The sequence below is a fragment of the Niallia endozanthoxylica genome, assembly GCF_008710145.1.
GTDB classification, from domain to species: domain Bacteria; phylum Bacillota; class Bacilli; order Bacillales; family Cytobacillaceae; genus Bacillus_BD; species Bacillus_BD endozanthoxylica.
Genome location: NZ_VYKL01000022.1, coordinates 57,672 through 115,342, shown reverse-complemented (window position 1 = coordinate 115,342; position 57,671 = coordinate 57,672). Strand labels below are relative to the sequence as shown.

General features: G+C 38.9%; 54 protein-coding genes and 1 riboswitch (2 of these 55 cut by a window edge). Of the genes, 8 read left to right on the top strand and 46 right to left on the bottom strand.

The window, feature by feature from the left end:
• The 5 genes from F4V44_RS15065 to F4V44_RS15045 form a co-directional block, all read right to left on the bottom strand.
• Window positions 1-652, bottom strand: the 5' portion of a protein-coding gene (locus tag F4V44_RS15065) for a dihydrodipicolinate synthase family protein (protein ID WP_150440847.1). 278 nt of this gene lie to the left of the window's left edge; the window shows 652 of its 930 coding nt (coding positions 1-652); the start codon lies at window positions 650-652; its stop codon lies beyond the left edge, outside the window.
• Window positions 653-746: 94 nt separating this feature from the next.
• Window positions 747-2,276, bottom strand: a complete 1,530-nt coding sequence (locus tag F4V44_RS15060; RefSeq protein ID WP_150440846.1) for a xylulokinase — start codon at window positions 2,274-2,276, stop codon at window positions 747-749.
• 3 nt (window positions 2,277-2,279) lie between these two features.
• Entirely contained in the window at window positions 2,280-2,960 is a 681-nt protein-coding gene (locus F4V44_RS15055) for a hypothetical protein (protein ID WP_150440845.1), read from the bottom strand.
• Window positions 2,961-2,997: 37 nt separating this feature from the next.
• Entirely contained in the window at window positions 2,998-3,327 is a 330-nt protein-coding gene (locus tag F4V44_RS15050; RefSeq protein WP_150440844.1) for a cupin domain-containing protein, read from the bottom strand.
• A gap of 111 nt (window positions 3,328-3,438) precedes the next feature.
• Window positions 3,439-4,830 carry a protoporphyrinogen/coproporphyrinogen oxidase gene (locus tag F4V44_RS15045; RefSeq protein ID WP_150440843.1) on the bottom strand — a complete coding sequence of 464 codons (1,392 nt, stop codon included), beginning with the start codon at window positions 4,828-4,830 and terminating at the stop codon, window positions 3,439-3,441.
• A gap of 681 nt (window positions 4,831-5,511) precedes the next feature.
• On the opposite strand from F4V44_RS15045, the gene F4V44_RS15040 reads away from it, so the two are divergent.
• The gene (locus F4V44_RS15040) at window positions 5,512-5,745 is read left to right on the top strand and encodes a hypothetical protein (protein WP_150440842.1); all 234 of its coding nucleotides are present in this window, start codon (window positions 5,512-5,514) and stop codon (window positions 5,743-5,745) included.
• Between the two features lie 36 nt (window positions 5,746-5,781).
• Here the strand turns inward: F4V44_RS15040 and F4V44_RS15035 are convergent, their stop codons facing one another.
• Both F4V44_RS15035 and F4V44_RS15030 read right to left on the bottom strand, forming a co-directional pair.
• On the bottom strand, window positions 5,782-6,654 hold the full coding sequence (locus F4V44_RS15035) for a MurR/RpiR family transcriptional regulator (RefSeq protein ID WP_150440841.1): 873 nt from the start codon (window positions 6,652-6,654) through the stop codon (window positions 5,782-5,784).
• 343 nt (window positions 6,655-6,997) lie between these two features.
• Window positions 6,998-7,225: a hypothetical protein gene (locus F4V44_RS15030; protein WP_150440840.1), complete on the bottom strand. Its 228-nt coding sequence runs from the start codon at window positions 7,223-7,225 to the stop codon at window positions 6,998-7,000.
• Window positions 7,226-7,512: 287 nt separating this feature from the next.
• Between F4V44_RS15030 and thiS the strand changes: the two genes are divergently transcribed.
• From thiS to F4V44_RS15005, 5 genes are read left to right on the top strand one after another with little or no spacing between them, the layout of a single operon-like run.
• The gene (gene thiS / locus F4V44_RS15025) at window positions 7,513-7,707 is read left to right on the top strand and encodes a sulfur carrier protein ThiS (RefSeq protein WP_150440839.1); all 195 of its coding nucleotides are present in this window, start codon (window positions 7,513-7,515) and stop codon (window positions 7,705-7,707) included.
• Window positions 7,708-7,712: 5 nt separating this feature from the next.
• Window positions 7,713-8,516 carry a sulfur carrier protein ThiS adenylyltransferase ThiF gene (thiF, locus tag F4V44_RS15020; RefSeq protein WP_150440838.1) on the top strand — a complete coding sequence of 268 codons (804 nt, stop codon included), beginning with the start codon at window positions 7,713-7,715 and terminating at the stop codon, window positions 8,514-8,516.
• 13 nt (window positions 8,517-8,529) lie between these two features.
• Window positions 8,530-9,312, top strand: a complete 783-nt coding sequence (locus tag F4V44_RS15015; RefSeq protein ID WP_150440837.1) for a thiazole synthase — start codon at window positions 8,530-8,532, stop codon at window positions 9,310-9,312.
• Between the two features lie 5 nt (window positions 9,313-9,317).
• Window positions 9,318-10,472: a 2-iminoacetate synthase ThiH gene (gene thiH, locus F4V44_RS15010; RefSeq protein WP_150440836.1), complete on the top strand. Its 1,155-nt coding sequence runs from the start codon at window positions 9,318-9,320 to the stop codon at window positions 10,470-10,472.
• 13 nt (window positions 10,473-10,485) lie between these two features.
• Window positions 10,486-11,070 (top strand): thiamine phosphate synthase, encoded by a 585-nt coding sequence (locus tag F4V44_RS15005; RefSeq protein WP_150440835.1) that lies wholly within the window; start codon window positions 10,486-10,488, stop codon window positions 11,068-11,070.
• A 49-nt stretch (window positions 11,071-11,119) separates the two neighbouring features.
• Here the strand turns inward: F4V44_RS15005 and F4V44_RS15000 are convergent, their stop codons facing one another.
• The 8 genes from F4V44_RS15000 to F4V44_RS14965 all read right to left on the bottom strand — a co-directional run bounded on the left by F4V44_RS15000 (window position 11,120) and on the right by F4V44_RS14965 (window position 21,561).
• On the bottom strand, window positions 11,120-12,619 hold the full coding sequence (locus tag F4V44_RS15000; RefSeq protein ID WP_150440834.1) for a nitrate/nitrite transporter: 1,500 nt from the start codon (window positions 12,617-12,619) through the stop codon (window positions 11,120-11,122).
• Window positions 12,612-12,809: a hypothetical protein gene (locus tag F4V44_RS14995; protein ID WP_150440833.1), complete on the bottom strand. Its 198-nt coding sequence runs from the start codon at window positions 12,807-12,809 to the stop codon at window positions 12,612-12,614. Before F4V44_RS14995 ends, F4V44_RS15000 begins: the two co-directional genes overlap by 8 nt.
• On the bottom strand, window positions 12,799-13,326 hold the full coding sequence (locus F4V44_RS14990; RefSeq protein WP_150440832.1) for a Rieske 2Fe-2S domain-containing protein: 528 nt from the start codon (window positions 13,324-13,326) through the stop codon (window positions 12,799-12,801). Before F4V44_RS14990 ends, F4V44_RS14995 begins: the two co-directional genes overlap by 11 nt.
• A gap of 11 nt (window positions 13,327-13,337) precedes the next feature.
• Complete coding sequence (locus F4V44_RS14985) at window positions 13,338-13,898, bottom strand: 4Fe-4S dicluster domain-containing protein (protein ID WP_150440831.1); 561 nt, start codon at window positions 13,896-13,898, stop codon at window positions 13,338-13,340.
• Complete coding sequence (locus F4V44_RS14980; protein WP_150440830.1) at window positions 13,899-16,067, bottom strand: molybdopterin oxidoreductase family protein; 2,169 nt, start codon at window positions 16,065-16,067, stop codon at window positions 13,899-13,901.
• Complete coding sequence (locus F4V44_RS14975; protein ID WP_150440829.1) at window positions 16,054-17,136, bottom strand: hypothetical protein; 1,083 nt, start codon at window positions 17,134-17,136, stop codon at window positions 16,054-16,056. Before F4V44_RS14975 ends, F4V44_RS14980 begins: the two co-directional genes overlap by 14 nt.
• A gap of 225 nt (window positions 17,137-17,361) precedes the next feature.
• Window positions 17,362-19,749 carry a polyprenyl synthetase family protein gene (locus F4V44_RS14970; protein ID WP_191090700.1) on the bottom strand — a complete coding sequence of 796 codons (2,388 nt, stop codon included), beginning with the start codon at window positions 19,747-19,749 and terminating at the stop codon, window positions 17,362-17,364.
• Between the two features lie 423 nt (window positions 19,750-20,172).
• A complete protein-coding gene (locus F4V44_RS14965) occupies window positions 20,173-21,561 on the bottom strand; it encodes an amino acid permease (RefSeq protein WP_150440827.1) in 1,389 nt (462 codons plus the stop codon).
• 139 nt (window positions 21,562-21,700) lie between these two features.
• Window positions 21,701-21,779: riboswitch (glycine riboswitch) on the bottom strand.
• 255 nt (window positions 21,780-22,034) lie between these two features.
• Between F4V44_RS14965 and F4V44_RS14960 the strand changes: the two genes are divergently transcribed.
• Window positions 22,035-22,898 (top strand): YitT family protein, encoded by an 864-nt coding sequence (locus tag F4V44_RS14960; RefSeq protein WP_150440826.1) that lies wholly within the window; start codon window positions 22,035-22,037, stop codon window positions 22,896-22,898.
• Window positions 22,899-22,970: 72 nt separating this feature from the next.
• Here the strand turns inward: F4V44_RS14960 and F4V44_RS14955 are convergent, their stop codons facing one another.
• Window positions 22,971-23,552, bottom strand: coding sequence for a hypothetical protein (locus F4V44_RS14955; protein WP_150440825.1), 582 nt, complete (start codon window positions 23,550-23,552; stop codon window positions 22,971-22,973).
• A gap of 324 nt (window positions 23,553-23,876) precedes the next feature.
• Here F4V44_RS14955 and sstT point away from each other — a divergent pair, with 324 nt between their 5' ends.
• Entirely contained in the window at window positions 23,877-25,121 is a 1,245-nt protein-coding gene (sstT, locus tag F4V44_RS14950; RefSeq protein ID WP_150440824.1) for a serine/threonine transporter SstT, read from the top strand.
• Between the two features lie 279 nt (window positions 25,122-25,400).
• Here sstT and F4V44_RS14945 read toward each other — a convergent pair whose 3' ends face one another.
• From F4V44_RS14945 to F4V44_RS14800, 30 genes are all read right to left on the bottom strand, one after another.
• Window positions 25,401-26,663 carry a Ger(x)C family spore germination protein gene (locus F4V44_RS14945; protein ID WP_191090694.1) on the bottom strand — a complete coding sequence of 421 codons (1,263 nt, stop codon included), beginning with the start codon at window positions 26,661-26,663 and terminating at the stop codon, window positions 25,401-25,403.
• Window positions 26,660-27,754 (bottom strand): GerAB/ArcD/ProY family transporter, encoded by a 1,095-nt coding sequence (locus F4V44_RS14940; RefSeq protein ID WP_191090693.1) that lies wholly within the window; start codon window positions 27,752-27,754, stop codon window positions 26,660-26,662. The genes F4V44_RS14945 and F4V44_RS14940 overlap by 4 nt, the downstream gene beginning before the upstream one ends.
• Before the next feature lie 15 nt (window positions 27,755-27,769).
• Window positions 27,770-29,308: a spore germination protein gene (locus F4V44_RS14935; RefSeq protein WP_223881903.1), complete on the bottom strand. Its 1,539-nt coding sequence runs from the start codon at window positions 29,306-29,308 to the stop codon at window positions 27,770-27,772.
• A 178-nt stretch (window positions 29,309-29,486) separates the two neighbouring features.
• Window positions 29,487-31,244 (bottom strand): adenine deaminase C-terminal domain-containing protein, encoded by a 1,758-nt coding sequence (locus F4V44_RS14930; protein ID WP_150440821.1) that lies wholly within the window; start codon window positions 31,242-31,244, stop codon window positions 29,487-29,489.
• A 16-nt stretch (window positions 31,245-31,260) separates the two neighbouring features.
• The gene (locus F4V44_RS14925) at window positions 31,261-31,788 is read right to left on the bottom strand and encodes an acyl-CoA thioesterase (protein WP_150440820.1); all 528 of its coding nucleotides are present in this window, start codon (window positions 31,786-31,788) and stop codon (window positions 31,261-31,263) included.
• A 133-nt stretch (window positions 31,789-31,921) separates the two neighbouring features.
• Window positions 31,922-32,251: a DUF3870 domain-containing protein gene (locus F4V44_RS14920; RefSeq protein ID WP_150440819.1), complete on the bottom strand. Its 330-nt coding sequence runs from the start codon at window positions 32,249-32,251 to the stop codon at window positions 31,922-31,924.
• Between the two features lie 25 nt (window positions 32,252-32,276).
• The gene (gene lhgO, locus F4V44_RS14915) at window positions 32,277-33,497 is read right to left on the bottom strand and encodes an L-2-hydroxyglutarate oxidase (RefSeq protein ID WP_150440818.1); all 1,221 of its coding nucleotides are present in this window, start codon (window positions 33,495-33,497) and stop codon (window positions 32,277-32,279) included.
• A 134-nt stretch (window positions 33,498-33,631) separates the two neighbouring features.
• Window positions 33,632-34,390 (bottom strand): SDR family NAD(P)-dependent oxidoreductase, encoded by a 759-nt coding sequence (locus tag F4V44_RS14910; protein ID WP_150440817.1) that lies wholly within the window; start codon window positions 34,388-34,390, stop codon window positions 33,632-33,634.
• A gap of 98 nt (window positions 34,391-34,488) precedes the next feature.
• On the bottom strand, window positions 34,489-35,637 hold the full coding sequence (locus tag F4V44_RS14905; protein ID WP_150440920.1) for an acyl-CoA dehydrogenase family protein: 1,149 nt from the start codon (window positions 35,635-35,637) through the stop codon (window positions 34,489-34,491).
• 62 nt (window positions 35,638-35,699) lie between these two features.
• Window positions 35,700-36,551 (bottom strand): 3-hydroxyacyl-CoA dehydrogenase, encoded by an 852-nt coding sequence (locus F4V44_RS14900; protein ID WP_150440816.1) that lies wholly within the window; start codon window positions 36,549-36,551, stop codon window positions 35,700-35,702.
• Window positions 36,552-36,566: 15 nt separating this feature from the next.
• On the bottom strand, window positions 36,567-37,760 hold the full coding sequence (locus tag F4V44_RS14895; protein WP_150440815.1) for a thiolase family protein: 1,194 nt from the start codon (window positions 37,758-37,760) through the stop codon (window positions 36,567-36,569).
• 124 nt (window positions 37,761-37,884) lie between these two features.
• Window positions 37,885-39,063 (bottom strand): acyl-CoA dehydrogenase family protein, encoded by a 1,179-nt coding sequence (locus F4V44_RS14890; protein ID WP_191090692.1) that lies wholly within the window; start codon window positions 39,061-39,063, stop codon window positions 37,885-37,887.
• Window positions 39,064-39,292: 229 nt separating this feature from the next.
• On the bottom strand, window positions 39,293-40,636 hold the full coding sequence (locus tag F4V44_RS14885; protein ID WP_150440814.1) for an MFS transporter: 1,344 nt from the start codon (window positions 40,634-40,636) through the stop codon (window positions 39,293-39,295).
• A 414-nt stretch (window positions 40,637-41,050) separates the two neighbouring features.
• On the bottom strand, window positions 41,051-43,129 hold the full coding sequence (locus F4V44_RS14880) for a (Fe-S)-binding protein (protein ID WP_150440813.1): 2,079 nt from the start codon (window positions 43,127-43,129) through the stop codon (window positions 41,051-41,053).
• A gap of 549 nt (window positions 43,130-43,678) precedes the next feature.
• Window positions 43,679-44,887 carry an acyl-CoA dehydrogenase family protein gene (locus F4V44_RS14875; protein ID WP_191090699.1) on the bottom strand — a complete coding sequence of 403 codons (1,209 nt, stop codon included), beginning with the start codon at window positions 44,885-44,887 and terminating at the stop codon, window positions 43,679-43,681.
• A gap of 380 nt (window positions 44,888-45,267) precedes the next feature.
• Window positions 45,268-46,242, bottom strand: coding sequence for an electron transfer flavoprotein subunit alpha/FixB family protein (locus tag F4V44_RS14870; RefSeq protein WP_150440811.1), 975 nt, complete (start codon window positions 46,240-46,242; stop codon window positions 45,268-45,270).
• A 14-nt stretch (window positions 46,243-46,256) separates the two neighbouring features.
• On the bottom strand, window positions 46,257-47,027 hold the full coding sequence (locus F4V44_RS14865; RefSeq protein WP_150440810.1) for an electron transfer flavoprotein subunit beta/FixA family protein: 771 nt from the start codon (window positions 47,025-47,027) through the stop codon (window positions 46,257-46,259).
• A gap of 52 nt (window positions 47,028-47,079) precedes the next feature.
• On the bottom strand, window positions 47,080-47,496 hold the full coding sequence (locus F4V44_RS14860; RefSeq protein ID WP_150440809.1) for a MaoC family dehydratase: 417 nt from the start codon (window positions 47,494-47,496) through the stop codon (window positions 47,080-47,082).
• Between the two features lie 42 nt (window positions 47,497-47,538).
• Window positions 47,539-48,294: an SDR family NAD(P)-dependent oxidoreductase gene (locus tag F4V44_RS14855; protein WP_150440808.1), complete on the bottom strand. Its 756-nt coding sequence runs from the start codon at window positions 48,292-48,294 to the stop codon at window positions 47,539-47,541.
• A gap of 94 nt (window positions 48,295-48,388) precedes the next feature.
• Entirely contained in the window at window positions 48,389-49,168 is a 780-nt protein-coding gene (locus tag F4V44_RS14850; RefSeq protein ID WP_150440807.1) for an enoyl-CoA hydratase/isomerase family protein, read from the bottom strand.
• 123 nt (window positions 49,169-49,291) lie between these two features.
• Window positions 49,292-50,038 (bottom strand): SDR family NAD(P)-dependent oxidoreductase, encoded by a 747-nt coding sequence (locus F4V44_RS14845; protein WP_191090691.1) that lies wholly within the window; start codon window positions 50,036-50,038, stop codon window positions 49,292-49,294.
• A 61-nt stretch (window positions 50,039-50,099) separates the two neighbouring features.
• Entirely contained in the window at window positions 50,100-51,746 is a 1,647-nt protein-coding gene (locus F4V44_RS14840; protein ID WP_150440805.1) for an AMP-binding protein, read from the bottom strand.
• A 16-nt stretch (window positions 51,747-51,762) separates the two neighbouring features.
• On the bottom strand, window positions 51,763-52,563 hold the full coding sequence (gene menB / locus F4V44_RS14835) for a 1,4-dihydroxy-2-naphthoyl-CoA synthase (protein ID WP_150440804.1): 801 nt from the start codon (window positions 52,561-52,563) through the stop codon (window positions 51,763-51,765).
• Window positions 52,564-53,060: 497 nt separating this feature from the next.
• Entirely contained in the window at window positions 53,061-54,365 is a 1,305-nt protein-coding gene (locus F4V44_RS14830; RefSeq protein WP_191090690.1) for a sigma-54 interaction domain-containing protein, read from the bottom strand.
• Between the two features lie 4 nt (window positions 54,366-54,369).
• On the bottom strand, window positions 54,370-54,789 hold the full coding sequence (locus F4V44_RS14825; RefSeq protein WP_150440802.1) for a hotdog family protein: 420 nt from the start codon (window positions 54,787-54,789) through the stop codon (window positions 54,370-54,372).
• 172 nt (window positions 54,790-54,961) lie between these two features.
• On the bottom strand, window positions 54,962-55,333 hold the full coding sequence (mnhG, locus tag F4V44_RS14820; protein WP_150440801.1) for a monovalent cation/H(+) antiporter subunit G: 372 nt from the start codon (window positions 55,331-55,333) through the stop codon (window positions 54,962-54,964).
• Window positions 55,311-55,595 carry a Na(+)/H(+) antiporter subunit F1 gene (locus F4V44_RS14815; RefSeq protein WP_150440800.1) on the bottom strand — a complete coding sequence of 95 codons (285 nt, stop codon included), beginning with the start codon at window positions 55,593-55,595 and terminating at the stop codon, window positions 55,311-55,313. Before F4V44_RS14815 ends, mnhG begins: the two co-directional genes overlap by 23 nt.
• The gene (locus F4V44_RS14810) at window positions 55,595-56,071 is read right to left on the bottom strand and encodes a Na+/H+ antiporter subunit E (protein ID WP_150440799.1); all 477 of its coding nucleotides are present in this window, start codon (window positions 56,069-56,071) and stop codon (window positions 55,595-55,597) included. The genes F4V44_RS14815 and F4V44_RS14810 overlap by 1 nt, the downstream gene beginning before the upstream one ends.
• Before the next feature lie 41 nt (window positions 56,072-56,112).
• Window positions 56,113-57,603, bottom strand: a complete 1,491-nt coding sequence (locus tag F4V44_RS14805) for a Na+/H+ antiporter subunit D (protein ID WP_150440798.1) — start codon at window positions 57,601-57,603, stop codon at window positions 56,113-56,115.
• Window positions 57,596-57,671: the 3' portion of a Na(+)/H(+) antiporter subunit C gene (locus F4V44_RS14800; RefSeq protein ID WP_150440797.1), read on the bottom strand. 263 nt of this gene lie beyond the right edge of the window; only the last 76 of its 339 coding nucleotides appear in the window; its start codon lies off the right edge, out of view — the gene reads right to left on this strand; it ends in the stop codon at window positions 57,596-57,598. Before F4V44_RS14800 ends, F4V44_RS14805 begins: the two co-directional genes overlap by 8 nt.

Below are 57,671 nucleotides of genomic sequence, written 5' to 3'. Positions count from 1 at the left end.
ATAACTTCGGTAAAATATTAGCTGTCATACTTACCCATCCGGTCGCACCGGTAGCATATGCCTGATACAGCAGATAGTCGCATCCACACAGAACGTTTACATCTTCAGTTTTATTTGCTTCAAAAATATAATCCGTCATTACGTCAATTGACATTGATGCATCCTTGACCATTTTGACATGCTCCAGTTTATACAGTTCTGCCATCGTTTCTGTTGAAATAGGCGTACTGCTGTGCGGATTATTATATACCATGATATCCAGTCCAGAATGGTCATTGATATATTTATAATGTTCAAACAGTTCTTTCTGATCCATGCGATAATAGAAAGAAGGCAGAACCATGGCACCATCAGCGCCTGCCTCACGTGCGTTTTCCATCAGCTCCACTACATCCTCCGGACGCTCTCTGGTGCATCCTACAATGACGGATGCACCACGTTCTTTTACATAAGGCACCATCTCACGTACATATTGTTTATGTTCTTCAAGTGACACACTCTGATATTCACCAGCTGCCATCATGATTCCTACCCCACTGATGCCTTCGCTGATCATCCAATCTGCATGTTTTTTGGCAGTTTCATAGTTAAAGCTTTCATCTTTATTAAATGGTGTCACCATAGCAGGATATACGTGCGCAAATTTATTCATCTTAGTCTCTCCTATTTATTTTCATTTATTTTTTGAAACTTTGCTTCAATTAACTTTCTCTCAAGTTATTTGAATTTGTCTTCCACTACTCCTATTACTCTCGAAAACTGCTGTCTTCATAAAAAACTTTCAGCCCGTTCTGCAGTTTCATAGTCTTTTCAAATAATTTGTCATATACCTCTTTCACATCGGCGTTCGGAACGTAAGTAGCATCTGCTTTCACGACCATGTCAGCTGCCTCTTCTGGTGATGCCCATATACCTGATGCCACTCCCGCCAGGATTGCCGCTCCGAGGCAGGCAGAACTTTCTGTTGTAGACATGATATTAAATGGTACACCTGTAGCATCTGCTTTCAATTGACACCAGACGTCACTCTTTGACCCGCCGCCAAGGCCGCTGATTTGCTTTACTTCTACTCCTAACGGCTCCATAGCCTCAATCATTCTTCTGAGAACCATTGCGATACTCTCCATGATTGCACGAGCAAAATGAGCCTTCTTGTGTGCCAGAGTAATACCGAAATAAACACCTCTCTGATTATTATCTGTATCCGGTGGTCCTGAGCCCTGAAGATGCGGAATCATAATCAGCCCGTCACATCCCGGAGCCACTTTCTGGACTTCTCTGTTAATCTGATCAAATGCGGCTTCGTCGCTCTCAGCCTCAATTTTTTTCTCCAATTCACAGAAGACATCTCTGAACCACTTCAGAACCATGCCACCGCTTGAAAATGCATGAAGCATATATTTTCCGGGAATAGCACTTGCAAAGCATGGCATCTGCATAGAAGGATCAAGTATAAGCTTATCCACGATAGCAACTGTCGATAAATTAGAACCTGTACTATCAGAGAATGTTCCGGGCCTTACATTTCCAACGCCCAGGGCACCGCAGGCCTGATCCAGCGCACCAATATTCACTACAGTATCGGTGCTGAGGCCAAACATCTTTGCGCCTTTTTCAGTAATTTGCCCTACGGATTCACCCTGTTTCATGATTAAAGGCAACTGTTCCTCTGTTATCTGCAAGAAATCCATCATTTCCGGCCAGTACTTTCGTGTGTTAATATCCCAGTACATTGTAGTGCACAGAATGGAATCTTCACAGGCCATTGTACCTGTCAGCAGATAGCTGAAATATCCATTTAACTGAACAAATTTTGCAGTTTTGCTAAATACTTCAGGCTCGTTCTTTTTCAGCCACAGCAGCTTGCCAGCCGGCCATATAGCATCCATACCCGGCTGTCCGGTATGTTTCTGTATTTCCTCCTGTCCAAAAACCTCTTCAATATATTCCGCTTCTTCTTTAGCACGGATGTCCATCCATACGATAGCCGGTCTTAATGGTTCATTGTTTTCATCCAGGCAAATAGTTGTTTCGCCCTGCGCAGACATTCCCACAGAATCAATCTGATCAGCTGTGACACCTGCTCGTTCCATAGCAGCGTGACTAGCAGTGATAAATGTGTCAACGTATGTCTGAACCTCTAGCTCAGCCCAACCCGGCTGTGGTGTCAGAAGTGTATATTCAACTGTTTTACTGCCGCACTCTTTACCAGTTTCATCGAAAACTGCTGCTTTTATCGCAGTAGTTCCCAAGTCTACGCCTAAAATGTACTTCATGGATTATTCACCTTTCTTCATGTAATCGAGAACATATTCCAGATTCTCTCTGAAACTGCCGCCCTCAACAAAGTTGGCAGTAAAGAGAGCGCCTCCCATTGTGTATCCTAATGGTGCCAATTCTTTCATAAGTTCCATTCTTTCTGTGTTGCCGATGCTACCTGCAATCATCAGATTATCTCTGCCTATGGCATCTGCAACTGCAGTGGCCAGTTCTGTACCATCGCCATTGGCGAATCTGTAAGCTGTCAAATCAACTCCGTCTGCACCTGCAGTAATAATTCTCTTGCTGTCTTCAACTACATCTTCGATAGATCCCTGGAGCATTACAGGGCTACCGCCTACTTCTCCAGCAAATGGGTAATACTTAATTCCAGTTCCCTTTAACTTCTCAACTATAGACGGGAAAAATCTTGTTCCTGTCAGATAGTCAAAACCGCAGTCAATTGCCAGCTGTGCTCCCTGTAGACCTCCTTCCTCTGTGTAAGTTACAACTTCAAGGAATGTTGTCTTGCCGGCTTCTTTCATGACCTTGTTTAATCCAATCATTTCATCCATAGGAATTCCAACGTCCTTGAATCCCCAATTTTTAGCCGGCAGGTCTTTGCATGATTGGAATACTTCCATAGAATTTTTCACAGTCTTATCATTATTTGTCAGCATTATTATTATTTCAGGTTTCATTTCATTCTTCCTTTCACATTTCATTTCATTCTTCCAGTCAAATTTCAGAAGGTGCCAAGCTCCAGCTTACGAGAGCTACACAATCTCCTATATTTGTTAACTGATGCGGTTCTCCCGGCGGAATGATCTGTGCATCTCCCTCGTTTAGTTCATACAGCTTTTCTCCGCATCGGAGCAGCACCGAACCTCTCACTACAAAAAATACTTCATGCGAGTTTGGATGCCCTTTATCAACCGCTCCCGTTTGTCCGGGATGAAGTTGTGAAGTACCAAATGTAATTTTTTCTGTCTTAAAATACTCCCGGCATACCTCCACTCCTTCCAAGAAGATATTAGCTTCTGAAGATTTTACTATTTTTGTTTCCATGACTATTTCTCCTTTCTTTTTAAAAATTTTGAATATTCAAAATTTTTTCTGGATGACTTTTCCGGAAAATAATGTTATATATTGGCAGATTCCACAAAGAAATTATGGTAATTAATTACCAGACACAGCCTTAAATTGTTTCTCTTTTTGAGATTCTTGAGGCCTGAATTCCAGTAAGCCATTAATACTTTGTGCTGCAGTGAATCCTGTTTGGATAGCTGATTCTGTATAAAAGGTGCCTACCCAATCACCTGCTAAGAACAATCGACCTGCAGATTTTTCTATAATTGGTTGTATGATTGCACGATCCGAGTCAGTATAAGCTGATCCAAATGGACATTTCATTACGTGAGCTTCAACTACATGGTTCTTAAAACCTGGAAATATTTCATTTAAATCTTTCAAATAGATTTGAATAATTTCCTCATCCGATTTATCAATTAGCCGACGCCCACTTTCCCCTGGTGAAAATGTCATAAAACTACTACCTGGCTTTCTCGTGGTTTCTATTGAACGGACTAGATTCGTGTGATGAAGAATAATGTCAAATGATCTTTTAGGCGTAGCAATAGAATACACATCATCCCAAACTTGAGGTCCTGTTTCATTTGTTAAAAATGCTGCACTAACATGTGGGCCAAATTTAACTCGATCCAGAGCGTTTGCGATTTCAGGGTCAAGGTTTCTCGCTATTTTTCTTGTAATTTGGGGAGGGGTTGCGATTACTGCATAGCGTGCTTCCACCACATGTATCTCGCCATTTTGATCATAGCGTACGACTACAGAGTCTTTTTTCTGAAGAACCTCTAAAACGTTTGCATTTAGTTGAACTCGTTCACCTAATGTTGTGGCAATCGTGTCCGTAAGCGTTGATGGTCCCCCAACAATATTTCTCCCTAATCCATCATCTTTGTTCCATACCGTGTGGAAATATCCTATACCTGCTCCTGCAGTCATTGTCTCAGGACTGCCAGTCGAACGGCTAACTGTAGGTCTAAAAATGGCATCTGCGTCTGGTGGTAATTTACCAGTAAAGTCGGCAAACGTTCGATCTCTCATATATTCTAAAATTCGCTGTTGTTGAACTCTATAGTCCTCTCCCGGACGTTTTTTTGCCATTTTGCCATATTTGACAACCGCTGCACGTACTTTAGCACCTGCACGTATCATCGCAAATCTACCTTTCCATGACATAGGGGCCCTAAATGGATACGTTTCAACTCGACCATCTGTAAACAACTTCCCATTCAAAGACATTGCCTTTAAAATTCCAGGTACAGGTAATGCAGTTACTCCTACAGATTTAATTAATTCATCTGTAGCTGAACCAGGACCAGCAAATAAATGACCACCCCAATTTAACCAATAATCTCCTCGGCGTTCAGATCGTACACGCCCGCCAATACGATTTTCGGATTCTAAAAGTAAAATATCATGGTGTTTAAGACGCCAAGCAGCAGACAAACCAGCAAGTCCACCGCCAATGATAATTACATCTTTCATTGAATTTCCTCCTATCCCTTGTGTATTTAGTATTCACCCAATTTCAATGAAGCTCTTCTTCAAGTAAATCTATTAATTCTGTTAATGATTGATTTAATTTAATAGCTTCGTCTAAGTTTTACCGCTTACAGAATTTCTCCTTTCTAAAAGATAATTATTTAAATATTTTGAATCATTTATAAACTTTACTTTATCACAAAAATGGAATGATGTAAATCATAATTTATAAAAGGGAATAAAAAATTTCAATTAGTGTATTTAACGATAAAAAGTAAAAAAAATAAGTTGTACCCCAAGAAAAATCGAATTCCTTGGCTTTTGCATACACAGTACGTCAAAGAAAACAAGTTCCCGTTCACATGCATCCACTAAGTAGAAAATCAAAGGTAAATTTTAGGTGCTTGTGAAATGAAAACATCCGGGAACATTTCAGAATCGCATTTGATTAAAATAGAATCTCTACAAAAAATTTTAATAACTAAATAGACGATAATATTCCCCTTTCTAAAAGAGTAATTAATATAATATTTTGAAAAGATTTTAAATTTATAATATACTCAATTTGAATATATGTAAATCATTTTTTTAAAAAGGGAATATTTAATTTCGTTGTGTTTCAAATTATGTTATTGTTATGTAATTATTTAAAATAGTTTAGATGGACTGAGAGAAAAAGGAGTTATGTACCTAGCAAAAGGCGGGAGAGCTGTAACTAGATTTAAAGATGAAGAAATCATTGAGAAGGTTACTGAGAACACAAAAAGGAATTTGAATATTGCTTTTGTGAATCTAGAATCAATTGCTAGACAGACTCATGTACGGTTTGATGATGAGGAGGACCTGAAAGTAAAACAGATAGCTGAAAGCTATCCTGTTAAAATAGTAAAACCCCCACCGCGATTTGGTAGGAGTTAACTGATATCTCTTTAAAAATGAGTATTGTTTTTAGTTTTAATAAGAAAAGACGACATTCTTTTCTATAAGGGTTTTCTCAAGTCTTTTCAACCTTTTAATTGCCTCTTCTGATGAGCGTTTTCCAATTTCAAGTACTAATGCCTCTATCAACGCAATAACAGGTACTACTGAAAATTGCTCTTTACTAACTTCTACTCTCAGTGTTGCCGACGCATATGAAATAATTGGACATGAGATATAGTCTGTTATCAAAATAATTTTATTGCCTAATTCATGGACTAGCTTTACTGCTTCAATAATTCGATTAGTGTAGGGTTCGAATGCAAAAACCACTAAGATTTCATCCTTTTCAAATTGTAAAATCCTATCATAAATAACTTCCGTATCATGGCTTAGTTGTCTTATTTTAGAATAAAATTCTCCAAGCAATGTTTCAAAATATAATGCAGTTGCTCTGTATGGTCGTGTACCTAAAATATTGATATGACTTGATTTTTCAATGATATCTATTACAATTTCAAAGTTTTCCATTAAATCAGCGTCTAATGATTTGTTTAATAAGTTAACTGATTCGTTCCAAACTTGTACTAAAGTTGTAGCTCTCCCTTCTTCTTTTTGAATTTCTGTCAAAAACTTCTTCTGTGTCCATCCTGAGTCGGAAGAAGTAATCGATTCATCGTAGACATCTTTTCGTAAGTCATTAAAATTCTCATACCCTAAGGCATTTATCGTACGCATCACAGTTGAAATCCCAACTTCGGCATTATCGGCAAGCTCTTTAACTGTAATCAATCCTATTGACTGATAATTTTTTAAAATATAATCGCATAACTGCCTTTGTCTTTTCGGCAAGGAATCTTTAATATCAACTATTTTATTAATTGTTTTACTTTGATTATCTATACTCATATAAATCCCCTTTCCGCCTTCAATTTGTAGGTTATCCATCAAATTAATTCAACTTAAGTCCATTATATCTCATATTCTAGAAATGGCTCAATTTATAAGGGAGTCTTATGAATGGCTCCCCTTCTTATAATACGACCGGCATGGGTGTAATCTCTAGGGTAAGAGTCTTATGAGCCAACTCCTGTCCAAAGAGTCGAAATCCCTAAACCTGACGGCGGTGTTCGCAATGCTGTTACTGCTTCCTGTTTAGCATATTCAGTGTAAACATGTCGAAACCTTCCTTATTAGACGTTGAAAAAGAACCCAATATAAACAATTGGGTTCAAGTAAATGTTAATCTATTCTATAAATCCCTATTTTTCACGAGATTTAACACACCAATAATAGCCTCTTCTGTCGCCTGCTCTTTTGTCTCTCCGAAGCCGTTATGACAATACCACTCCGCGTTTTCTGCAATCGCCACGGCATGCCAATGGCTGCCATTTTGGAAAATATCAACCAGCACACCGCATGCAGGATTGTCATAATGGTATCGCTCCGTCTTCTTTATTAAATCAAAATCAATTTTCATTGTGTTATCTCCTTTATTAAGTAACATTCCACATATAGGAGATATTTTTCTTCAGATAAACAATATCTATTCAAAAACAAAGGAATCCCAGACTCATTCTTTTCTTATAACCCAAACTTAGCAACTAAAAATTCGAATAGGACAAAACTATCATTGATTAATAGTCACTCTTTTTATATAATTATGATAATTATTAATAAAAACGAAGCACAAAATGGGGAGCACCACCGAAAGGGTGTTACCCTTTTTGTGCTTTTTTTTATGAAATTTTGGAAGGAAGTGGAAAAATGAAGGTAAACGGAACGCTAGAAACATTAGAAAAGAATCAAACTTTATATGATTATTTGACATTAAGAAACTTTGATTTAACGAAAATTGCCGTTGAATGCAATGGAAATATTGTTCCAAAGGCAGAATACAAAAATGTCATTTTGAAAGAAGAAGATACGTTAGAAATTGTTCGATTTGTTGGAGGAGGTTGAACACTATGAAAATAATCATCAATGGAAAAGAACAGGAAACGACTTATCAGACCGCATTCCAAGTAAGAGATAGTATAGGAAATTCTGATGATATCGTCATTCTAAACGGATTTCAAATGAATCAAGATTCATCCTTGGCTGAAAATGATATTCTTTCTATTATTCGAAAAGGCGTCATGCCAGATGAAGAAGAATTAGAAAGCATGATGATGGCTAGGCATACTCCCTATGTCCACCAAAAGGTAAAAGGAGGAAAGGTTGCCATCGCTGGTTTAGGCGGTCTTGGGTCTAATATTGCGGTTATGCTAGCGAGAATTGGGGTTGGACAGCTGTTTCTAGTTGATTTTGATATTGTTGAACCTAGTAATCTTAACCGACAAAGCTATTACGTAAGACATTTGGGGATGCCAAAGACAACCGCACTTAAAGAGCAACTAGAAGAAATTAACCCATTTATTACGGTAGAGACTAGAGACGCTAAAATTTCAGAGGGAAATGTGAAGGAGCTCTTTGAAGGCTACGATGTCATTTGTGAAGCCTTTGACAAACCGGATGCTAAAGCCACGCTGGTGAATACGGCATTGGAACAGCTCCCTGATTGTAAAATTGTATCCGGTTCCGGCATGGCAGGCTATGACAGCTCTAATTTAATCCAAACTAGAAGACCGATGAAACAATTATATGTATGTGGAGATTTAGAAAATGAAGCAAAGGTTGGCAGAGGATTAATGGCACCAAGAGTGCAAATTTGTGCCGGCCATCAAGCAAATATGATTCTACGTTTATTACTAGGACAAGAAGAAGTTTAGGAGGAATATGAACATGAAAGAGACATTAATAAAAGATCCATTAACGATTGGCGGACATAAATTTCAATCTCGATTTATTTTAGGGTCAGGTAAATTTTCACTCGATTTTATGAAAGCTGTTATTGAACATGGAGAGGCGGAAATTGTCACTCTAGCCTTAAGGAGAGCAAACACAGGCGGCGAAGAAAATATCGTCGACTATATTCCTAAAAATATTACGCTGCTTCCGAATACGTCCGGTGCAAGAACAGCAGAGGAAGCCGTAAGAATCGCCCGTCTTTCAAGGGAACTAGGCTGCGGAGATTTTATTAAATTAGAGGTTATTTCCGATTCAAAATACTTACTGCCTGATAATCAAGAAACGGTTAGAGCAACCGAAATGCTGGCGAAAGAAGGATTTATTGTGATGCCATATATGTATCCGGACCTTTATACAGCAAGAGCTCTAGTCAATGCTGGGGCAGCAGCGGTCATGCCTTTAGGTGCTCCGATTGGAAGCAATAAAGGTCTATGTACAAAGGAATTCATTCAAATCCTCGTAGATGAAATCGATTTACCTATTATTGTTGATGCAGGTATCGGCCGTCCGTCCCAAGCATGCGAGGCAATGGAAATGGGTGCTGCTGCGGTTATGTGTAATACAGCCGTTGCGACAGCAAATGATGTGTCCATGATGGCAAGTGCTTTTAAACAAGCAATAATAGCAGGACGTGAAGCCTATTTAGCCGGTTTAGGAAGAGTGCTAGATTTTAAAGCAGAAGCGTCTAGTCCATTAACAGGATTTTTGGAGGATTAAGGCAAATGAAAAGAAAAAAAGTCGACCATATGCAGTATCAGGAAGGAATGGAAATCATTCCATCTGATTTAATGGATAGAGTGTTAAAAACGGTAGAAACGTATGATTATAGTCTTTATACAGGACGTGATGTTGAGAGAGTTCTAGCCAAAGACCATCTATCATTGGAGGACTTTGGGGTACTTCTCTCCCCTGCTGCCTTGCCATATTTAGAAGAGATAGCCAGAAAAGGAATGGAGAAAACGAGGAAGCACTTCGGGAACAGCGTCACTCTTTTTACCCCTTTATATATTGCAAATTATTGTGAAAATGAATGTGTTTATTGCGGCTTTAAAGCAACGAATAAAATTCAGCGTGCTGTTCTTAACCCTAATGAGGCAGAGGACGAACTAAAAGCGATTGCCGCTACAGGTTTAGAAGAGATTTTACTTCTTACCGGTGAATCTCGTTATAAATCAGATGTAGAATATATCGGGAATACCATTAAGCTGGCGGCGAAATATTTCAAGACAGTCGGCATTGAAATCTATCCGTTAAATGTCGAAGAATATGCGTATCTGCATGAATGCGGTGCTGATTTTGTGTCCGTTTATCAGGAAACCTATAATCCTGATAAATACGAACAGGTTCATTTATGGGGATCGAAGCGAATTTTCCCCTACCGTTTTTATGCGCAGGAACGTGCTTTATTAGGCGGCATGCGCGGGGTTTCCTTTGGCGCATTGCTTGGATTAGACGATTTCCGCAAGGATGCTTTTGCAGCTGGATTACATGCAAAATTAATTCAACAAAAATATCCGCATGCAGAGATTGGCTTCTCCGTTCCGCGGATACGCCCATATATTAATAATGCAGATAATAATTCAAAAGATGTACACGAAAAGCAACTACTGCAAGTGATGATGGCTTACCGCTTGTTCATGCCATTTGCGGGAATTACGATTTCTACTCGCGAAAGAGCAGGATTCCGTGACCATACTGCCGGTATGGTGGCAACGAAAATGTCAGCAGGTGTGAATGTGGGCGTTGGAGGTCATGAAGAAGAACAAAAAGGCGACCAGCAGTTTGAAATTTCCGATGAAAGAAGTGTCAAAGAGGTCCACGACATGCTTGTACAAAAAGGACTGCAGCCGGTCTATACAGACTACATCAGAGTCTAGGCGGAAATCTGTTATGCTGATTCTTGTAACCAATCGGAAACTTTGTAAACAGGACTTTTTAGCACAAATAGATCAATTAGCTAAAGGGAAGCCTCATTCCATCATGCTTAGAGAAAAAGACTTAGAACTTGATGAATATGAAGCATTAGCCATACAAGTAAATGATATTTGTAAGCATCACAATGTACCGCTAATCATCAATCAAAATATTTCTGTAGCCAATAAATTGAGACTCACCAATATTCAATTATCTATGGAAAATTTGAGAAAATATCAATGTGAGTTGCAGTCTTTTAATAGAATCGGTGCTTCGGTCCATTCAGCAGAGGAAGCAAAAGAGGCAGTCTCGTTAGGAGCTACTCATTTAATTGCAGGGCATGTTTTTTCAACAGATAGTAAAAAGAGAGTTCCTCCAAGGGGAATCTCCTTTCTGAAAGATGTATGTGATTCAGTCAACATCCCGGTATTTGCGATTGGCGGAATCAAAAGATATCATGTTAAAGAAATACTAGCAACAGGTGCAAAGGGATATTGTATTATGTCAGAGGCAATGACTAGTCCTCACCCTGTACGGCTGGCAAACGACTTTCACAGCTGAATCAGATTATATATTTAAGGGACAAATGTTTGAGCATTTGTCCCTTTGCTTATGTTTCTTTAAAACTGGAAATGTCACTGAACATTCCAGCATACTGAACTACATCACCAGCATCATTTTTAATCGCACTAATGGTCAACCATTGGAGATATTGCTGTCCATCCTTGCGACAATTCCAAATCTCCCCTTGCCAGAATCCATTCTTTTCAATCGAATTCCACATATCCTGGTAAAACTCTTTTGATTGTTTTCCTGATTTCAATATACTCGGGTTCTTTCCGAGAATTTCATCTTCCTGATATCCAGTAATTTTTGTAAAGGCTGGGTTAACGGAAATGATTTTACCGCTCGTGTCGGTAACTAATATTCCTTCCACCGTATGATGCATTACTTCTTTTGCAAGCTGCATTTTTTCTTTGAAATACATCCAGATAACTAAAATCAAACTGGCAAGTGCCACTTCTGATAATGCCATAAAACCAATGGCATAATGGCCTGTTACATTAAACAACAGAGATAGAATAATTGGAGGGAAAAAACCTCCCAATCCACCCATTGCAGAGACAATTCCGTTCACAATTCCTGCCTGCTTTTGAAAATACAATGGTACCAATTTAAAAATAACACCATTTCCTATTCCGGCACAAAAAGCAATGGTCAAACAACCGAAGGAATACCATCCGATAGAAGGGGCAAACGAAAGAATCATCGCTGAAATGGTATAAACGCCAAAGGTGAACATAAGTAGAATGAGAGAATGGAAGCGGTCAGCGAGCCAGCCGCCGATAGGCCGCATAATTGTAGCAATAACGATAAACCCTGCCGTTCTTAGACCTGCATCAACCTTATCTAAGCCAAAGTTCGAAACAAGAAAGTTTGGCAAATAAATGGTGAAGGCAACAAACGATCCGAAGGTGATAAAATAAAATAAACATAGCAGCCACAGCTTTTCATTTTTGTATACACCCTTTATTTGCTCTATGAGGGGAGTTTTTACTTTCAGTTCCTTTTTATCACCTAAGAAAAAGTTTGCTATGATAAAAATAGCAAGTATCACAAGATAAATCTGAACAGTTGCTGACCAGCCAACATGTGTAGCAATGACTGGAGCGGCGAACGTTGATAAGGCTGTTCCCAGATTTCCCGCACCGTAAATTCCATTGACAAAGCCATGACGTTCTTTCGGATAATACTTGGGCAAAGAGGTTACTCCAACTGAGAAAATAGCTCCCCCCACTCCAAGAAATAATCCTCCAATGAGCAGATCTGCAAGTGAATCTGCCATACTAATATAATAAACGGGGAATAACAGCAGGATAAAGCTAAACAGGAATATCGTTCTGGCTCCAAATTGATTCGCATAGAACCCTAACGGAATCCTAAGGATAGAACCTAAAATTACCGGTACCGCTGTTACAAGCGCAAGTTGACTGTCAGGAATCACAATATCCTCTTTAATAAATGGCAGTAAGGAGGAGATTAATACCCAAATCATAAAACCGACGATAAGATTCATCGTTTGTAAAGGAAGCTGGATTTTTTTAATCATGTTCATCACGCTTTTCCGTTTTTTGATACACATATATTGCTAGAGGAAGCAAAATAATATTTAATCCCCCAAAAATGATTGTGTTTACATAATTTTCGTAGAAATATTGATGCACCATGAATTGAGTAAAAATAATATTAAGCATCAGTACAGCACAAAGAATGACAACACCTACATGCTTATTCTTCATAACGCTTCACCCTTACGGCATATATGGCACCATTTTCAACTTTCACTACAATCTCAGGAAGTGGTCGTCTAGGAGGCCCTGCTGTTGGCGCACCCGTCTCGACATTGAATTTACCATGGTGGCACGGACAAACCATTTCACCTTGATCCTTTACCCAAAAAACAGGACAGCGAAGATGTGTACAGGCATTTTGATAGGCAACGTATTTATTTTCAGCTAATCTGATTAGAAGTGCATCATCATGCTCTCCAGGGAACGTAAACTCAATCGCATCACCCACTGGTAATTTACTTACATCGGTAATTTTTTTATGTGGATACTCTTTATCTCCAAGTCCCATTAACTCTTTTGCTGCTACGGCTCCCCATGGCAGGGAAGAGACAGCAAACGCCCCAGCAGCTCCCGCTAACGTCTTCATGAATCCTCGTCTGTCAAGCTTTCTTTCATTATCCCGTTCTATATTATGTGTGTAATTATCTTCATTAAAAGGAATTTTATTATTCTTATCCGACGGCATCCCTATCCCTCCTAGTACAATTTTGTTGTCCCCTGTAAGATACCAGGAAGATTTACTTTAACATGCGTTTCCCCTTCCAAATACGGTAAGCTTGTCACCCATTTTTCATTATCGAGATTGAATTGTTTATTCTTGTTTTCAATTTCTCCATCAGTCAGCCATTGGATTGTATTTGACGGACACACACTCGCACACATTGGTGGAATATTGTCTTTTGTTCGGTCAATGCACAAATCACATTTATACATTAAGTTTTGTTCGGCATCAAACTTTGGTATTCCATAGGGGCAGGCAATGGTACAGTTTTGGCAGCCGATACATTTTTCAACTAGCGCTGATAAAACCGCTCCTGTTTCATGGATTTGGATTGCTTGGGCCGGACAGCTTCTTGCACATGCTGGGTTCACACAATGAAGGCACATAAGTGGCATTGTTTGCCGGTTAGCAAGTGGATTTACATCATATACATAGTTTCTATTACGTTCTTCATGACCTCCGCACTGTGTACATGCCGCTAGACAAGAACGGCATCCAATACAGTTTTCTAATTCTAAATACAGCCTCTTTTGCACTTAAAGCACCTTCTTTGTTTCAATTTTCTCTAGTTGAGCAGCACATGCTTTAAATTCCGGCATACGTGAAATCGGGTCAAGCGCAGCAATAGTCAATAGATTAATAGATTGTTCGCGCTCGAAATGGTACGGAACAAAAACAGTATCTTTTCGAATGGCTTCGGTTATTTTCACTTTATAAATCGCTTCACCTCTGCGTGTAAATAGGCGAACTCTTTCCTCATGCTCCAACTTATATGTTGCCGCTGTTTCTGGATGTACTTCTACAAATGGTTCCGGACACATGGCGCGCAGAAAGGGAATTCTTCTTGTCTGGTTCCCTGATAAATAGTGATATACCACACGTCCAGTCGTTAAGCACAGCGGGTAACTTTCATCAGGCTCCTCTGCCGGAGGGCGATATGGCAGTGCACAAATTTGCGCTTTTCCATCTGGATGATAAAATTTTTTGTCTAGGAACATATGCGGTGTTCCTGTATCCTTTTCATCCTTACAAGGCCAAAATACTCCGTCTTGTTTGTCAATTTTATCCCATGTAGCCCCATAGTAATCGGCATAGCCGCCTTTACTTGCAAGTCTAAACTCAGCTGCTATATCTCTTGTTGTTTTCAAATGCGAAAAGTATTTACCTTTACCTAGACGTTCAGCAAGCTCCACTTGCATTTGCCAATCAGGCTTTGCTTCACCAATTGGTTCTTGCGCTTTGTTAATTTTAATAATCCGGCCTTCGAGGTTTGTAACCGTTCCTTCATCCTCAGACCATGTGACAGAAGGCAGAATCACATCCGCAAATTCTGCAGAGTCAGATAAATAGAAGTCAGCACATACCATGAAGTCTAAATTTTTCAATGCGTTTCTGACGAAGTTTAAATTGGGTGCAGAAATGGCTGGGTTTGAACATAGCAGATACAATCCACGAATCGTTTTTTGATCCATTAATTCAAACATTTCATAAGCGGAAACACCCGGTAGCGGCATTTCCTCTGGAGTGATTCCCCATACCTTACAAACCTCTTCCACATGTTTAGGGTTTGTAATTTTTCTATAGCCTGGTAACAAATCTGATTTTTGACCATGTTCGCGTCCGCCTTGCCCATTTCCCTGACCAGTAAATGTGGCCACTCCTGCTTTCGGACGTCCGATTTTGCCTGTTACTAAAGCCATATTTATATAAGCCGAAACATTATCAACGCCTTTATGCTGCTGTTCACTTCCGCGGGCAAACATGACAATCGCATTCGGTGCTTTTCCGTAAATTTCAGCAGCGCGAATAATTTTTTCTGGGGCTACTCCTGTAAGCTGACTCGTATATTCAGGGGTAAATTCTTTCACAAGTTCTTTTGTTTCAGCAAAACCATTCGTATGTTTATTCACAAAATCTTCATCTGCATAACCGTTCTGAATGATTAAATTTAAAATTCCATTCGCAAGTGCAAGGTCTGTTCCCGGTTTTAAATCGAGATGGATGTCAGCCCTGCTTGCCAATGGGGTTTCACGAGGGTCAACGACAATGAGGTAGCCACCCCTTTCTTGTACGTTCCATACTCGAAACATCGATGTTGGATGGCATTCAGCTGTGTTGCTCCCTGCAATAAATAAGCAATCTGTTTCATGAATATCCGTCCAAGGCAATGTTGAGCCTCTATCTACACCGAAAGAACGAAGAAATCCTCCGGCAGCACTTGACATACAGAAGCGGCCATTATAATCAATGTAGCGTGTTCCAAGGGCAACACGGGCAAACTTCCCTGTTAAATAGCATTTTTCATTCGTCATTGATACACCACTGAAGACAGACAATGTATCTTTTCCGTAATTATCTTGAAGTTCAGTGAATTTTTTCACAATTAACTCATACGCTTCATCCCAGCTTGCTTCACGAAAGCCTTTTTTCGTTCCCTTTAGTGTTGCATCATCTCGAATAAGCGGTTTTAAAATACGATCATCATGGTTCGTTTGCTGGTAGGCTGTAACTCCTTTCGGGCACATTTTCCCAACTGTAACAGGCCAGTCATAGCGGGGTTCAACCCCAATAATTTTATTCGTTTGTGTATTAACCCTTAAGTTCATGCCACATTGCATACCACAGTATGCACAATGCGTTTTTACCAATTCTTCGTTTGGATGTTTCATATTCTCTATTGCTCTAAAAAACTTATCCCTTTGCATTCTGGTTTGCCTCCTTAACTTTTACTTCGTGGGTAGGAAAACCGGAAAATTGAGCAATCCGATACTTTCTTCGGCATGGAATGCATAATTCCGCAAGATGATAACCTTCCTGCGTTTGAAATTCAATTTCGTTCACTAGAAGAACCTCGATAACGTCGTTTAATTGTTCTACTGACACAAATTCATCTCCACAAACCTTGCATTGCTTCATTGATTGCTCCGCATAATGCTCTCTGTAGTTTCTTGTCAGAACACTCATCGGGCGGAACGGAATATGTGCAAGCTTACCAAATGGAAGATAAATCAATGTAATAATGACTGACCATTGGTGTATCAAAGACATGACTGGCTGCCCTGCACCATGTAAAAAGATATTCATAAATGTTAGCGCCAATCCTGTAACGCTGACCAATAACAGCATATAAAGCGGAAGAAAGTCATATAGAAATTTTTGTTCTGCTCTTGCCTGCATATTTTTCAACCGGCGGTATATAGCCATGCAGACTCCTAATATCACCATTACAGCTGAAATGTTCAATGCGTTATAGGATAGATTAGCAACGATTCCTTCAGCTGGTACAGTCATGATCTGAATTCCCATTAAGATGATATTGTAGTAGCCATTGTCATCCATGGTAAAATACATCCATCCGAAAACAAGGGGAAAGGTTACTAAAATAGCAAGAACACAACCCCATCCGATTAACATATGCTGTATCCATCGATAAATTCCCCTATTCCAGATGAATCGGTAAGTGGCAAGGTGCTCTACAGATGTTTTCACTGTTGATTTTCTAAATAGTAGTTTGATGCCTTTATTGATAAGGACCTTTGTCGGCGGTCTCTCGCTCCAAGCGATAAATCGATAGAAAAATCCCCCTAGAAAGACGATTGTCCCAACCATATAGCCATACAGATTTAAATCGACATGTGTAAACATTCTCGTACCAATAAAAGATAAAACTGCTAAACCGCAAATGGCTATAAACATTGATTTAGCAAAGCGGGATGCAAAAGCATGATCGATTGATTTTTCCACTTTTTTATTTATTTCAACTTTTGTCTGCATGATGATTCGTTCCCCTTTTTCCAAAAGATTTCTTATCTAATTGTTATTCCAACTAATTCCAAACAATTCCATAGCTTATGTAGAATTCGAGTCTAATTTTCCATGAGGTATTTCCTTTCATAACAACATTTAGACAGGCTCTGACCTATTTCATTCATGACTCCAAAATAAAAGACCAAAGAACATCAGGGTCAATCCTTGATGAATCTTTGGTCTTTAATAGTATTAATGATCCCGATTGACCATATAGTTCAACAAATGCTTCAAAAAACTGGTGTTTTGAGGAACCTCCTTTAGTGCTTCTGAAGCAAGGCAATACTGCTCCCACATTGTTTTTTTCGCCTCTTCGATTCCAAGGATAGTGACAAAGGTCGATCGCTGCTTTTCTGCATCACTGCCAACCGGTTTTCCTAGTACGAATTCATCACCTTCCACATCGAGCAGGTCATCTTTAATCTGAAAAGCGATACCGGCATGATAGGCAAATTTCTTCAAGATAGCAATTTCAGACTCCTTAGCATTGGCAAGAATGGCGGGCATGATTAGCGAAGCCTCAAATGCTATCCCGGTTTTATAAAAAGACATGATACTAAGCTCCTCCAATGTCAATATCTTACCTGCCGATTCTAAATCCATCGCCTGGCCCTCACACATATCTTGAACCTTTCGAGCAGAATATTGAATTAAAGATAGTACTGTCTTTACATCAAATGATTCTAGCGATGCCTGCTCCTCAACCGCCTTCTGGGTCAGAAATAGTCCGGTTAGCTCTGCTATAGATGTATGATAGACTTGGTGCAGTGTGGGTCTGCCTCTTCTAGTGGATGCATTGTCCTGGGAAGGCAGGTCATCAAGGATTAACGAAGCTGTATGCATATACTCTAATGATTGAAGCAGAGGTATGATAGCAGATTGAGATAATCCATATTCCTTAACCCCCATCGCCCATGCAATGATGGATCTCAAGCGCTTCCCATCACCAGAAAGACTGTAATTGGCCGCATCAATAATAGGATTTTTCAGTATCGCTGTCTTCTCGTTTCTCAGAATAGGCAGATAAGCATTGATATGATTACGTACCGTTTTAATCGTATCCCTAAATTCCTCCTGTTCCTTCCGTTCATTTTTAAGGAGGGTAATCATATGATCACGAAGCAATTTATCAAAAAAATCTACATCATCTGCTTTTTGCACCATTTTTTGAATGACACGATTAAATTTCGGAATACCTGAAGTAAGAAGTGTCATGATTTCATTATATTTCCCTGTTCCTATTCGCTCTTTAAACCGCTTCAAACCATTTATCGCACGGTCAAGCATCACTTCACAGGTCTTAGGGTCTGAGTGATAAACATTATGTATTAAGTGAAAAATAACCGTCCAATACAATTCAAAGGGGTTAATTAAATCAGGGCGTTTCTCATGATATTTCAAATAATATGTATAAGGAGTAACCGCTCCTTCCTTCATATCCCCAAACATATCGGCAAAATCATCAGCTAGCTGGTTATATATTCCGTAATAAAACGTTCGGCTGTCATAGCCCTCATCCATTGGAGCACTGATGATGGAACGAATGATTAATCTTGAGGAAGCAGCTTTTAAAATGATTGGCAAGAAGATTTCTTCATTCGTGTAATGTTCATTGGATAAATCCTTATTACGATCCTCTTCCTGTGATTGATAAAATACATAGGCCTGTTCAAAAAAACGTGTTCTCGTTTCTTTTCTCTGATTGGCTTTAATATATTCAAAGGCCTCTCGCAACTCTTTGTGAATAAAGCGAATATAATCTGCGTTTTTTCCTCTCCACTCTCCTAGTTCCGGTACTGAACCTGTGGTAAGAGTAATCCGTATCAAATTGGAATATTTTCTTTTCTCATCAGAGGATAATATTTTAGAATCAAGAAGATCATCAATGAAAGGATAGGTAAGACCATAGCAATAGCCTAACCGTATCGCTCGATCTAGTTTTTCGGTACGTTCTTCAGGAGATTCCTGACCACTCATCTCTTCAAGCTCAAGCATAATGACACCGGCAATGATTTTTATCAGTTTTCGCTGGGCATGTTCCGCATGAAGGCCCTCTGGTATATTTTCAGATACCATTTTTAGTTTTTGAACCAGCCAAATCATGGCCAATTCAACGCCTTCCTTCTGGGCTATCCGATAAAGACCTGCCATGTTGTATGTATCAGAAGAATCTTCCTCGTCTTTCGTGTGTGTAAGGTGTTCTTTCAGACTTTCCACCACATCTTGAATCTTTTTCTTTACAGCGCCTGACTGAAGACTTTTGCCTAAATCTCTCAAATAGATATAAGATATACTGCGGTCTAAATAATCATCAAGTTTGCCCGTGTAATTCAGCCATTGAATATAATGACGATATCCTTGTAAAGTCTCTTTACCCCTTTTGCGAGAAAATAGCGATAATATTGAATAATGATGAATGTGATTCTGCTTCCAAGCTTGAAAATCCTTTGTCAAGGTTGGAACATAGGCTTGTTGCATAACCTGCTCAGATAATGTCTTAAAATAATGAGCAGCCTTCTGCCCGGCCAACCGGTAGCACTCATCTGCATTTATTAGGAGCTCCTCATTCATATCACACATTCCTTCTATTAAATATGTTCTTTTATATGTATGCTGACTCTTCTGAAACAAACACTGTCATATTCGTCCATGTCTATTAAAAAAGCTTTATTAGCAAACAATGTTGATAAGCCTGACTTTTGACTCATCCGTGAGAAATGGACATTTCTCACGCCTTTCAGCTATGCTGAAAGGTTGCTGTATGGTTATGAAATGACAGAAGAAAAGGCCTTTTCTTCTGTCATTTCATAACCATACAGCTTTAGATGAGTCAAAAATCAACAATGTTAATAGACAAAGCCATTCAAAATAACAAGCACAGCTTCTTTCATCTCAACATACCATCTTTCATACTAGAATGGAAAAAAGAAGCTCTATTAGTTATTTGAGCTTCTTTTTTCCATTAGATATAGTTGAAAGAAGGAGAGCAGCCTCCTGCTTTTATTATGCAATTGTGCTTGTTTCTATGTCCTTTTCATTTGCGTGATTGTTAAACTTTCTCTTTCTTAATGCGTAAGCAATGAATAATAGGATAAACCATACTGGGGTTAGCAGTAATGCTAGTCTTGTTGCTTCAGCGAGCAACATAATGATTAAAATAAATACAAATAAAGCAAGTACGACATAGTTAATAAATGGTGCTAACGGTGCTTTAAAGGTTGACTTTTCTCGCAAATCCGGACGTGTTTTCATATATTTTATATGAGAAATTAATATGATGCTCCATACCCAGATAAAACAAATCGCACTAATGGTTGTCACTATGCTAAATGCCTGTCCCGGAATAAGTTTACTCAAAAGAGCACCAATCGAAACGACAATCCCTGATGTAAATAAAGCACTACTTGGTACATGATTTTTATTTAACGCCGAAAATTTTGCTGGTCCTTGATTGTGACTGCTCAAATTATAAAGAATTCGACTCGTTGAAAATAAACCGCTGTTACATGCTGAAGCTGCCGATGTTAAGACAACAAAGTTAATGATTCCGGCTGCAACTGGAATCCCTACTAAACTAAAAACCTGAACAAAAGGACTGCTCGAAGCACTCAACTGTTCCCATGGATTGATACTTAAAATAATAACTAATGCTCCTACATAGAAAAACAAAATTCTCAGAGGAATTTTATTAATAGCAGATGGAATATTTTTTTTCGGGTCTGACGTTTCTGCTGCAGATACCCCTACTAATTCAACACCAACAAAGGCAAATACAACCAGTTGAAAGGATAGTAAGAAACCTGATATCCCATTTGGAAATAAGCCGCCATACTCCCAAAGATTTTTGACTGAAACTGTTCCTGTTTCAGTTTGGAATCCAATAAACAGCAAAATGACTCCAATAACAATTAATGCAAGAATCGTAATTACTTTAATGATGGCAAACCAAAACTCTAACTCTCCAAAAAGCTTAACGGTTAATAAATTCAGTCCTAATAAAATGATTAAACAGACTAAAGCCGGTATCCATTGCGGAATATTGAACCAATATTGTACATATACCCCTACAGCGATGATATCTGCCATGGCTGTCATGATCCAACAAAACCAATAAGTCCAGCCGGTTACATAACCTGCCCATGGCCCAATATAATCAGCGGCAAAGTCCGTAAAGGATTGATACCCTGCATTCGATAAAAGCAGTTCCCCTAATGCCCTCATGACAAAAAATAAAGCAATTCCCACGATTAAATAAGCCAATATGATAGATGGGCCTGCTAATTGTATGGCTCTTCCGGAACCTAAAAATAAACCTGTACCAATCGTACCGCCAATCGCAATAAGCTGTACATGTCGATTTTTCAGATCCCTTTTTAATTCTTGCTTTTCCATTTTACATTCCTCCAAATAATCATCTTAATTAACGGAATTGGTATTCTTCATGTGAATACATGAACAAAAGGAAAGCAAAAAAAGAGATTGGTAGCTTCCCAATCTCTTTAAACGTAAGAATAACAAATAAAAGTATATTTATTACTCTTCTGTCCTTTTGCCTGAGATTGTGAACCCTTCGGCGTCGCATATTATGCGATCTCTCCAGAAGCCGCTCATGCCATAGTACTACCCATAGCAATCATAGCCTGCTAATATATTTAAAATCTATTATTGTACAATAATTAGAAATTCTATCAGCAACATCTAATTTAGTCAATAATAATATTCAGATCTTTGCTTTTTTCACAAAACATTCATTATTATTTCTTTCATAATATAATCTTTTTTTCATATGCTAATTGTATGAAAGTATTACTTACAAAATATTGAAATGACTGATTTTTTTTAGTGTATATGGGGAGAAACATTATATGGTAAAGACACATTCATCTTGGATAAAAAATATTGGACTCATCCTCTTTGGCAATACGCTTTATGCCTTAGCCGTTACCGCCTTCATTCTTCCTAATAGTTTGATTACAGGAGGGACGACTGGACTAGCACTTGTTTTCTATCATCAATTTGGTATTCCTGTTTCTATTTTCGTATCTGTTTTCAATATTGCTATGTTCATTCTTGGGGCCATCATCCTTGGTAAATCATTTGCGCTTACTACTTTAATCAGCACCTTCTATTTTCCATTTATTCTTGGTATTTTTGAAAATGTCACGATGCTGCAAGAGGTGACAAACGACAGGCTGCTCTCAGCCATTTATACTGGGATTATCATTGGGGTGAGCATCGGAATCGTCATCAAAGCCGGAGCATCAACAGGCGGTATGGATATTCCACCGCTTGTCTTGAATAAAAAGTTTGGGATTTCCGTTTCTCTGTCCTTATATGCCTTTGATTTCTTGATTCTGTTAGCACAAATGCTTTTTGCCAATAAAGAACAGGTTCTATATGGGATTTTGCTCATCATGATTTATACCGTTATATTGGACAAGGTCCTGATTTTTGGAAAATCACGTATGCAGGTAAAAATCATCAGCAATAAATATGAAGAAATTAATACAATGATTCTACAGCATTTAGATAGAGGCTCGACATTGATCCATGCTGAAACAGGCTATCGTCATGACAAACGCTTAGTCGTTCTAACCATCGTCTCTAACCGTGAACTCACGAAGCTTAATAATCTTGTCCTTTCCATCGATCCGCAGGCTTTCATGATTATTAACCAGGTAAATGAAGTCAAAGGACGTGGATTTACGATAGATAAATCGTATGAATAAAGTAAGGTCTAGTTTATAACGAAAAATAGGAGCAATCATTTAGACTGCTCCTTATTTTAGGAAGTTATATAGCTATTGAGTTACTTCAACCTTATTTTCACTGCCGTTCGATTTGGACCAAACTGCCCATCCGAGTCCAATGTTAAATAGCCCCCAGACTACGGCAAATAAATACTCAGTATATGGAATAAATGTCATAAGTACTAAAAGAATCATTAATGCCCCGCCCCATCTTGGCAGCACCTTGGCCCTCAGTGTAGCAATTCCAAATAAAATATACCCCAGGTTCATAGCAATCATCATAATGATTCGGATCGGTACAACGGGACCTGGAAGATCCTGTTCTAAAACTTGTGGATCCTGTAAAGCAGTGTTAACAAATAAGGAAATCATCACCATAGTGCAGACGAGTATATTTCCTAACGTAGTAATAAAAAAACCAATAAATCCAAGTATACCCGCTTTTTCCGCTTGGTATAGATAGATTCCAGCTGTTCCGATGATGATAAAGACAGATCCTGTTACTCCACCAATGATAAGAGCCATCGTGTTATCTGTACCCCATACTAATTCTAACGGTGTCATCAATAGCCTGCATATACCCCCAATTACAGCCAACAGCCCAAGCCAACGGATAGCATTAGATAACGTCATCCCTTCACCCCCCTAGAAGTATCCTTATAATTGTATTATTAAAACAAGTTAATATTCTGAAAATCTATAACTAAAAGATGAAAATAATCATTTCATGAAAAGCATTTCAATACATTCATTGTTTTGTTAATTATTACCTCTAGAATAGGCTGTGCTTAATTCTCAGGTCCGTATTTATCTTAAAGTATAAATATCCAATATTTTAATATAATAATTTGTTTCACAATTTACAATCTTCGTGTTAAACTAATACTTAGAAAAAATCCACCACAGAGAAACAACTGTATTTTCTTGGTAGACTTATATAATGACGGAGGAGAACATATGAAAGATTTACTGCTTAAATGGAATCAAATCAGCTTGGTTAAACGAATCCTTGTCGGTTTGGTACTTGGTATTGTTTTTGCTTTAGCAATCCCCGATGCCACAGCATGGGTGTCAATATTTGGTTCCTTATTTGTTGGCGCTTTAAAGGCCGTTGCACCAATTCTAGTCTTGTTCATCGTTATGAATGCCATCTCACGACATAAAAGCGGCACACAAACCAATATGAAATCTATTATTGTCCTATATGCTATAGGTACGACTCTAGCAGGACTTATCGCAGTCTTGGCGAGCTTTATGTTCCCAGTAAACTTAACCCTTACAACTGGTGCCGAAGACTTGACTCCTCCCGGGGGAATTCTAGAAGTACTTCAAACATTACTGTTTAACATTGTAGCAAACCCAGTAGATGCTATTATCAATGCCAACTATATCGGAATTTTAGCTTGGGCCATTCTTCTTGGTATTGCCTTAAGAAATGCTTCCAATTCAACGAAGGACATGCTGGGAAATTTCTCAGATGCCATCTCTACATTAGTAAAATGGGTTATTAACTTAGCTCCACTAGGAATCATGGGCCTCGTCTATGATGCCATTGCAACAAGCGGACTTTCAGCTTTACTTGGCTATGGACAATTACTTTTAGTACTGCTCGGATGTATGTTCTTTGTAGCACTTATTGTAAATCCTATTATCGTATACATCTATACTCGTAAAAATCCATATCCACTTGTTTTCAAATGTCTTAAAGATAGCGGGCTTACCGTGTTCTTTACTCGTAGCTCAGCTGCAAACATTCCAGTCAATATGCGTTTATGTAAGGAGCTCGGTTTGGATGAGGATACGTATTCTATTTCCATTCCATTAGGCGCTACGGTAAATATGGCTGGGGCAGCTATTACCATTGCTGTTCTAACATTAGCTGCTGTTCACACATTGGGGATTGAAGTTGATTTTGCTACAGCTGCTATTCTTGTCATTCTATCTGCTGTATCTGCTGCAGGTGCTTCAGGTGTTGCTGGTGGATCGCTTTTACTTATTCCTATGGCTTGTAGCTTATTCGGAATTTCAAACGATATTGCGATGCAGGTCGTGGGGGTTGGTTTCATTATCGGTGTTTTACAAGATGCTTGTGAAACGGCACTTAACTCATCTTCTGATGTACTATTTACAGCAACTGCCGAATATGCTAAGAAGCGTAAAGAAGGTAAGGCATTTACTATCAACACGAAGAAAGTCGGTTAATATCATCCGCTCCTTTTATACTTTTAAACACATAACAACCCCATCCGCAAACACCGTTTTGCAGATGGGGTTGTTTGTTATTTCTGAGCTCTATTCGATATTATCTAAATCCGTACACTTATTTAAGACTAACCAAAAAAGACAGTCCACTTATCAAACCGCCAACTAAAACCATACCAAATGCCCCTAATAGGTTCTTATCTTTGATTAAGTAATAAGCGTACCAAAAGCTATAACATGAACCGAATAATACAACCGCCCAAAATAGTATGTTCATTTTTAATCAATCACCTTTTCTATCTCAGATTCTCCAAATTGTTTACCGAATCCGGTAATATTTAGATCCACTGTTATATGAACATCAGCAAAAGGATATCTTTTATTGTTCCAGTCCCATTCTTCATATTCCTTGACGGTGCTAAATAAAGGTCGAACATACAAAGACCAGTAAAAAGGCTCTGTCTTAAACTCCCTTTGTGTTTTTTCTATCAGTTTTTCCGCATTTTCCTTCAGTTTTTCTTCCAGTGCTAGTTTTAACTTTTTTTGATTTTCTAGATTCTCCGCATAATTAATCATACTAGGAATTGATAAGATTTTCATATCAAGCGGATAGGTTACATTTATTTTTGGCGGACCATTTCGCAGTTTTACCTCTATTTTATTTTTATTCGTTTTCCTAATTCTCACGGCTATTTTATACCTTTTATCCAACGGATCTGGAAAGCTGGAGAATAAATCCCTTATGTTTGCCGTATTATCGAGTAATCTGGCTATCCTTGTTTCTTCGCCCGATAATTTACCAATCATTTTTCCTTCCTTAAATACAGCCGAACCGATGAGCTGCACAGGGTTTCCTCCTTTTTTTGGTACTTGACCTGCTGTGTATTGATCTTCGTCTTGAAAGCCAGCGTTCGTATTCTTATTGTAGGAACCGTACATGGCGAGAAAAAGATCGGCATCACCGTCTGTAATAGCAAAAAAACGGTTAATCGTTGATTCTGGAACTAACCCCGTTTCGGTTGCACGGTCGATCAAAAATTGATAGTACCGGTGAGGTCTTATCATCATCTCGGGTTTATTTTTTGCAATGAATTCGGAAGCTTTTCCTTCTGTAACAATAATGCTCATTTCCCTTCGCACCTCTCTATCTTTAAAGGCTGTAGACAGTAGTCGATAAAAAGTCTCTGTTTTAGCCAAGTCTTCAGAAACAATTAATACTTTATTATGGGTAAATGAAATTTCCCGTGTTACAAATGAATTGGCCATGTTTCTGGCGGTTACAAGATCCGGTGCAGTCAAGGATACAATCTCCTTCAGCTCTGATCCTCCCGAGGAAGAAGCTCCTTTAATGTTAAGTTTAGGATTGGAAAATTGAAACGTGACATCAATCGCTTGTTCCTTTTCTATATCAAGCCCTGTGGGTAGATCCAGTCCAATGGCCATGACATATGAGCGCTCTTCTACCTCCTTTTTATCCCAACATCCTGTTAGCAGAAGAACCAGCGATAGTAGGATAAGAAATGAACCTTCTTTTCTTTTCATCCAGCCCTTGCCTCCTTTATTTTTGCTGCGACCCATAGCAATGGAGGCAAAAATAAAATTAGGTATTTAAAGTAGACTAATGAATTCGTTCTGATATGAAAGATATTGTTCTCATTGTTTTCGGGTATCATGCCGATGACGAAGATGAGAAAGGTCATCGGCATGATTGTATGTTCGAATTCTTCAATTTGAAACAGAAAACCGAATATTTTACTTACTAAATAAATATAGATGATAAACTTCACGAAAACCCCTACAAGCCAAATCGTGATAAAAAATGTCTCGATATTGGTAATATTTCTTCCTAAAGAGACGAATCGAATCGCCTCGTTATAAGGGAAGGTAATTTTCTCTATACTCCTGTAGTCAAAAATCCAAATATAGGATAAGTACAGCAAAGTCATTAAAAGAACAGTAAATAATAAAGAACTGTATAAACTCCTTGTATATGTTTGATGATTCTTCACAAATGGATACATCATGGTATATATAAACACGTCTCCAAATATGGATGTGTAGTTAAAGCTTGCTTTTACAATTTCCCACTTACCAGTACCGAACAAGGGAAACATTCTATTAAAAGCAACCTCTTTAAACATGAGAAAGAATAAGATACCCAATCCAATAATTAAATAAGGATAGGTCGTCCATGCAATGGCCCCCAATGTTTCCCATCCCTTTTTTGCTCCCCACATACAAAGTGTTAAAAAACAGATATACAAAATGAATAAGGGTGTAGTCGGAAAGTTAATCGTAATCAATTGAGTGATATAACTTCTTGATTCTGTTGCTGTATTTAGTAAGGTGAAGCCAAACATAAGAAACGCAATGACAAAAGTAAATGGTTTTCCAAGTGTAAGCTGGGTAACTTCCAATATGTTTTTGCATTGGTACTTTTTTAATACACTATTTAATAAGAGCAGAGAAGGAATACTAAACAAAAAAGCGCCAATGACAATCATCCATGCCGCATTCAGCCCATCTTTAAACAGCAAGACCGTAGTCATGTCCGTACTTTTTAACCCTATTGTAATAGAGACAATAGAAAAATACTCTAGAAATCCTACTTTGTCTTTTTCGTAGTCACCCACATCAATCACCTAACTTCACTTATTCCGAACGGTATCCTTCGTTATATCCTTTGTTTTTGTAAATCCAGGTCTTAGTATTTCATTTGTTAATAGTCTTCGGAATACCGTATCTCCTGATGATTTGTATGCTGGTGTCAACGGTGCCAAATAGGGTACTCCAAAACTTTTTAATGATGTTAAATAAATTAACGCAGCCATAAAACAAAGAACCATCCCGAATATCCCCATTAAACCTGCCGCTATGAGAAAGGCAAAGCGTGTAATTCTTATTGTGTAGTTTAAATTTACATCGCCAATCGCATAAGAGGATAATCCTGATAGGGCTACAACAATCACCACAATGGGACTGACTACATTCGCCTCTACTCCAGCCTGACCTAAAATTAACGCTCCAACAATGCCGATTGTCGGCCCAATCGGAACCGGAACTCGAACCCCGGCTTCCCGTATTAATTCAAATGCAAGTTCCAACATGAGCAACTCTAATATGGCGGGAAACGGCACCATTTCCCGCGCACCTGCAATCGCTAATAATAAATCGGTCGGAAGCATCTCCATGTGATAATTGGTAATGGCAATGTAAGCGGACGGAGTGAATAAAGTAATAAACATAGCCAAAATACGTAACAATCTCGTAAAGTTCCCATTTATAAAACGTAAATAATGATCATCTCCGGAATGATAAAAGGACCAAAATGTAGATGGTGCAACTAATGCAAACGGAGAATTATTCATGACGACAATGACATAGCCATCCTCAATAAATGAAGCCGCACGGTCCGGTCGCTCTGTTTGTAAAACGGTTGGAACTAAGCTTCTTTTTCTATCTTCAATGTGCTGGGCTAATAAGCTTATATTCTGCACCGCATCTTTTGATATTGCTCCTATTCTGCCTTTTACCTCACTTAAAACCTTTTCACTCGCTAATTCTTTGTTATAAATGATAAAAACTTCATTATGCGAACGTGCTCCAATCGTCAGTTTTTCTACTGTAAAGTCTTCACTGCGAATTCTTTTTCGAATAAGCGAGATATTGATATCTGCTTTTTCAATAAAAGATTCCTTTGGACCAAATAATGTGGTTTCATTTTGAGGTTTTTCTACACTTCTGCCGGCTGCGGATGCCGTCTTAATCATATAACCATGACGCAGTCCTTCAACCAATAAAAGGGTATCTCCCGTATTCAAACCATTAACCGCTTTGTCTATTCCAGTTTCTGTTCTAATCGAACTTACACTCATAGCGGATGGTACATCCGTTATTTCTTTATCAGTCATAATCAACGGTTTTATGATTTCTTCATCGATCAGCTTAGTATCAGTTAGTGAGGGAATATAAAACAAGACAGCTCTTCTCTCCATCTTATTGATCGTAAATTCCCTCAGCATGAAATCGATATTATTAGGGAAGGAATAAAGCATTTTGAAATAATTGATAGAATGTTCTATGTCACCAGAGAAATGCTCAAGTTTTTGTTTGCCAACATCTCCAATAAATTCCTTGCCCATTTCCGTTGTAATTGTTTTTCTTTTTTTGAAAAATGAACTTCTCATAGTGATATAGCTCCTAAAGTGGTTGTAGAAAGGAATACATGATATTAGACAATGAAAAAATTGTCACTTTGGTTATTATCTGTAAAAGGTGAATTATTATGACAGTAAAGAAGGAAGACCCTGCAGAAACTTTTTTCTTCAGGGCCTTCCTTTATGAGCTTAAAGCTCTTTTATACAATTAAATTTGATAATTAACTCTTTTTGTTGGAGAAACTAAAATCTTACTTTTTTTCACATCATATAAACCACTAGGAGTCAATCGAATATATGGTAAATGAGTGGCAGAGAAGAATAATAAGGAGAAGGCTAAATCGTTATATTTATAGCCTCTTTCTTTTAATAACTTTATCATTTTTTTCTCTTCGTTAATTAAAGGACCCATATCTAAATCAGACATAATTCCCATTAAAGGTAAAGAAACTTCGTGCAGGATATGATTATCTTCTGCCAAAACCATGCCGCCACCTAATTCTCGCATTCGATCAAATGCCATTATCATATCCTTTTTTCTCTTTCCTATAATAAGAATGTCTCCTGTTCCAGAATAAGAACTTCCAAATCCGCCTAAATGTTGAGCAAACCCTTTTAACAATGTATTGATTCTCCAGGATCCGTCCCGTCCAATCATCATAAGGTAACATTCATCATGTTCAAAAGATAATTCATCCCTACTGAAATCAATACCGCTCTCATACGGCTTCGTAATTACATTATTAATTAAATGAATACCAGTTGAGTTTGATAGGTTCCAATCCTCTTCTTGTAAACTCCAATTTAAATGAAGGGGAGATAATTGATGTTTGTCCCAATCGATAAATAATGAACTATAACTATCTTTTCTGTCCCTCTTAATCCATTTTCCCTTTGCTAATACACTAATAGGTGTAGGATTATTTTTGCTCTCCAAAAAATTAATATTAGCTATTCTTCCTGTAGCAATGGATCCATGTAAATGTTCTATATTATAGTAGCGCGCAATATTGTAACTCGCCATATTATAGGCATCGATTAATGGTACTCCATGATTAATAGCTATTTTTATCAGTTTGTCCGTCATTCCATACTCATAAAAATGCGGATGCGATCCATCTGTGGTAAAGAAAAATCGATCAAATTTCGTAACACCTAACTCGATTAATTCTTTTATAACAATGTCTAAATCAGGACGAATAGATGAATGTCTAAGAGATACAGTATAGCCCTGCATGATACGTGTAAGTGCTTCCTCCCCAGTCATCGCTTCATGATCACAATCTGTGCCCATTAACATTAATTTTGCTAAAGTGCGTTCCGACGCACCGGGCAAATGTCCTTCTATCTTTTTATGTAACCTCTTTGTCTCTTGTAACCAGGATAGCATTTGATTATCCCCATTTAATAATTTCATCCATCCCGTCAGTTCTCCGCCTTGCAATACAGATTCATGATGGAGCCAAGAGATTATATCTTCCGTATTAAAAATATCATCATGATTCAGGAACTCAGTTTGTCCATCAAAACGGCACCACCAGTACATGCTTGTTGGAATGGCTGCAAATTCATTTAATAATTTAAATGCTGCCTTGCTTGAAAGCCTAAGGAAAATAGTTAAATTATCATTAATTAATGTCGTTATACCGAATTGACCCGCATGTTTTGCTAATGTAAGAGGATTATATAACTGATCTGGATGGGCATGCGGTTCAATATAGCCAGGGACTAAATATTGTCCATGACAGTCAATCTCTTCGTAGCCATTTGAACTTTCTGGAAGATTCTCCCCTACATACACAATGCGGTCTTCATATATCCAAATATTTGCAATTAACCATTGATGTAGATAAGTATTTAAATAGGTAGCATTTTTTAGGACCATATGAGGATGTATCACCTCATCTAGTACCTTTACATGCTCTCTTATTTGGTCATTGCTCCATCTATAATTTCTATTATCCAACTATTCCCCCCCAATTTTAACTCAATACAGTATCAACTACAGGAGCAGCTGTAGTACATAACTTAGACCATTCTTTACTTTTTTCCTTCCTTTCTTTTCGAATTCTAGCTCTTTCTGGTGCCGTTTCATTTAACATTCTCTCTTCCTTAGTTTTAGGAATCACCTCAGGAACCTTTACTGGACGTTTATTTTCATCTATTGCGACAAAGGTTAAAAATGCCGTTGCAGCTATTTTACGATCGCCGCTTTTTAAATTTTCAGCAATAACCTTTGCAAATATTTCCATTGATGATGAATTCGTCCAAGTTACATATGCTTCATAACAGACGGCATCTGTCGTTTTAATCGGAAATAAAAAGTCTACCGAATCCGTTGAGGCGGTTACGCAATCTGTACGACAATGTCGCAACGCCGCAATAGAAGCAACCTGATCAATATCACTCATGATTCGACCGCCGAATAACGTATTATGACTATTTACATCATGTTGAAATACACGGCTTGTTCGGATAACTCTTGATTCTCTGCAATACTTTGCGTTCATAATAGCCTCTCCTCATTCCTAAAACATAAAATATAATTGTTCGGGAATTCTTTATCTGTATGGAGATTAACCCCATACAGACAGGGAATAAGTTTATGAATAAGTTTATTGAATTTCTCCCAATGAAAAAAAACTACTTACTTTCATCGGATTTCATTTGCTGATAATGAAGGGCAAGATCTTTTAATGCCGCAACCAATGCATTCACTCCCTTGCCATGATAATACATATTGATAGCAGCGATTGCATCGTCCATCCCATCATTTATACTTATCCCCTTCAATAGCTGTCCAATAAATTGACGTCCATGTTCGGTAGCCAATGTACAAGAAGCCTCAATAATGACGCCGTATTTTTTGTCAATTTCCGCTGTAATCGTTAACGTTTCAAATACACTTTTTGCGGCCATTCCTTGAGGCAAGCGTGCATGCCCGGCAATAAAGATTGTTTTTCCATTAAACATTTGAAGCTGCCCCTTCCATCAGTCCTTAGCTTACTGTACTAATTCTATTTGTTAAATTAGTCTGAACAGGGATACGCCTTACTACTTCTTTACCAATTTCAATCGATGCTGTTGCTGCAGGTGACGGGGCATTACATACATGGATAGAGCGTTTCCCCATAATAATATGAAAATCGTCTACCATATTTCCATCATACTTCAATGCCTGTGCTCTTACACCCGCCGGTGCTGGAATTAAATCATCTTCCTGAATTTCAGGAATTAATTCTTGAAGACTTTTTGTAAACTGCTTTTTGCTAAAAGAACGCACATACTCATCTAAGCCTTCCTTCGCAAATTTACCGGCCATTTTCCATAATCCAGGAAAGCTTACGGATTCCATTAAATCCTTCATACTAATATCTGTCTTTTTATACCCTTCACGTTTAAAGGCCATGACTGCATTCGGACCCGCATCCACTTCACCGCTGACCATTCTAGTAAAATGAACTCCTAGGAAAGGAAATTTAGGATTTGGTACAGGATAAATTAGATGTTTAACAAGATAACGTTTTTCAGGTTTCAATTTAAAATATTCACCGCGAAACGGTACGATTTTCATATCTGTTTTATAGCCTGCTGCAGCTGCCATGCGATCACTGTGCAATCCAGCACAGTTAATAACCAAACTTGTTTTTATCGTTCCCCGGTTCGTTTCAATCGTCACTTGATTTGATTCCTCATGTATTTTCTCTACTTTTGTATTTAATCTAATCTCGCCGCCATTTTCTTTAATAATTTCAGCAAATTTCTCACTTACTTGACGGTAATTAACGATTCCTGCCATTGGAACACGAATAGCACCAAGACCATTTACATGTGGTTCGATTTCCTTTAATTCATCTCGACCGATTCTATTAATATTTAATCCGTTTTCTAGTCCTCGGTTATATAAATTCTCAAGAAGAGGGATTTCTTCTTTTTTTGTTGCCACAATGACTTTCCCACAAATATCATGTTCAATGCCGTATGTTTGGCAAAACTCTGTCATCGATTGACTTCCTTGCCGGGCAAAGCGTGCTTTAAAACTGCCTGGTTTATAATAGATTCCTGAATGAATAACCCCGCTGTTATGGCCTGTTTGATGTTCAGCAACAGCTGACTCCTTTTCGATTACAACTACCTTTGCATTTGGAAACCGCTGATAAATAGCCATTCCTGTTGAAAGGCCTACAATTCCCCCTCCAATAATTGCAAAATCAAACATAAGCAAATCCCTCCTTTTCTTTTGTCTTTGTTAATGAGTTAGCGGGTCGATTTACCTTGAAAAGAAATGTTCTCGTAAGGAAATCGTCCCGCTAACATACGATATTCAACAACAAATTTTAACACAGCCTGTTTTTAAAGATGGGGCCATATTCCACCAGAAACAGGGATGATATGACCTGTGATATAGGCTGATTCATCACTTGCTAAAAATAGAGCTGTATTGGCTACATCAATTGGATTTCCTAATCTCCCCAATAATGTCTTTTTACGATATTCTTCAAGGGTTTCGCTGTCCATTCTGTCTACAATCGATGTTTGAATTAATCCCGGTGCAATACAATTCACATTAATCACCGGACTTAGTTCCTTTGCAGCCGTTTTAGTAAAAGAGGCTACTCCCGCCTTCGCAGCACCATAATCTGCGTACCCTTTTTCACCATCAAAATGAATAGTAGAAATATTGACGATTTTTCCATAACCATATTGAATCATCTTTGGGGCAACTAACTTCGTACAATTAAACGTTCCCTTTAAATTGAGTTCCATCGTATTGTCCCAACGGTCACTATCAATTTCAAAAATAGGCCTAATCATCGTTGTATCACGGATGCCACCGACAACATTCACTAGAATATCAATTTTAGAGAATGTTTGATTGGCTTCTTCCACTACTTCTTTTACTTCCTCATAGTCTAGTACACTTGCTCTTATGGCTACAATGTTGTCAGCAACCGTATATTCCAGTAATTTTTCTCTTGTGCTATTTAACCTTTTCTCAGAAATATCTGTAATGACTAGTTTGGCACCCTCTTCGGCGAAGCGTATGGCAATCGCTTCCCCCATTGGACCTCCAGCACCGGTTATGAAGGCAACTTTATCTTTAAGGCGCAAAAGAATCTCCCCTTTTTCGTTTAATAGTCTAAAAAGTGAGACTTTCCTCAGCAGGGGTCTCTACTGAGGATTAGCCGCACGAGTCTGGTGAGGTTCCTTTATTGATATTTCCGATGCAATTGAGCAGCGATAATATTCTTTTGAATTTCCGATGTTCCTTCATAAATTCTTGTAATCCGTGCATCACGGTAAAAACGTTCGATTGGGTATTCAGAAATATAGCCCATACCTCCATGAATTTGGACAGCTTTATCTGCGACACGATTATATGTTTCAGAACCAAGCAATTTGACCATAGCCGCTTCTTTAATGACATTTCTACCTTGATCAACCATCCCGGCAACATGGTAGGTGAAAGCTCGTAAGGCTTCAATGTCCGTTGCCATTTCTGCCAAATAGTGCTGAATAATTTGCTGCTCAAAAATCGGTTTACCAAACTGAATCCGCATATGGGCATAATCAAGCGACATTTCTAATAATTTATCTGCGGATCCCAAGTTTCTGGCTGCCATTCCAGCACGTCCGTTCGCTAAAATTTTCAAAGCATTCACATAGCCTTTCCCTTCTTCGCCCAACACGTTCTCAACCGGAACTTCGCAATCCTCGAAGAAAATCTCCCAAGTATGTGACCCATGAAGACCCATTTTCTTCTCTTTATTGCCCAGCTTAAAGCCGGGGAAATCTTTTTCAACAATAAAAGAAGTAATGCCCTTTGCCCCTTTAGATGGATCTGTAACCGCCATAACCGTAAACACATCAGCAATTCCAGCATTCGTAATATAGCACTTCGATCCGTTTAAGATGAAACGATCACCTTTTCGTACTGCTGTTGTCTTTAAATTTGTCGCATGGGAGCCCGCACCTGGCTCTGTTAAAGCAAAGGCACCAATGCTTTCCCCACTTGCCATTTTCGGCAGATACTTCTGCTTTTGCGCTTCATTCCCCATCTCTACAATTCCGACACCGCCGATGCCAGTATGACCGCCTATAACCGTTGTATAGCCATTGTGGGTTCTGCCGACTTCCTCTAAAACAGCACATTTCCCGACCATCCCAATCCCGAGGCCGCCGTACTCCTCTGGAATACTAAGAGCAAATAAGCCCATTTGCTTCGATTTTTCCATAATACTTTGTGGAATTTCGTCCATTTCCTCAATTAACATAGCATGTGGTTCTACTTCGTTTTCGATAAACTCGCGAATTCCTTGTTTTAAATGTTGGATATCCCTTGATAGAACTTGTTCCATTTGACTCACATTCCTTCCTTTTATTATTTTTCTGTAGATTTTCTTCCGATTTCACGAACTAATTATTTATAAGTATAAATACCTTGTCCCGATTTCCTGCCTAGTCTTCCTGCTTTTACATATTTCACTAGTAACGGAGATGGACGATATTTTTCACCTAGTGCGTGATAGAGAGACTCCATATTGCGAAGACGACTGTCCAAACCAACGAGGTCTGCCATTTCAAACGGACCCATTGGATGATTTAGGCCAAGTTTAATCGCTTTATCAATATCCTCAGCCGATGCCACACCTTCCATTAACATATTCATTGCTTCATTTCCGATAATCAAATTCATCCGGCTTGTTACAAAGCCTGGAAATTCATTGACCTCAACCGTTTCTTTTCCCATTTTTTCAGATACCTGACGGATAATCTCCACCGTTTTATCTGAGGTATCCATACCACGGATAATTTCAATTAATTTCATGCGATGAACAGGATTGAAAAAGTGCATCGCCACAAATTGATCTGGTTTTTTCATTTGCGCTCCGATTTCAGTCGGGCTCATTGTGGACGTGTTTGTAGCCAAAATTGCATGTTCAGGGGCAAATTCTTCAACCTTTTTAAAGGTATCAATCTTCAATTCCATAATTTCTAAGATCGCTTCAATCACTAAATCCGCATGTTCCACTGCTTTTTGCAGCTCTGTTGTATAGGTGATATTTCGTTGGACATTGTCACGTTCTTCACTTGTGATATATCCTTTTTCAACACTGTTATTAGCAAGTGATCCGTTATCATTCTTTGCTTTTTCAAGGGCTTCGGCTGATATATCCTGAAGGGTTACTTCAAAACCTGATAATGCAGCACTATAAGCAATTCCGCGCCCCATCGTTCCACTGCCAATAACCGCAATCTTTTTGACTTCCATTTCGTTTCCTCCTATTTATACTAAGCAATTTTCAAAAATGGTTGTAATACCTTGTCCACCGCCAATACATAATGTCACCAATCCGTATTTCACGCCTCTTCTTTCCATTTCATGAAGGAGTTTTGTTGTAAGGATGGATCCTGTTGCCCCTAATGGATGACCTAGTGCAATCGCTCCTCCGTTGACGTTCACTTTATTTAAATCTAGATTTAGTTCTCTTATAACGGCAATCGATTGGGCAGCAAAAGCCTCATTCAATTCAATTAAGCCAATGTCCGCTAATGTTAAATTGGCTCTCTGTAAAGCAAGCTGTGTTGCTTTAACGGGTCCGATTCCCATAATTTCAGGGGAAACACCTGATACGGCTTGTGAAACAATCTTCGCTTTCGGCTTTACGCCGTATTTTTCTACTGCATCTTCAGACATAAGGATTACCGCTGATGCCCCATCATTTCGACCGCTGCTGTTTCCAGCTGTGACCGTTCCATTTTCTTTAAAAACAGGTTTTAAGCCAGCCAGTTTTTCTAAGCTCGTTAGACGCGGATGTTCATCAACCGCAAAGGCTTTTATACTTTTTCGTTCCCGAACCTCGTAGGAGACAATTTCTTTATCGAACCTGCCAGAAGTTATGGCATCATGCGCAAGCTGTTGGCTTCTTTGCGCAAATTCATCCTGCTCTTCGCGGGAAATACCATAGTGTTCAGCTAAATTTTCTGCCGTTAAGCCCATGGTCAATTTGCCATACTGTTCAACCGGCTGTGACCTTACTTGACTTTCAGTGTTCGAATCAACTAACTCGGTATTTCCTGTTCCCACGCCATAACGGGCATTACGGATATAAAATGGCGCTAAACTCATTGATTCAACGCCGCCAGCCAGGATGACATCACTTAGCCCGCACATAATTTGTTGAGCACCATTATTTATAGCCTGGAGTGCTGAACCGCATTGTCTTTGCACTGTATACCCCGGAATATCAACTGGAAGACCTGCCCGGAGCAATGCTGACCGAGCGATATTTGGGGCATCTGAAGATTGCTTCGTTTGTCCAAGAATCACTTCATCAACTGACTGTTTACCTATGTTCGCTCTGTTAACAATTTCCTCAATCACTTTTGCAGCTAGTACTTCAGGCTGGACATCCTTTAAGGCCCCTCCCATTTTCCCTATCGCTGTACGAACAGAATCAACAATATATACTGATTTCATATGCTCCTCCTATAAGAAATTAATAGATTCAAGGAGCAAAGGCTCCTATCAATCTATTAATTTATTTGAATGTTAATGATTAACTTACTGCATTACAAATCTGCTATTTACTGAAGTCTTTAACTTAATTTTTAGAAGCGACTAAATGACCAGTAGACCGATATTCTTTTCCGATGATATCCTTCGCAATAACCATCATGTTTGCTTGTGCCGTTCCATCTCCAATTTCCAGACCAATTACATCACGTAAACGCTGCTCATGCGGCATTTCTTTTGTATAGCCGTAGTGACCGTTAAACAATAGACATTCATGAATAGCATCAACGCCGTATTTAGGCCCAAGCCACTTGACAGATGCAGATTCCTTTGAATGGTTCAAACCTTGGTCACGAAGCCATAGCCCCCGGTACGCCTGCCATTTCACAAACTCTAATTGCGTAAAGTGTGTAACAATTGGGAAGGATACGCCTTGATAAGTTGCAAGCGGCTGGCCAAATGAAGTTCGCATTTTGACGTGTTCAATCGTCTCATCCAGACTTTGTGAAGCAGCTCCAACACATTGCAGACCGATTAATAGACGGCTCAAATCAAAACCATTCATAACCTGGGAAAAACCTTTGTTTTCCAAACCAATCAAGTACTCTTCAGGAACCTCCACATCTGTTAAATAGATTGAACCACGGCCAATTGGAATATTGCCCAAATCCTCATAGCCTTTACATTCCACTCCAGGCAGATCCGCTGGGACGATAAAGGCACTGATTCCACGATTCCCAAGATCAGGATTTGTTTTAGCAAATACTAGAAAAGCATCTCCCACTGTCGCTACACTGATTCCGGATTTTTCACCGTTCAGGACATACACATTTCCTTTACGTACGGCTGTTGTTTTAATCCCGCCGGCATCCGTGCCTGCAGTAGGCTCTGTTATCGCAATACCGACAATTCTGTCCCCGTTGGCTATTTTCGGAAGCCAGTCCTGCTTCAGCTCCTCGCGGGCATGTTTATTAATAATCTCGCCGATTAATGCATTCAACATGACGGCATATGTAAGATTAAAATCCCCCCTGCCAATTTCCTCTGCTGCAATCCCAGTGGTTACACAATCAGCACCGCTGCCTCCAAACTCAACCGGAATGCGAAGTCCATTAACACCTAGTTCGCCTAGCTTCTTCCATAGATGTCTAGGCAAGGTTCCTTCTCTGTCCCACTTCGTATAGTTTGGCAGCAGCTCCTCTTTAGCAAAATCCTTTAACATCTTACGAAAAAATTCTTGTTCCTCTGTGAATGAAAAATTCAACATATTATTTCCCCCTTTTCGCTTATGCTTATTTATATAGCAAGTTGCGTGCCAACTTTTTTTCTTGATAAACAGGCATCTTCACTTCATTTTTATCGCAATATTGATAATTTTTCGCAAAATTAAGAATCAATTCTGCAAAGTTATCATTTTTTTGCAAAAATAGTAGGCTAAACAATAAAATGCCCCCCTGCTTTTTATTAAAGAAGGGAGGCATTTTTCTATCATATTTCTACAACTTCTCGATTGGTTCTGGTCTTTCGAGAGTTATTTCTCGCACAGTTTTCTTTTCTCTTATAGTAAAGACTGCAATAGCGGCAATTACACCTGGAATCGCGAAAGCTAAGAAATTCATCTGTAAAGGTAATTGGGCACCTAGAAGAAAACCTCCTAAAATTGGACCTACAATACCGCCAATTCGACCAACCCCAGAGGCCCATCCGAGTCCTGTTGAACGGATTTGGATTGGATAGTACTGAGAAACATATGAATAGAGAATAATCTGCGTTCCAATTGTCGTAGCTCCAGCAATGGCAACAAGAGTATAGAGAATAATTGTATTTGGATGCGTACCGAGTAAAGTTAATGCGATTCCACCTAGAATAAAGTAGAAAATCACCACTTTTTTCGTATTCCAACGGTCCGCCGCCCATCCACCAAAAACAGATCCTGCTATAGCTCCAACATTTAACACTAATAAGAACATGATACTAGAACCAAGGGCATAGCCTGCTTGAGCCATTAATTTCGGCAGCCATGTATTTAGGCCGTAAACCATTAACAAACACATGAAAAATGATACCCAAAATAAGATTGTGCTAACTGCTCGGCCTTCTCCAAATAATTTTGTTACAGTAATACCCGTTTTTTTAGGCATCACCCTTTCATAACGGTCACTTGTCTGCGGTGTATAGGATGGATCAATTTTTGCTAACAAATGTCCAATTTCCTCATATTTATTTTTAGCTAAAAGAAATTCTAGAGATTCTGGGAGTAATTTGATAAGAATAGGTAAAGTAAGTAACGGTAGAGCACCTACGAAAAAGATGGACTCCCAACCAAATCTAGGAAGGAGGAAGATGGCCAATCCTGCTGCTAAAATTCCACCTAGAGAATAACCGCACATCATAATCGTTACCATTCGGTTTCTAAGAGATTTCGGAGCATATTCCGTCATTAACGCTACTGTAATTGGTAGAACACCTCCTAATCCTAAGCCTGATATAAAACGATAGATGCCGAATTCAGCAGGACTTTTGGCCAAACCAATTAAACCAGTAAATAAGCTTAATAGGATTACACATAAAATGATTACTTTTTTGCGTCCTATTTTATCGGCAAGCGGCGCAAAAATAAAAGCACCGAACATCATACCAATAAGAGCATAGCTCCCCAAGGTGCCTGCTTGTACAGCTGTTAATTGCCACTCTTCCATCAGTACAGATACGACAGATCCATAGATTACTAGATCAAATCCATCACAGACAATGACAAAAGCACACAAAAACAAAACTAGACCATGGAAGCGATTAAACTTTGACTCATCAACAATACGACTGACATTAATTGAACGCATACATTTCCTCCTACTTTTTAATTAGAGAGTGTAAAAAGTCTTTAGAAATCTATATAAAATAAAAATGCATTCTGACAGAAATAAGAAGATAGCTGTCGAAATATTTTTGAGAATATTCAGAATATATTAGATAACCATTTACTTATTAGCACTCTCTCTATTTCCTTATAGCAAGTAATGTGCCATTTTTTTACATTTATTTATAAGGAAAAACCCGGTAATCTCTTCGCAATTATAATAATTTTTGCAAAACTGTTTCTCAACATTGCGAATACTCAGCTCCTGCCGGAAAAAGAAAGCAAAAGCTGAGTATATTCAATGTGATTCGTATGAGGTTTATGCTGATTCTAGTCATCTGTGCCTCTTGCATGATGAGCATACGATTAATCGCTGACAAGTCTATTCCTTTTTTTGTTACAATGCTTTTTCTACAATTTCTACGATGTCAAAGTTTCCTATCGTCTCTTCCAATTCCTTTGCCTTTACACCATCACTGATCATCGTTAAACAATAAGGACAGCCGGTTCCAATCATAGTTGGTTTTGTTTCAAGCAGCTGCTCTGTTCTCGCGATATTGATTCTTGTTCCGGTACTCTCTTCTGTCCACATCATACCGCCTCCAGCTCCGCAGCACATTGCATTTTCGCGGTTGCGTTCCGCTTCGATTACTTTTATGCCTGGAATCGCTTTTAAAATTTCACGCGGCGGGTCATAAACCGTATTGTAGCGTCCTAAATAACAAGAATCATGATACGTAATCACTTCATTGAGTTCTTTTGTAAATTTGATTCTTCCTTCTCTAATCCATAATGCTAATAATTCTGTATGATGATACACTTCAGCCTCAAGGCCAAATTCAGGGTATTCATTTTTAAACGAGTTATAAGCATGCGGGTCAATTGTTACAATTTTGTTTACATTATACTTTTGGAAGTTTGCAATATTAGCATTTGCTAAGTCTTGGAATAAAAATTCATTTCCGATTCTGCGCGGTGTATCTCCTGAATTTTTCTCATTATTACCTAGAATTGCAAAGGAAATGCCTGCTAAATTCATCACCCGGGCAAAGGACTGAGCGACCTTTTGGCTGCGGTTATCATAAGAGCCCATTGAACCAACAAAGAATAAATACTCGAATTCTTCTCCAGCCTTTTGCTTTTCTTTAACAGTTGGAACAGAGATATCCTCTCTACCTTCACGCCAATTTTCACGCTCTTTTCGATTAAGACCCCATGGATTTCCCTGGCGTTCAATATTTGTAATGGCACGCTGAGCATCACTATTCATTTTTCCTTCCGTTAAGACAAGGTAACGGCGTAAATCGATGATTTTGTCGACATGCTCATTCATTACCGGACATTGGTCTTCACAGTTCCGGCATGTTGTACAGGCCCAAATTTCTTCTTCTGTGATGACATCTCCAATTAAGCTGACACTTTCCAATGTTGCAGCCGTTTCTGCTGCTCCAGCACCTGCTAAAGCCAGCTGGTTGGCTCTTGTGTTTTTGAAAGCAAAGGACGGTGCCCATGGCTGTCTAGATGTTACTGCAGCACCTTTTTCCGTCAAATGGTCTCTCATCTTAACGATCAAATCCATTGGGGATAATGTTTTACCCGTTCCTGCTGCCGGACACATATTCGTGCACCTTCCACATTCTGCACAGGCGTATAAATCCATCAATTGATGACGAGTAAAGTCTTCGATTTTCCCAACACCAAATACCTCCGCTGACTCATCCTCAAAATCAATTTTCTTCAATCTCCCAACAGGTCCACTTTTCTTAAAAAAGATATTAAACATAGCAAATAGTTCATGGAATTGCTTTGACTGTGGCACGAATACTAAAAAGGTAAATACAGTCAGCATATGAACCCACCAAAATGTGTAAAACAACACAGTTCCTGCTACTGTTCCAATGCCGGAAAGAAGCAGCGCAATGCTGCCGGAGAATGGAGCATAAACGAGATTTGGATGATGGTCTAACATAATCGCTTCAAATCCTAATGTAAGCAGGATGGATGAAGTCAGCATACATAAAGCGATATAAACAAAGGCAGCTTTACCGTCACGCTTCCATTGCAGCCGTTTTAACTTTTCACCATAACGACGGTAAAAGCCATAAACGACAGCCAACAGCATTAGGAACGTAGCACACTCCTGGATTAGACTGAAATACTTATGAGCTTCGCCAAAGGGAAACTCATAGCCTTTAATAAAACCCTTTATGATGAGTTCTATAAGTCCGATTTGAATGATAAAAAAGGTATAAAATAATACTAAATGCATCAGACCGCTTTTCTTGTCTTTGAATAATTTCTTCTGACCGAAGCCATTGATTAGGACTGTATTCATTCGTTCCCTTAAATTAGGCTGGAACTCTGCTTCTTTACCCAGCTTTATAAACAAATACCTCGTGTATACTAGATTGGTAAACAAATAGACTGCATATCCGGTCACAACTAGAAAAGTAAGTAAATTCAGTAATGATAACATCTCTCTCATCCCCCAAAAACTAGATTAGACGCCCACAGCAATAGAGGCTTTTTTTTGTATTAACATTGGCACTACTTCAAATAAATCATCAGCAATCCTATCCGAGCCGATTTACCTACATATAGTAATTAACTTCCCTAGCCTCCCTTCGCTTATTTATATTGCAAGTTCCGTGCCAACATAAATCCTTGTAAAATAAGCACTATTTTTATAAAACTTTCTCAAAACCGATAATATTTCGCAAAGTTGCTTATCATTTATGCAAAAATGTAAAAAGGAATTTATTACTTCTGTATACTTACTCAAGTAGATTTACAAATTCTGACACAAAAAAATCCACACTACTAAGGTAATGTGCAAAAGAATTTTCCTCTTCCTTTGCTATCAATCTCAGTCCATCCTCCACAGAACGACATAGGTGTTTACCCAGAGAACCTTTCCTCTGCGATATAAATTTGCGTAAAGAAGAATATGGTTCCTTAGTCAAAGAAAGATCATACCAGAAATTTAAAGGTATGATCTTTTTTGTATTGTTTTATTATTACTTCTTTATTTTTGTAGAGAAACTTGCTCAAATGGCCATGCAGGAAGCATTTGTCGAAGCGGCTTATCCTCACGATACCCCAGCGCATATTCACCCTGCATAACCGTATGAACCTCCCTTGTCCCCTCATAAATCACTGGTGCCTTAGAGTTTCGAAGGAAACGTTCAACTGGATATTCATCTGAATAACCATACGCACCGTGGACTTGGACCGCATTATTTGCTGCCTCAAACGCTGCATTACAAGAAATCCATTTCGCCAATGACGTTTCTCTCGTATTCCGTTTCCCTTGATTTTTCAACCAGCCAGCCTTATAAACTAGCAACCTAGAAATCTCAAGATCTGCGCTCATCTTCGCAATCATTTGTTGAACAAGCTGATGTTTCCCGATTTCTTTCCCAAATGTTTTTCTTTCATGACAATATTTCACACTAGCTTCAAGGCTAGCTTCAATTAAACCAACAGCCCCTGCAGCAACGGTAAATCGCCCGTTATCTAATGCAGCCATTGCAATTTTAAAGCCTTCCCCTTCTTCACCTAGTCTATTTTCTATAGGTACTCTTACATCTGTTAAAAATACCTCACCTGTATTCCCTGCGCGAATACCCAGTTTACCCTTAATGCCCTTTGTTACCACTCCAGGAAATGTACGTTCTACGATGAAAGCAGTAATCCCTTTGTGCGCCGCATCATGGTCAGTTTTTGCAAAAATCAGAAAGTTATCTGCGTAATCACATAGCGAAATCCATGTTTTTGAGCCATTAAGAATATAAGCATCCCCGTCTCTTCGTGCTGTTGATTTCATTGCGGCTACATCACTGCCGGCATCCGGTTCAGTCAAACCAAACGCACCAATCCTTTCACCCTTTGCCTGTGGTACTAAATACTTTTGTTTCTGCTCTTCTGTACCCCATTGCAATAACGTCATACTGTTTAACCCTGTATGAACAGAAACTGCTGTACGATATGCTGTATCACCACGTTCTAATTCAGCACAAACAATCGCAAGTGTATTATAATCCATACCAGCTCCACCGTACTCCTCCGGAATACAAACACCCATCAGCTGCAAATCCGCCAATTTTTTCAAAACAGCTGGTTGAAATTCACCATTGCGGTCCCACTCTTGAATGTACGGGATAATTTCCTTATCAACAAACTTTCTTACCATTTTTTGTACACTTTGTTGTTCTTCAGTTAATTCAAAATTCATCATCAAAAAATCCTCCTAATTTTTATTTTAGTCCTTAATCAAATTCGCCCGTCGAATTTGCGTCCGGATTACCTGAACTCTCTCGATAAATTACCCTTGAAAAATCTGAGACATCCGCCGGAGGCTTAACTTCATTCAGCCAGGGTTTGAACCCCCACTGAATCGAAGAGCCATTTGCATTCATCCCTTAACTTTAGAAGTGGAGGACTTCTGCTGAATGAAGTTAAACAACAATGTTGATGCTTCAATGGCCTGTGGTATACGTATCCATTAAGTGATTCATGCTGAATCAAACGCATGGCCACATACACCACAGGCCATTTATCAACAGTAATCATTCATACAACCTTTTTATGAAATATATGGCTTCAGTATCTAACTCAGCTAACAGCTACACTTTTCATTTCTTCAATAAACAATGGAACAACCTCGAATAGATCCCCAACAATCCCATAATCAGCTACATCAAAAATAGGTGCTTCTGGGTCCTTATTAATTGCCACAATAACTTTTGAATTCGACATCCCTGCTAAATGTTGAATAGCTCCTGAAATCCCAACGGCAATATAAAGATCTGGAGTAACAACCTTACCTGTTTGTCCAATTTGTAAGGAATAATCGCAATAACCTGCATCACAAGCACCTCGTGAAGCACCTACTGCAGCACCTAATACACCGGCAAGTTCCTCCAACAGTTGAAAGTTCTCCGCTGCCTTTACACCACGCCCGCCAGAAACAATAATTTTCGCTTCAGACAGATCAATTCCTCCAGTAGACTTCCTGACAATATCTTTAATAATGGCGCGAAGATTTTTAATGTCCACGCTCATTTCACTGACATCTCCGGAACGTGATTGATCTCTTTCTAGTGGAGTAATGTTATTAGGGCGAATGGTTGCAAATATAATCCCTTCATTGATTTTGACCTTTTCAAATGCTTTCCCTGAATAAATGGGACTCGTAAATATGACATTTCCATCATCATTTTCAATATTGACTACATCAGAAACAAGGCCTGTATTTATTTTTGCTGCAATTCTAGGTGAAAGATCTTTCCCTTGCGCTGTATGTCCCATTACAATACCATCTGGCTTTTCTGCCTCCAGAACTTGTAGTAATGCTTGCTGATAGGCGTCAGTTGTATACGATTTTAAATCCGGATGTTCGACCTTTACTACGCGATCTGCCCCATAATGAAGCATAGTTATAATTTCATCACCGATTGATTCTCCAAATAATGCGGCAACAACCTCTCCTCCATCCGCAATAACTTTTGCTGCGGCAATCGCTTCAAATGAAACATTTCTTAAAACACCGTCACGAATTTCACCTAACACGAATACTTTTCTTCCCATGATAACCCCTCCTATTAAATGACTTTTGCTTCTGTTTTTAATAACGAAACCAGCTGTTGAACTTGATTATTTAATTCACCCTCTAAAACTTTCCCTTGTTGTTTCTTAGGTGGCAGGAAAGTATCAATCTTTTCGATTTTAGCCTTCACATCATCCTCTTCCAAATCTAAATCATCTAACTCAAGTGTCGTTAATGGTTTCTTCTTTGCTTTCATAATTCCAGGTAAGGATGGGTAGCGGGGTTCATTCAAACCTTGTTGGGAGGTAACAAGAACAGGGAGTGATACTTCAAGTGTTTCTTCGTCCCCTTCCACATCATGAATGATTAAGGCCTTCCCATTATCAACTGTAAGATTCGTAATCGCTGTGACTTGAGGAATTCCCAGCATTTCGGCAACACGCGGTCCTACTTGACCGGAACCGCCATCAACAGCTACATTACCAGCAAGGATGATATCTGGGTTTTTATCTTTTAAATAGGCTGCTAGTATAGTAGCTGTGGAATATTGATCGATTTCTTCCAACTCCTCACTATCAATCAACACCGCTTTGTCCGCCCCCATTGCAAGTGCTGTACGAAGCTCCTTTTCTGCTTCCTCTTCTCCAAGGGTTACGACCGTTACTTCACCTCCGTGTTTCTCCTTAAGAACGATTGCTTCCTCGATGGCATATTCGTCATAAGGATTAATGATATACTCAACACCCTCACTCTTAATGGTTCCATTTTCAACTTGAATCCTTTCCTCTGTATCAAAGGTACGTTTCATAATCACATAGATGTTCATTTGTGTCTCTCCTTTTTCGTTTTATATATAAAATCCAATTTACTTTTACTGCCTATATTTTCATCACAACCGCTTCCCCATCTACCACCATTTCTTGGCGCTGATTCATTACTTGCGTTTTTAACTTAATGATATTCTTATCATCCCTTTTCTCCATTACCGCAACAGTTGCCTTAATGGTATCTCCAATTTTAACAGGAGCTTTAAATCTAAAATTTTGGGATAAATAGATAGAATTCTGCCCAGGCAGCTTCATACCAAGAACAGTAGAAATAAAACTACCTGTTAAAAGACCGTGGGCAATTCTTTCTTTAAAACGCGTTTCCTTAGCAAACTCTTTATCAATGTGTACTGGATTAAAATCACCAGTCAGTCCGGCAAACTGCAAGATATCATAATCAGATATAGTTTTCGTAAAATAATCTGTATCCCCTATTTGAATATCTTCGTACTTCAGCTCTTTACTCATGAATAAATTCCCCTTTTAGTTTGCTGCCTGTTCAAAACTCTATTACCCTAGCATACTATGTCCGCCGTTTACCGATATCACTTGGCCGGTAATCCAATCAGCGTGGTTTGATAGCAAAAATAAAATGATTCCCGTCACATCCTCCACTTTTCCAAGCCGCTTCAAAGGATATTGCTTCGCAATTTTTTCTAATGCTGCTTCATTAAAGTCCAATGAACCATGATTGATCAATCCAAATGATACTGTGTTACATTGGACATTACTTTTCCCCACCTCCTGTGCTAAGGATTTAAGGAAACTAATGGATCCATTCCTGGCAGCAGCAGAAATAATTAAGTGTTTGTCACCAGTCCGTGCGGAATCACCCACGATATTAACAAACTTCCCTTTCCTCTTATCAATCATTTCAGGCATAAACGTATGCACTAAATTCAGAACCCCATAAAAGCAAACATCGACTTCCTGTTTCCATTCCTCAGGTTTATATTGAAAGAATGATTTCATCTGAGAGAAACCAGCATTGTTCACAATACAATCGATGCCACCTAGCCTATGATCGAGTTCATCCTTTATCTTCGTGACATCTTCAATTTTTGCAAGATCCCCTTTAACAAGATGTACTTCCACACTATAAGCTTCTTTGATTTCATTAGCTGTACGGGCGGCTGCCTCTTCAGATCCAAGATAATGTAAAGCTATATTCGCTCCTTCACCGGCAGCAGCTAAAGCCATTCCTCGTCCAATCCCTTTTGCCGCACCAGTAATTAAAACGTTTTTTCCTTTCAAATCAATGTCCACCTAGTTATCCCCTCCTAAAATTAAACTGAGGCGAGTTACTTATGAAAAAAGTTTTTTCATAAGTAGTCTTTCATAAAGAAGTCCTTTTCTCTAATTAGCTTCCTGAAAATGTCGCCTGTCTTTTTTCAAGAAAAGCTTTTGTTCCTTCTACCTTATCCTCTGTTCCATACAAAAAGGCCTGTGCTAAGGTTTCAATCAGTAAACCGGAATCCATATCAACCTCAAAGCCGCGATTTACAACAAGCTTAGCCATTTGAATCGCAAGCGGGCCTTTTGTCAATATCCGTTCAGCCTTTTCGCGGACAGCATCCATCAATCCCTCTAACGGAACTACATCGGACACTAAACCGATTGCCTTTGCCTCACTCGCAGAAATAAACTCCCCTGTTAAAATCATGTTCATTGCACGGCCCTTGCCGATAATTCTCGTTAATCGCTGGGTCCCGCCGGCACCAGGAATAACCGACAAGTTCAATTCAGGTAATCCGAATTTTGCATTGTCAGATGCCATCCGAATATCACAACTCATGGCCAGCTCGCAACCGCCTCCAAGGGCAAATCCATTGATAGCTGCAATGGTTGCTTTTTTGCTATTTTCAATGCGTCGATACACTTCCGTCATACTTCCTGTTTTAAATGCTTCAAGGGATGTTCTTGTTGTAAGCTGGTTAATATCAGCCCCTGCGGCAAAAGCCTTCTCACCAACTCCGGTAAAAATGATAATACCTATTTCCTTATCATTCTCTAAGTCTTCTAGAGCAGATAGGATTTCCGTAACCGTTTGATTATTAAGTGCATTCCTTACCTCCGGACGATTAATTTTAATAATGCCGGTCTGATTTCCCTTTTCAACTAATAGATTTTTGTAGGTCATTTTGTACTCCGCCTTTATTGATATTTTCGATAATATTTATACTGCAATACACCTTACATAGCTTGTGAAAGGAGGGGGGAAATTCCCCCGTTTACATTCAAATTCCAAGAAATTTTTTTAATTTTATATCATTGCCAATCCGCCGTTCACTGAAAGAGTCTGGCCTGTTACATATTCTGCTTCGTCTGATGCCAAGAACGCAACGCCATTAGCAATATCACTAGGCTGTGCCAAACGTCTAAATGGAATAGCTTTTTCAAGTGCGGTTGCAATGCCTTCATTATAAGAACCGATTTCTTGGAATAGCGGTGTATCACTTGGTCCTGGTGAAATACAATTGACATTAATCTTATATCTAGCCATTTCACGTGCAATGGTTTTAGTAAAAGCAATGATGCCGCCTTTAGCTGCAGAATAGACACCCTCTCCGCTTGATCCCACTCTGCCTGAATCTGAGGCGATATTAACTACTTTGCCATAGCCATTTTCAATCATGATAGGTAAAATTTCTTTACATGTATGAATTTGGCCCATCATGTTAATATCAACGATTAGCTTCCATGTGCTTGGTTCACTTTTCAAAAATGGCTCAACCTTATCCCAGCCCGCATTGTTTACCAACACATCAATTTTTCCGAAATGAGCAATCGATGCTCCCACTGCCTCTTGGACACTTTCGAGCTTTGTTACATCGCAATAAACCGCAACTGCCTTTCCTCCTTCTTTTTCAACGATGGAGACGGTTTCATTGGCATTATCAATATTGACATCCGTAACAATAATGTCCATTCCACGAGAAGCTAATGTTCTAGCAATCTCTCGTCCAATTCCGCGTCCTGCTCCAGTAATAAAAGCTACTTTTTTAGTCATAATTTTCCCTCCGGTTCACTTTTTTAATATTTTCATCTACATCCTCTACCAATCTATAAAACTATTGATTTAATTTTTGTTCATTAAAACTTTGGAGAATGGCTTCCTTTAGACGAAACTTTTGAATCTTGCCACTGGCCGTTCTTGGAAATACGTCAACAACTTCTAGATACTCAGGCCAATATTGCTTAGCAACCCCTTTTTCCTTAAGGAATGCTTGCAGCACAGGAAAACTAAGCGGTTCCTTTCCCGGCTTCATAGTGATTACAGCACAAGCCTTCTCTTGAAGTCTTGCATCAGGCAATGCAATCAACTGTGCATCTTGGATGTCATTATGTTCATACAAGACATTTTCCACATAGGCAACGGGAATATTTTCACCACCGCGGATGATAATATCTTTACTTCGTCCAGTCAGCCGGATGTAACCGTCCTCATCCATGTAGGCACGGTCGCCCGTGAAAAACCAGCCATCATGAAACTCGGAATTGGTACCCTCAAGATTTTTCAAATAGCCGACAAATAGAGCAGGCCCCTTGACAAGAAGATCACCCTCTTGATAGGGCGGAAGAATGTCACCGTTTACATCAGTCACCTTTACTTTCATGGTGCCAAGCGGAACACCGTCAGTACCAGTTAGTTTTTCATCGCTATCACCTATCTTTGTCAAAGTAACAAGACCGTCTTCCGTTTGCCCCCAACCAGAAAGAATCGTGAAATTGACCTTTTTCGAGGCTTCTTTAACAAGTGCCATTGGAATAGGTGCACCCATTGATGCAAATATCCTTAGGGAACCAATGTTACGGCCTTCAATTCCCTCCAATTGAATCATATCTTGCAGGAATGGGGTTGCCCCCGCTGTAAATGTAATCCCTTCCTCCTCAATGAGTTCAATAAATTCTAACGGGTTCCAAATATCCTGATAAACACCTGTTCCGCCAATTGTAGTTGGAAGCCTTACTCCATAAGCAAAACCCGTTTGATGAGCAAAAGTCGAGGCCATGAACATGACATCATTAGAGCTTAACGCTAAGCTGTCAATCCAATAATTGGTTGAAATACAAATCGTGTTATGTGTATGCATGACGCCCTTTGGATTTCCAGTTGTTCCTGATGTAAAAATAAGTTCAGTTACCTCGTTCGGATCATGTGTAATCTGATCCAATACGGATACATCTCTTATTTCTTCCCATGGTTTATCTAACAATGATGAGATAGGCTTCATATGATTCGGTACATGATTACCAACCACATAAACATGTTCTAATGACGGCCATTTGTGGGAAAGTCTATCAATCATAGCTGGATAATCATAGCCACGGAATGTATCAGGTATGACCACCATTTTTGATTCAGCCATCCCTACCATATAACCAATTTCACGATCACGGTAAATAGGAATAAGTGGATTGGTAATTGCACCAATTCTTGTCGCTGCGTAATGAAGAATAATAAACTCATTCCAGTTTGGCAGCTGAATGGAGATGACATCCCCTTTTCCAAGACCTAATTCCAATAGACCCAAGGCAACACGGTCGACCAATTTCCCGAGCTCACGATATGTATAACGGCTCTTTTTATCAATGATCGCAACCTTATCTGGAACCTTTTCTATTGCTGCATTTAGATAATCAAGAATGGTTTTATTGGGCCAAATAGATTGATATTTCTCCACATATTCCGGACTCAAAATCGTTTCTAATTTCATGGGCACCATCTCCTGTTTATTTTCTAAACTTGTTAAATTCTACCGGTCTTTTTTCTAAAAAGGCATTCATTCCTTCTGCAGATTCGTCGGTGTTATAAAACATTGCTAGACTGCCCATTGCAAGTTGAGTAATACCTTGGATGTTAGCACTGTCAGCATTAAACGAGTATTTGAGCATTTTAAGTGCTGTGGGACTTTTAGCAAGAATTTTATCTGCCCATTCTTCTGCTGCCGCTTGCAGCTGATCCGCTGGGACTATTTTATTTACTAGACCCATTTCTTTCCCTTCTTCGGCACTGTATTGTTCACATAAATACCAAATTTCTCTTGCTTTCTTTTCTCCAACTACTCTTGCCAGATAAGCCGAGCCAAAACCGGCATCATAACTGCCCACTTTTGGACCAGCTTGTCCAAACTTGGCTGTTTCCGAAGCAATAGTCAAATCACAAAGAACATGCAAGACATGACCGCCGCCAATCGCATAGCCATTTACCGCTGCGATAACCGGCTTTGGAATATTACGGATCGTTTGGTGCAAATTCTCAATTTCAAGACCAATACCGCCGCCTAATCCTCCATTGTAATCATAACCGCCCTCATCTCCTTTTTCTTTTTGGTCTCCGCCAGTGCAAAACGCCTTCTCCCCGGCACCTGTTAAGATGACAACACCAATGCGATTGTCGTCCCAAGCATCGCGGAAAGTCCATATTAATTCCCTAATTGTTCGTCCGCGAAAAGCATTGTAGGCCTGCGGGCGATTAATTGTAATCTTGGCCATTCCATTCGTTTTTTCATACAAAACATCCAATAGTTCCATTTGTCATACCTCCACTTTTATCAATTTGTTGGTAGTCTGAAAGAAAAATAATCAAATTCGCCCGTCGAATTTGCGCCCGGATTTTTTCGAACTCGCTCGAAAAAGTTCCTTAAAAAAATCCGAGGCATCCGCCGGAGGCTTAACTTCATTCAGCCGGGTTTAATTCCCCATTGAATTAGTAAGCTTTCTCCATTCATCCCTTAACTTTAGTAGTGAAAGACATCTGCTGAATGAAGTTATTTCTCTTTTCACTTTTCTATATCGCAAGTTCCATGCCAACAATTTCCCTTGCTAAATAAGCGCTTTTTACCCTCCTAATATCGCAAAATTAATAATTTTCGCAAAATTAATAATCAGTTATGCAAAAAAGAGAAATTTCTGCGAGAGAATCGGCCATCGCCCGTGAAAAGCGAAATACCTGCAACAAAAAAACAACGCCCTTGTATAACAAAATCAAATAAAAAATACACACTACTATGTAGTGTGCAGATAAAGGATTATTTCAGATTGTACTTGGCAATTTTTCGATACAAGCTGGCTATATGTATTTTTAGCTTATGAGCAGCAATAGTTCGATCCCCATTTGCTTCTTCTAAAGCTCGTTGAATAGCATTAATTTCAGCACTTCTCACTTCTTCCTCCAAACTTTGCAGAGGGGTAATATTCCTATTACTAATATTCGCAGTAGCCAAAGGTGTAAAATAAAGATCATTCATCGAAAGGGTATCTCCCTCAACAATATTCATTCCCCGCTCAATAAAGGCCTTTAATTCCCTGACATTTCCCGGCCATTCATAGTTTAAAATCCATTCTTGAAGCCTCGAGTCGATGAATTTAACTTCGAGGTCAAATCTTTCATTAAAAATATCAATAAAATAATGAGCTAATGGCAGAAGATCTTCTTGTCTTTCCCGTAGTGATGGAATGGTTAAATCGAAGACATATAAACGATAGAATAAATCCTGTCTGAACTTGCCTTCCTCAACTAGTTTTCCTAAGTCGCGATTCGTTGCAGCAATAATCCGTATATCAATATTTTTACTAACAGTACCTCCAACACGTTCAACCTCTTTTTCCTGCAGAACACGAAGCAGCTTTCCTTGTGCCTCGTATGGGAGTTCTGATATTTCATCAAGAAAAAGTGTCCCATTCATAGCTAATTCAATCTTACCTGGCTTTCCTTCCTTTTTAGCACCGCTAAATGCGCCAGGTTCGTAGCCAAAAAGCTCCGATTCAAATAATTCTCCCGGGATGGCTGCACAATTCACCGCGATAAATGGATTATTTTTTCTTGCACTAATACTATGGATGGCTTGAGCAAATAATTCCTTACCAGTACCGCTTTCTCCTGTCAGCAGAACCGTTGAGTTACTTGTAGCAATGCGAACGGCTAATTCTTTTGCCGTCTTCATCGATTTACTGTTCCCAATAATCTCTTCAAAGGTGTATTTATGTGCGTGGGGCTTTTTCTTATTCATTTTAGCTTGATCAATCGCATGCATGAATGAAACCATTTCATAATGCTCAATATCACCATCACGAACAAGTACTCGATAAACCTCTCGCTGCTCCTTTCTCGTCACTCTAATGATACAATTTATGCCGGAAATGACGCCAAAGAAGACTTTTTTACGTCTTCTGCCGTACATTCCATGAATCACAGCATGAATCGATTGACCTACGCAATCCTCTTTATTTATTGAGAAATTCTTGCAAAAGTCAGGGCTTGCGTGAAGTAGCCTTCCGTCTTCATCAACTTCTATATAACCCCAATCCTCGATTAAATGAATGGTCTTTTCCACTTCATCAGCCTCCCGGAAAAACATAAATGACAACTTGTCCTTTAATAACCTCAGTTCCCTGTTGATTAAAGCAAACAACCTTTTGCGTTACCCAGTTTCTTTCATGATTAATATCAATAATCACCAATTCAGCGGTAATGGCATCCCCTACATGCACAGGATGATAATAAATGATTTCTTTTTGTACTAATACACAGGGACCTCCCGGTAATTTTTCAGAAATAACCTGTATAATTAATCCTTCCACCAACAAAGCGGGAACGATTGGCTGCGAAAAACGTTTTTTCCAGACCTCCTCATTGCGTTCATACATTTGACTAAAATCATTTGCTAATTCACTATACTTTTGAATATCCGCTTCTGAGAATATCCGCTGTAAACGCGCAATTTGTCCAATTTGCATTTCTGAAGTAGTTAAGCTCATCCTATCTCCTCCTTTTTTTTGACTAAATTTTCTTAATTATTAGTATATATCAAATACCCACTTAATCAAGAATATAATTGTGAACATATTGAAAGCAATTAATAATCTTTTGTGTCACATTAGAGAAAAAAATAAAACCGCTCAATGAACGGTTTTACAAAGCTACTACCTTTTACTCCATACTCCTCATCCTGTCACTTTCCATCATTACTTCCTTCAGGTCATCCTTTACGCTTACCTTTGCAAGAGGAACACGTGAACGATAGGCTGCCCGAACAATAACATGTGCTGCTACAGGTGCTGTGAGAAATACGAAGAAAATCCCTAGAAATAAACGGATGCTAAAGAATCCCTCTAACATGAAGAAAAGAAAGGTTCCAACAAGTGTAAAAAGCACACCCATTGTTGATCCTTTAGAAAGTGCATGGGAGCGGGTATAAATATCAGGAAGACGAATCAGGCCGACTGCACTTAGAAAGCTGAAGATGGTCCCAATCAATATTAACAAAACGGCGATATATTCACTCTGATTGATTACGCTCAATGACCGCACCTCTTTCAATATATCTTGCAAAAGCAATGGTTCCGATAAAGGACAAGATTCCAATTAATAGAATGACTTCAAAAAATCCAGTGTTTCTCAACAAAACAGAAAAAATAGCAACACCTGAAATCAGATTAATTCCTAAAGCATCAAGAGCTTGGATTCTATCAGGAGCAGAAGGACCCTTAACCAACCGATATATGGTTGCTATAACAGCAAAACTAAGAAAAGCTAGTGAACAGATTAATATTCCTTGTATCATTAACGCGTCACCTTCTTTATAGCCTTTTCAAACTTTTTTGTAGATGCAAGAACCGCATCACTCGATGCTGGGATATCCATCGCATGGATATAATACCTCTTGCTGTCTTCGGAAACTTCAACTACAACAGACCCGGGGGTTAAGGTCAGCAGCAGCGCTAGTAATGTAACCTCCAGATCTCCTTCTAATTCCGTTTCTAAAGTAAATATCCCTGGAGTAATATTAATCCTCGGTCGAAGTATCTGTCGAATCACTAATATACTAGATGTAAATAACTCATAAATGAATACGAGAAAAAGCTGAACAATTGCAAGCAATGTAACTAAATAAAATTTAGTTGGAAGATATTTACGCAGAATAAAGAGCACCAATAAACCAAATAGATAACCACTGAAAAAGGTTAAAACACTCCAGTCATCCTGAAGAAACATCCAGATGACACCAATCAATAAATTTATTAATACCTGCATAGGCATCGCTACCACCCCTTTCCATTTAAAAAGTATAAACGTTAACTCTACTGCTCCAAATTACCGCCCATGACCGCTTTAATATAGAAACTGGGATCCATTAAGCCTTCTACTGCAAGATAAACGTAATCATGAATTCCTTCAGCACCTAATCCGAGCGCAATGGTTAACATGGTAAGGATTCCAATTGGTAACATTAACCCCTTTGTTGTCCCCTTTTCCTCTTCCTCAGTTAATTCGGTATAGCCCCAAAATCCTTTAAGAAAGATTTTCATAATCGAATACAGAACCATAAGACTGGTTATCAGCCCAATTCCACCCAGCCAAAAGTAGCCCGCCTCAAAAGTCCCTTCTGTTATAAAAATTTTCCCGATTAAACCGCTTAATGGCGGAATACCTGAAAGGGATAATGCCGCAATAAAAAACATCCACCCCAATCCTGGATGTAATTTGATAAGACCGCTTATTTCTCTTAACTTACTTGTCCCAGTAAGATGGACAATCGTTCCTCCTAAAAGGAAAATTAATGCCTTTACAATCATATCGTGAATCAAATAGTATAAAGAGCCCGTCATCCCTTCCGTTGTATACGATGCGGCTCCTGCTAAGATAAATCCTACCCCAACAATAACGTTATAAGTTAAAATTCTTTTAATATCCCAGAAAGCTACAGCTCCAATGGCCCCTAATATCATCGTGACCGCAGCCAAAATCCCTATAAATAAGTGCGTTACCTCTGGCTCATGATAAAATACAAGTGTAAAAACCCTAATAATTGCATAAATTCCTACCTTTGTTAACAATGCTGCGAATATAGCTGCAACCGCAGTTGGAGGAGCACTGTAAGAACCCGGGAGCCAATAGAACAGAAACAGACCAGCTTTTAAACTAAAAACAATTAAAAATAAAATAGCAACCGTCGTCATTAGTCCATCCTGTCCCACCTCAGCTACACGAATGGAAAGGTGAGCAAAATTCAGAGTCCCTGTCATCGCGTAAAGGTATGCAACCGCAACAAGAAATAGAAAAGAGGAAATAATATTAATTAATATATATTTAATAGACTCCCTCAGTTGAATTCCCGTACCTCCTAGTGAGATCAACACATAGGAAGAAACAAGCATAACCTCGAAGCAAACAAATAAATTAAAAATATCTCCAGTCATAAACGAGCCATTGACCCCTGTAATGAGAAACATGAATAGCGGGTAAAAATAGTTTAATTCTCTTTCCCTTCCAATAGAATGAAAGGCGTACAATAAACAACATAACGCAACAATACTCGTTGTCAGGATTAACAGAGCAGAAAGCATATCAGCGACCATACTTACCCCAAACGGCGCCTCCCAACCTCCTAAATGAAGCGTTTGGATTCCTGATGTTTCTATTTGACTCATTAATAGAAGCGTTGAAATACCAACAGCAAGCATCGAAAAAACACTTAAAAATCGATGCAATGTAATCTTCTTCCGAAAAATCACCATAATCATACCCGTTAGAATCGGGATAATGATGGGCAAAATAACTAGATTATTCATTCTCAACACCTCTCAATTGCTCCGTATCATCCGTACCCAATACCTTATAAGCACGATAACTCAGCACT

Coding starts and splice junctions, on each gene's coding strand:
- F4V44_RS15060 (WP_150440846.1), bottom strand. CDS start 2,276: ATGAAGTACATTTTAGGCGTAGACTTGGGAACTACTGCGATAAAAGCA.
- F4V44_RS15055 (WP_150440845.1), bottom strand. CDS start 2,960: ATGAAACCTGAAATAATAATAATGCTGACAAATAATGATAAGACTGTG.
- F4V44_RS15050 (WP_150440844.1), bottom strand. CDS start 3,327: ATGGAAACAAAAATAGTAAAATCTTCAGAAGCTAATATCTTCTTGGAA.
- F4V44_RS15045 (WP_150440843.1), bottom strand. CDS start 4,830: ATGAAAGATGTAATTATCATTGGCGGTGGACTTGCTGGTTTGTCTGCT.
- F4V44_RS15040 (WP_150440842.1), top strand. CDS start 5,512: ATGTACCTAGCAAAAGGCGGGAGAGCTGTAACTAGATTTAAAGATGAA.
- F4V44_RS15035 (WP_150440841.1), bottom strand. CDS start 6,654: ATGAGTATAGATAATCAAAGTAAAACAATTAATAAAATAGTTGATATT.
- F4V44_RS15030 (WP_150440840.1), bottom strand. CDS start 7,225: ATGAAAATTGATTTTGATTTAATAAAGAAGACGGAGCGATACCATTAT.
- thiS (WP_150440839.1), top strand. CDS start 7,513: ATGAAGGTAAACGGAACGCTAGAAACATTAGAAAAGAATCAAACTTTA.
- thiF (WP_150440838.1), top strand. CDS start 7,713: ATGAAAATAATCATCAATGGAAAAGAACAGGAAACGACTTATCAGACC.
- F4V44_RS15015 (WP_150440837.1), top strand. CDS start 8,530: ATGAAAGAGACATTAATAAAAGATCCATTAACGATTGGCGGACATAAA.
- thiH (WP_150440836.1), top strand. CDS start 9,318: ATGAAAAGAAAAAAAGTCGACCATATGCAGTATCAGGAAGGAATGGAA.
- F4V44_RS15005 (WP_150440835.1), top strand. CDS start 10,486: ATGCTGATTCTTGTAACCAATCGGAAACTTTGTAAACAGGACTTTTTA.
- F4V44_RS15000 (WP_150440834.1), bottom strand. CDS start 12,619: ATGATTAAAAAAATCCAGCTTCCTTTACAAACGATGAATCTTATCGTC.
- F4V44_RS14995 (WP_150440833.1), bottom strand. CDS start 12,809: ATGAAGAATAAGCATGTAGGTGTTGTCATTCTTTGTGCTGTACTGATG.
- F4V44_RS14990 (WP_150440832.1), bottom strand. CDS start 13,326: ATGCCGTCGGATAAGAATAATAAAATTCCTTTTAATGAAGATAATTAC.
- F4V44_RS14980 (WP_150440830.1), bottom strand. CDS start 16,067: ATGCAAAGGGATAAGTTTTTTAGAGCAATAGAGAATATGAAACATCCA.
- F4V44_RS14975 (WP_150440829.1), bottom strand. CDS start 17,136: ATGCAGACAAAAGTTGAAATAAATAAAAAAGTGGAAAAATCAATCGAT.
- F4V44_RS14970 (WP_191090700.1), bottom strand. CDS start 19,749: ATGTGTGATATGAATGAGGAGCTCCTAATAAATGCAGATGAGTGCTAC.
- F4V44_RS14965 (WP_150440827.1), bottom strand. CDS start 21,561: ATGGAAAAGCAAGAATTAAAAAGGGATCTGAAAAATCGACATGTACAG.
- F4V44_RS14960 (WP_150440826.1), top strand. CDS start 22,035: ATGGTAAAGACACATTCATCTTGGATAAAAAATATTGGACTCATCCTC.
- F4V44_RS14955 (WP_150440825.1), bottom strand. CDS start 23,552: ATGACGTTATCTAATGCTATCCGTTGGCTTGGGCTGTTGGCTGTAATT.
- sstT (WP_150440824.1), top strand. CDS start 23,877: ATGAAAGATTTACTGCTTAAATGGAATCAAATCAGCTTGGTTAAACGA.
- F4V44_RS14945 (WP_191090694.1), bottom strand. CDS start 26,663: ATGAAAAGAAAAGAAGGTTCATTTCTTATCCTACTATCGCTGGTTCTT.
- F4V44_RS14935 (WP_223881903.1), bottom strand. CDS start 29,308: ATGAGAAGTTCATTTTTCAAAAAAAGAAAAACAATTACAACGGAAATG.
- F4V44_RS14925 (WP_150440820.1), bottom strand. CDS start 31,788: ATGAACGCAAAGTATTGCAGAGAATCAAGAGTTATCCGAACAAGCCGT.
- F4V44_RS14920 (WP_150440819.1), bottom strand. CDS start 32,251: ATGTTTAATGGAAAAACAATCTTTATTGCCGGGCATGCACGCTTGCCT.
- lhgO (WP_150440818.1), bottom strand. CDS start 33,497: ATGTTTGATTTTGCAATTATTGGAGGGGGAATTGTAGGCCTTTCAACA.
- F4V44_RS14905 (WP_150440920.1), bottom strand. CDS start 35,637: ATGGAACAAGTTCTATCAAGGGATATCCAACATTTAAAACAAGGAATT.
- F4V44_RS14900 (WP_150440816.1), bottom strand. CDS start 36,551: ATGGAAGTCAAAAAGATTGCGGTTATTGGCAGTGGAACGATGGGGCGC.
- F4V44_RS14895 (WP_150440815.1), bottom strand. CDS start 37,760: ATGAAATCAGTATATATTGTTGATTCTGTTCGTACAGCGATAGGGAAA.
- F4V44_RS14890 (WP_191090692.1), bottom strand. CDS start 39,063: ATGTTGAATTTTTCATTCACAGAGGAACAAGAATTTTTTCGTAAGATG.
- F4V44_RS14885 (WP_150440814.1), bottom strand. CDS start 40,636: ATGCGTTCAATTAATGTCAGTCGTATTGTTGATGAGTCAAAGTTTAAT.
- F4V44_RS14880 (WP_150440813.1), bottom strand. CDS start 43,129: ATGTTATCATTACTGAATTTACTTACTTTTCTAGTTGTGACCGGATAT.
- F4V44_RS14875 (WP_191090699.1), bottom strand. CDS start 44,887: ATGAATTTTGAATTAACTGAAGAACAACAAAGTGTACAAAAAATGGTA.
- F4V44_RS14870 (WP_150440811.1), bottom strand. CDS start 46,242: ATGGGAAGAAAAGTATTCGTGTTAGGTGAAATTCGTGACGGTGTTTTA.
- F4V44_RS14865 (WP_150440810.1), bottom strand. CDS start 47,027: ATGAACATCTATGTGATTATGAAACGTACCTTTGATACAGAGGAAAGG.
- F4V44_RS14860 (WP_150440809.1), bottom strand. CDS start 47,496: ATGAGTAAAGAGCTGAAGTACGAAGATATTCAAATAGGGGATACAGAT.
- F4V44_RS14850 (WP_150440807.1), bottom strand. CDS start 49,168: ATGACCTACAAAAATCTATTAGTTGAAAAGGGAAATCAGACCGGCATT.
- F4V44_RS14845 (WP_191090691.1), bottom strand. CDS start 50,038: ATGACTAAAAAAGTAGCTTTTATTACTGGAGCAGGACGCGGAATTGGA.
- F4V44_RS14840 (WP_150440805.1), bottom strand. CDS start 51,746: ATGAAATTAGAAACGATTTTGAGTCCGGAATATGTGGAGAAATATCAA.
- menB (WP_150440804.1), bottom strand. CDS start 52,563: ATGGAACTATTGGATGTTTTGTATGAAAAAACGAATGGAATGGCCAAG.
- F4V44_RS14825 (WP_150440802.1), bottom strand. CDS start 54,789: ATGAGCTTAACTACTTCAGAAATGCAAATTGGACAAATTGCGCGTTTA.
- F4V44_RS14815 (WP_150440800.1), bottom strand. CDS start 55,595: ATGATACAAGGAATATTAATCTGTTCACTAGCTTTTCTTAGTTTTGCT.
- F4V44_RS14810 (WP_150440799.1), bottom strand. CDS start 56,071: ATGCCTATGCAGGTATTAATAAATTTATTGATTGGTGTCATCTGGATG.
- F4V44_RS14805 (WP_150440798.1), bottom strand. CDS start 57,603: ATGAATAATCTAGTTATTTTGCCCATCATTATCCCGATTCTAACGGGT.